This is a genomic window from Halorussus marinus (assembly GCF_004521895.1).
GTDB lineage: Archaea > Halobacteriota > Halobacteria > Halobacteriales > Haladaptataceae > Halorussus > Halorussus marinus.
In genome coordinates, this window is record NZ_SBIR01000016.1 from 1 (window position 1) to 56,127 (window position 56,127).

At 67.9% G+C, this 56,127-nt stretch carries 52 protein-coding genes, 1 tRNA gene and 1 pseudogene; 21 read left to right on the forward strand and 33 right to left on the reverse strand.

The features are described from left to right. Together EPL04_RS17215 and EPL04_RS17220 are read right to left on the reverse strand one after the other, a co-directional pair. A pseudogene (locus EPL04_RS17215) lies at positions 1-73 on the reverse strand (IS6 family transposase); the annotation flags it as partial. A gap of 80 nt (positions 74-153) precedes the next feature. Then, positions 154-867, reverse strand: a complete 714-nt coding sequence (locus EPL04_RS17220) for a DedA family protein (protein WP_134672416.1) — start codon at positions 865-867, stop codon at positions 154-156. 82 nt (positions 868-949) lie between these two features. Here EPL04_RS17220 and hemB point away from each other — a divergent pair, with 82 nt between their 5' ends. The 4 genes from hemB (at position 950) to EPL04_RS17240 (ending at position 5,126) form a co-directional block, all read left to right on the forward strand. Continuing rightward, entirely contained in the window at positions 950-1,936 is a 987-nt protein-coding gene (hemB, locus tag EPL04_RS17225) for a porphobilinogen synthase (protein ID WP_134672417.1), read from the forward strand. 351 nt (positions 1,937-2,287) lie between these two features. Then, positions 2,288-3,952: an ammonium transporter gene (locus EPL04_RS17230; RefSeq protein ID WP_134672418.1), complete on the forward strand. Its 1,665-nt coding sequence runs from the start codon at positions 2,288-2,290 to the stop codon at positions 3,950-3,952. Positions 3,953-4,023: 71 nt separating this feature from the next. Beyond that, positions 4,024-4,419, forward strand: coding sequence for a DUF5518 domain-containing protein (locus EPL04_RS17235; RefSeq protein ID WP_134672419.1), 396 nt, complete (start codon positions 4,024-4,026; stop codon positions 4,417-4,419). Between the two features lie 62 nt (positions 4,420-4,481). Beyond that, entirely contained in the window at positions 4,482-5,126 is a 645-nt protein-coding gene (locus tag EPL04_RS17240) for a DUF7504 family protein (protein ID WP_134672420.1), read from the forward strand. A 5-nt stretch (positions 5,127-5,131) separates the two neighbouring features. On the opposite strand, the gene EPL04_RS17245 is transcribed toward EPL04_RS17240, so the two are convergent. Next, positions 5,132-5,572: a hypothetical protein gene (locus EPL04_RS17245; RefSeq protein WP_134672421.1), complete on the reverse strand. Its 441-nt coding sequence runs from the start codon at positions 5,570-5,572 to the stop codon at positions 5,132-5,134. 115 nt (positions 5,573-5,687) lie between these two features. Here EPL04_RS17245 and hemL point away from each other — a divergent pair, with 115 nt between their 5' ends. Both hemL and EPL04_RS17255 read left to right on the forward strand, forming a co-directional pair. Then, on the forward strand, positions 5,688-7,028 hold the full coding sequence (gene hemL / locus EPL04_RS17250) for a glutamate-1-semialdehyde 2,1-aminomutase (RefSeq protein ID WP_134672422.1): 1,341 nt from the start codon (positions 5,688-5,690) through the stop codon (positions 7,026-7,028). Positions 7,029-7,077: 49 nt separating this feature from the next. Then, the gene (locus EPL04_RS17255) at positions 7,078-7,533 is read left to right on the forward strand and encodes a hypothetical protein (protein WP_134672423.1); all 456 of its coding nucleotides are present in this window, start codon (positions 7,078-7,080) and stop codon (positions 7,531-7,533) included. Between the two features lie 6 nt (positions 7,534-7,539). Here the strand turns inward: EPL04_RS17255 and EPL04_RS17260 are convergent, their stop codons facing one another. Both EPL04_RS17260 and EPL04_RS17265 read right to left on the reverse strand, forming a co-directional pair. Further along, positions 7,540-8,712: an MFS transporter gene (locus tag EPL04_RS17260; protein WP_134672424.1), complete on the reverse strand. Its 1,173-nt coding sequence runs from the start codon at positions 8,710-8,712 to the stop codon at positions 7,540-7,542. A gap of 110 nt (positions 8,713-8,822) precedes the next feature. Next, positions 8,823-9,338, reverse strand: coding sequence for a hypothetical protein (locus tag EPL04_RS17265; protein ID WP_134672425.1), 516 nt, complete (start codon positions 9,336-9,338; stop codon positions 8,823-8,825). 99 nt (positions 9,339-9,437) lie between these two features. Here EPL04_RS17265 and hemC point away from each other — a divergent pair, with 99 nt between their 5' ends. From hemC to EPL04_RS17290, 5 genes are all read left to right on the forward strand, one after another. After that, a complete protein-coding gene (gene hemC / locus EPL04_RS17270) occupies positions 9,438-10,574 on the forward strand; it encodes a hydroxymethylbilane synthase (protein WP_134672426.1) in 1,137 nt (378 codons plus the stop codon). After that, positions 10,571-11,314, forward strand: a complete 744-nt coding sequence (locus EPL04_RS17275) for a uroporphyrinogen-III synthase (RefSeq protein WP_134672427.1) — start codon at positions 10,571-10,573, stop codon at positions 11,312-11,314. Before hemC ends, EPL04_RS17275 begins: the two co-directional genes overlap by 4 nt. 109 nt (positions 11,315-11,423) lie before the next feature. Further along, positions 11,424-12,806 carry a metallophosphoesterase gene (locus EPL04_RS17280; RefSeq protein WP_134672428.1) on the forward strand — a complete coding sequence of 461 codons (1,383 nt, stop codon included), beginning with the start codon at positions 11,424-11,426 and terminating at the stop codon, positions 12,804-12,806. 34 nt (positions 12,807-12,840) lie between these two features. After that, positions 12,841-14,262, forward strand: coding sequence for a single-stranded-DNA-specific exonuclease RecJ (locus EPL04_RS17285; RefSeq protein ID WP_134672429.1), 1,422 nt, complete (start codon positions 12,841-12,843; stop codon positions 14,260-14,262). 272 nt (positions 14,263-14,534) lie between these two features. Continuing rightward, positions 14,535-14,909: a DUF5783 family protein gene (locus EPL04_RS17290; protein ID WP_134672430.1), complete on the forward strand. Its 375-nt coding sequence runs from the start codon at positions 14,535-14,537 to the stop codon at positions 14,907-14,909. Between the two features lie 709 nt (positions 14,910-15,618). Here EPL04_RS17290 and EPL04_RS17295 read toward each other — a convergent pair. Further along, the gene (locus tag EPL04_RS17295) at positions 15,619-16,260 is read right to left on the reverse strand and encodes a TetR/AcrR family transcriptional regulator (RefSeq protein ID WP_209019662.1); all 642 of its coding nucleotides are present in this window, start codon (positions 16,258-16,260) and stop codon (positions 15,619-15,621) included. Positions 16,261-16,548: 288 nt separating this feature from the next. On the opposite strand from EPL04_RS17295, the gene EPL04_RS17300 reads away from it, so the two are divergent. From EPL04_RS17300 to EPL04_RS17310, 3 genes are all read left to right on the forward strand, one after another. After that, the gene (locus EPL04_RS17300; RefSeq protein WP_134672431.1) at positions 16,549-17,298 is read left to right on the forward strand and encodes a pirin family protein; all 750 of its coding nucleotides are present in this window, start codon (positions 16,549-16,551) and stop codon (positions 17,296-17,298) included. A 102-nt stretch (positions 17,299-17,400) separates the two neighbouring features. After that, positions 17,401-17,766 (forward strand): NifU family protein, encoded by a 366-nt coding sequence (locus EPL04_RS17305; protein ID WP_134672432.1) that lies wholly within the window; start codon positions 17,401-17,403, stop codon positions 17,764-17,766. Between the two features lie 93 nt (positions 17,767-17,859). After that, positions 17,860-19,386 (forward strand): sulfatase, encoded by a 1,527-nt coding sequence (locus EPL04_RS17310; protein ID WP_134672433.1) that lies wholly within the window; start codon positions 17,860-17,862, stop codon positions 19,384-19,386. 12 nt (positions 19,387-19,398) lie between these two features. Here EPL04_RS17310 and EPL04_RS17315 read toward each other — a convergent pair whose 3' ends face one another. Both EPL04_RS17315 and EPL04_RS17320 read right to left on the reverse strand, forming a co-directional pair. Beyond that, a complete protein-coding gene (locus EPL04_RS17315; protein WP_134672434.1) occupies positions 19,399-20,424 on the reverse strand; it encodes a lysylphosphatidylglycerol synthase transmembrane domain-containing protein in 1,026 nt (341 codons plus the stop codon). Positions 20,425-20,503: 79 nt separating this feature from the next. After that, positions 20,504-21,409, reverse strand: a complete 906-nt coding sequence (locus EPL04_RS17320; protein ID WP_134672435.1) for a ketopantoate reductase family protein — start codon at positions 21,407-21,409, stop codon at positions 20,504-20,506. A gap of 120 nt (positions 21,410-21,529) precedes the next feature. Here EPL04_RS17320 and EPL04_RS17325 point away from each other — a divergent pair, with 120 nt between their 5' ends. Beyond that, positions 21,530-22,558, forward strand: coding sequence for an LLM class flavin-dependent oxidoreductase (locus EPL04_RS17325; protein WP_134672436.1), 1,029 nt, complete (start codon positions 21,530-21,532; stop codon positions 22,556-22,558). 25 nt (positions 22,559-22,583) lie between these two features. On the opposite strand, the gene EPL04_RS17330 is transcribed toward EPL04_RS17325, so the two are convergent. Then, the gene (locus EPL04_RS17330) at positions 22,584-22,922 is read right to left on the reverse strand and encodes a DUF7130 family rubredoxin-like protein (RefSeq protein WP_134672437.1); all 339 of its coding nucleotides are present in this window, start codon (positions 22,920-22,922) and stop codon (positions 22,584-22,586) included. A gap of 125 nt (positions 22,923-23,047) precedes the next feature. Continuing rightward, complete coding sequence (gene mdh, locus EPL04_RS17335; protein WP_134672438.1) at positions 23,048-23,962, reverse strand: malate dehydrogenase; 915 nt, start codon at positions 23,960-23,962, stop codon at positions 23,048-23,050. Between the two features lie 157 nt (positions 23,963-24,119). On the opposite strand from mdh, the gene EPL04_RS17340 reads away from it, so the two are divergent. Then, the gene (locus EPL04_RS17340) at positions 24,120-24,836 is read left to right on the forward strand and encodes an Sjogren's syndrome/scleroderma autoantigen 1 family protein (RefSeq protein ID WP_134672439.1); all 717 of its coding nucleotides are present in this window, start codon (positions 24,120-24,122) and stop codon (positions 24,834-24,836) included. A 21-nt stretch (positions 24,837-24,857) separates the two neighbouring features. Here EPL04_RS17340 and EPL04_RS17345 read toward each other — a convergent pair whose 3' ends face one another. The 12 genes from EPL04_RS17345 to EPL04_RS17400 all read right to left on the reverse strand — a co-directional run bounded on the left by EPL04_RS17345 (position 24,858) and on the right by EPL04_RS17400 (position 39,048). Further along, entirely contained in the window at positions 24,858-25,133 is a 276-nt protein-coding gene (locus tag EPL04_RS17345; RefSeq protein ID WP_134672440.1) for a hypothetical protein, read from the reverse strand. A 178-nt stretch (positions 25,134-25,311) separates the two neighbouring features. Then, positions 25,312-27,726, reverse strand: a complete 2,415-nt coding sequence (locus EPL04_RS17350; RefSeq protein ID WP_134672441.1) for a DEAD/DEAH box helicase — start codon at positions 27,724-27,726, stop codon at positions 25,312-25,314. Positions 27,727-27,803: 77 nt separating this feature from the next. Beyond that, on the reverse strand, positions 27,804-28,388 hold the full coding sequence (locus EPL04_RS17355) for a dolichol kinase (protein WP_134672442.1): 585 nt from the start codon (positions 28,386-28,388) through the stop codon (positions 27,804-27,806). A gap of 2 nt (positions 28,389-28,390) precedes the next feature. Continuing rightward, a complete protein-coding gene (gene glyS / locus EPL04_RS17360) occupies positions 28,391-30,139 on the reverse strand; it encodes a glycine--tRNA ligase (protein WP_134672443.1) in 1,749 nt (582 codons plus the stop codon). Next, positions 30,136-30,984, reverse strand: a complete 849-nt coding sequence (locus EPL04_RS17365; protein WP_134672444.1) for a CBS domain-containing protein — start codon at positions 30,982-30,984, stop codon at positions 30,136-30,138. Before EPL04_RS17365 ends, glyS begins: the two co-directional genes overlap by 4 nt. A 101-nt stretch (positions 30,985-31,085) precedes the next feature. After that, positions 31,086-31,661 (reverse strand): DUF7529 family protein, encoded by a 576-nt coding sequence (locus EPL04_RS17370; protein ID WP_134672445.1) that lies wholly within the window; start codon positions 31,659-31,661, stop codon positions 31,086-31,088. Between the two features lie 51 nt (positions 31,662-31,712). Beyond that, positions 31,713-32,159, reverse strand: a complete 447-nt coding sequence (locus EPL04_RS17375; RefSeq protein WP_134672446.1) for a DUF7555 family protein — start codon at positions 32,157-32,159, stop codon at positions 31,713-31,715. Then, positions 32,159-33,490: an ABC transporter ATP-binding protein gene (locus EPL04_RS17380; RefSeq protein ID WP_134672447.1), complete on the reverse strand. Its 1,332-nt coding sequence runs from the start codon at positions 33,488-33,490 to the stop codon at positions 32,159-32,161. Before EPL04_RS17380 ends, EPL04_RS17375 begins: the two co-directional genes overlap by 1 nt. Next, positions 33,487-34,569 (reverse strand): ABC transporter ATP-binding protein, encoded by a 1,083-nt coding sequence (locus EPL04_RS17385; RefSeq protein WP_134672448.1) that lies wholly within the window; start codon positions 34,567-34,569, stop codon positions 33,487-33,489. Before EPL04_RS17385 ends, EPL04_RS17380 begins: the two co-directional genes overlap by 4 nt. Further along, positions 34,569-35,966: an ABC transporter permease gene (locus tag EPL04_RS17390; protein ID WP_134672449.1), complete on the reverse strand. Its 1,398-nt coding sequence runs from the start codon at positions 35,964-35,966 to the stop codon at positions 34,569-34,571. Before EPL04_RS17390 ends, EPL04_RS17385 begins: the two co-directional genes overlap by 1 nt. Before the next feature lies 1 nt (position 35,967). Further along, positions 35,968-36,996 carry an ABC transporter permease gene (locus tag EPL04_RS17395; protein ID WP_134672450.1) on the reverse strand — a complete coding sequence of 343 codons (1,029 nt, stop codon included), beginning with the start codon at positions 36,994-36,996 and terminating at the stop codon, positions 35,968-35,970. A gap of 204 nt (positions 36,997-37,200) precedes the next feature. Beyond that, positions 37,201-39,048 carry an ABC transporter substrate-binding protein gene (locus EPL04_RS17400; RefSeq protein ID WP_134672451.1) on the reverse strand — a complete coding sequence of 616 codons (1,848 nt, stop codon included), beginning with the start codon at positions 39,046-39,048 and terminating at the stop codon, positions 37,201-37,203. A gap of 240 nt (positions 39,049-39,288) precedes the next feature. On the opposite strand from EPL04_RS17400, the gene EPL04_RS18925 reads away from it, so the two are divergent. The 3 genes from EPL04_RS18925 (at position 39,289) to EPL04_RS17410 (ending at position 44,983) form a co-directional block, all read left to right on the forward strand. Continuing rightward, positions 39,289-39,459: a DUF7556 family protein gene (locus tag EPL04_RS18925; RefSeq protein ID WP_167599513.1), complete on the forward strand. Its 171-nt coding sequence runs from the start codon at positions 39,289-39,291 to the stop codon at positions 39,457-39,459. 98 nt (positions 39,460-39,557) lie between these two features. Further along, on the forward strand, positions 39,558-39,977 hold the full coding sequence (locus tag EPL04_RS17405) for a PPC domain-containing DNA-binding protein (RefSeq protein ID WP_134672452.1): 420 nt from the start codon (positions 39,558-39,560) through the stop codon (positions 39,975-39,977). Then, positions 39,977-44,983, forward strand: coding sequence for a DNA polymerase II large subunit (locus EPL04_RS17410; RefSeq protein WP_134672453.1), 5,007 nt, complete (start codon positions 39,977-39,979; stop codon positions 44,981-44,983). The genes EPL04_RS17405 and EPL04_RS17410 overlap by 1 nt, the downstream gene beginning before the upstream one ends. Before the next feature lie 243 nt (positions 44,984-45,226). Here EPL04_RS17410 and EPL04_RS17415 read toward each other — a convergent pair whose 3' ends face one another. Together EPL04_RS17415 and EPL04_RS17420 are read right to left on the reverse strand one after the other, a co-directional pair. Next, positions 45,227-45,886 carry a metallophosphoesterase family protein gene (locus EPL04_RS17415; protein WP_134672454.1) on the reverse strand — a complete coding sequence of 220 codons (660 nt, stop codon included), beginning with the start codon at positions 45,884-45,886 and terminating at the stop codon, positions 45,227-45,229. Positions 45,887-45,911: 25 nt separating this feature from the next. Continuing rightward, positions 45,912-46,487 (reverse strand): IMP cyclohydrolase, encoded by a 576-nt coding sequence (locus tag EPL04_RS17420; protein WP_134672455.1) that lies wholly within the window; start codon positions 46,485-46,487, stop codon positions 45,912-45,914. A gap of 185 nt (positions 46,488-46,672) precedes the next feature. Between EPL04_RS17420 and EPL04_RS17425 the strand changes: the two genes are divergently transcribed. Beyond that, positions 46,673-46,745, forward strand: a tRNA-Gln gene (locus tag EPL04_RS17425). Positions 46,746-46,993: 248 nt separating this feature from the next. On the opposite strand, the gene EPL04_RS17430 is transcribed toward EPL04_RS17425, so the two are convergent. The 3 genes from EPL04_RS17430 to EPL04_RS17440 all read right to left on the reverse strand — a co-directional run bounded on the left by EPL04_RS17430 (position 46,994) and on the right by EPL04_RS17440 (position 50,223). Further along, the gene (locus tag EPL04_RS17430) at positions 46,994-47,371 is read right to left on the reverse strand and encodes a DUF5789 family protein (protein ID WP_134672456.1); all 378 of its coding nucleotides are present in this window, start codon (positions 47,369-47,371) and stop codon (positions 46,994-46,996) included. A gap of 82 nt (positions 47,372-47,453) precedes the next feature. Beyond that, entirely contained in the window at positions 47,454-47,966 is a 513-nt protein-coding gene (cgi121, locus tag EPL04_RS17435; protein WP_134672457.1) for a KEOPS complex subunit Cgi121, read from the reverse strand. A gap of 13 nt (positions 47,967-47,979) precedes the next feature. After that, positions 47,980-50,223: an ATP-dependent DNA helicase gene (locus EPL04_RS17440; RefSeq protein ID WP_134672458.1), complete on the reverse strand. Its 2,244-nt coding sequence runs from the start codon at positions 50,221-50,223 to the stop codon at positions 47,980-47,982. Between the two features lie 338 nt (positions 50,224-50,561). On the opposite strand from EPL04_RS17440, the gene EPL04_RS17445 reads away from it, so the two are divergent. Then, complete coding sequence (locus tag EPL04_RS17445) at positions 50,562-50,807, forward strand: ferredoxin (RefSeq protein WP_134672459.1); 246 nt, start codon at positions 50,562-50,564, stop codon at positions 50,805-50,807. A gap of 339 nt (positions 50,808-51,146) precedes the next feature. On the opposite strand, the gene EPL04_RS17450 is transcribed toward EPL04_RS17445, so the two are convergent. From EPL04_RS17450 to EPL04_RS17470, 6 genes are all read right to left on the reverse strand, one after another. Continuing rightward, complete coding sequence (locus tag EPL04_RS17450) at positions 51,147-51,917, reverse strand: DUF7089 family protein (RefSeq protein ID WP_134672460.1); 771 nt, start codon at positions 51,915-51,917, stop codon at positions 51,147-51,149. After that, complete coding sequence (locus EPL04_RS19550; RefSeq protein WP_449272295.1) at positions 51,917-52,009, reverse strand: hypothetical protein; 93 nt, start codon at positions 52,007-52,009, stop codon at positions 51,917-51,919. Before EPL04_RS19550 ends, EPL04_RS17450 begins: the two co-directional genes overlap by 1 nt. Positions 52,010-52,086: 77 nt before the next feature. Next, on the reverse strand, positions 52,087-53,565 hold the full coding sequence (locus EPL04_RS17455; protein ID WP_134672461.1) for an MATE family efflux transporter: 1,479 nt from the start codon (positions 53,563-53,565) through the stop codon (positions 52,087-52,089). Between the two features lie 125 nt (positions 53,566-53,690). Beyond that, positions 53,691-54,425, reverse strand: a complete 735-nt coding sequence (locus EPL04_RS17460) for an OapC/ArvC family zinc-ribbon domain-containing protein (RefSeq protein ID WP_134672462.1) — start codon at positions 54,423-54,425, stop codon at positions 53,691-53,693. Continuing rightward, positions 54,425-54,823 carry a DUF2073 domain-containing protein gene (locus EPL04_RS17465; protein WP_134672463.1) on the reverse strand — a complete coding sequence of 133 codons (399 nt, stop codon included), beginning with the start codon at positions 54,821-54,823 and terminating at the stop codon, positions 54,425-54,427. The genes EPL04_RS17460 and EPL04_RS17465 overlap by 1 nt, the downstream gene beginning before the upstream one ends. 4 nt (positions 54,824-54,827) lie before the next feature. Continuing rightward, on the reverse strand, positions 54,828-55,469 hold the full coding sequence (locus tag EPL04_RS17470; protein WP_134672464.1) for an Era-like GTP-binding protein: 642 nt from the start codon (positions 55,467-55,469) through the stop codon (positions 54,828-54,830). Positions 55,470-56,127: the final 658 nt, after the last annotated feature.

A 56,127-nucleotide genomic window follows, 5' to 3' on the forward strand; every position in this document is an offset into this window, starting at 1 on the left:
GTGTCCGTTCACGCTCCACAAACTCCAAGTCGATCCAGTCACTACAACCGCTGAGGCGGGTGATTTTGGCCATGGATCAGCACAAAATCACTCCCGCCTCATCCTTCACTCTTAACTAAACACGACCCTGCGAAGTCGCCGAAGCGCCACCGCCTACAGGAAGCCGAGGAACCCGATCTCGACGGCGTACAGCGCGGCGGCCGCGAGCCACGTCTGGAAGGCCAGCGTTCCCACCGCCGACAGCACCACGAACTCCCAGTCGCGCATCTCCGCGAATCCCGCCGGGACCGTGAGCATCCCGCGGGTGAAAAGCAGGGCGTTGCTCACCGGCACGACGATCCGACCCCACCGCTGGAACCAGCCGTCGAATCGGTCGAGTTGGCCCTCGTCGATCCGGAACCAGCGTTTGCCGAGGAGGTACTCCCGGCCGCCCCGCTTGGCGAGCAAGAAGAGGGCGTACTGGCCGATCGTCGCGCCGACCACCGCGACGAGGATGACCGCCGCGATCGACGAGAGGTCGCTCGGGCCCTCCGCGAGCAGGGTCACCCCGAGCGGGACCAGACTCTCACTGGGCGCGAAGTACAGCAGCATCGCGCCCTCGAGGATCAGGATCAAAAACAGCGCGAGCAGTCCGTACTGGTCGAGCCACTGGCGGGCGAGCTCCTCGTTCCCGATGAAAAAGAGACCGACGCCGACCACCGCGGCGAGCACGATGCCGACAGTCAGCAACAACAGCCCGTTGTCCGCGAAAAATTCCCGGATCCGACCGGTGTCGGTCGCGTTCGACAGCACCAGCCCCGCCAGAAGGAGGGCGACTCCGGAAGCGAGCGGCACGTCTGCGACCAGCGCGAGCGAGGACACGTCCATCAGCTACCACGTCAGTGCGGGCGATTAAATGCGTTGTGACCGCGAACGATGCGGTTTTGGGACCGGGGCCGCAAGGGCCGATATGAATCTCACCGACCGACCGCGCCGGCTCCGGCGCGACGGCGTCCGCGGGATGGTCAGCGAGACCGACGTGACCGCGTCGGACCTCATCGCGCCCGTCTTCGTCGACGCGACGACCGACGAGCGAGTCCCCATCGAATCGATGCCCGGCCACGAGCGCGTCCCCGTCGAGGAGGCGGTCGCGCGCGTCGAGGAGGTGCGCTCGACCGGGGTCGAGTCGGTGATGGTGTTCGGGATCCCCGAGTCGAAAGACGAGCGGGGCACTCGGGCGTGGGCCGACGACGGCGTCGTCCAGGAGGCGACCCGCCGGATCGTCGACGACACCGACGCCTACGTCATCACCGACGTCTGTCTCTGTGAGTACACCGACCACGGCCACTGCGGGGTTCTGGAGGAGGGCGCCCGCGACGGCGCCGACCCCCGGCTGACCGTCGAGAACGACGAGACCCTCGATCTCCTCGGGAAGATCGCGGTCTCGCACGCCGCGGCCGGGGCCGACATGGTCGCGCCCTCGGGGATGATCGACGGGATGGTCGGGGCGATCCGGTCGGCGCTCGACGACGCGGCGTTCCGGGACGTGCCGATCATGAGCTACGCCGCCAAGTACGAGTCGGCGTTCTACGGCCCGTTCCGGGACGCCGCCGACGGCGCGCCGGCGTTCGGCGACCGCCGACACTACCAGATGGACCCCGCCAACAGGCGCGAGGCGATGCGGGAAGTGCGCCTCGACATCGAGCAGGGCGCGGACGCGCTGATGGTCAAGCCGGCGCTCCCGTACCTCGACATCGTCCGGGACGTTCGCGAGGAGTTCGACCACCCGGTCGCGGCGTACAACGTCTCGGGAGAGTACGCGATGCTCCACGCGGCGGCCGAGAAGGGGTGGCTCGACCTCGAAGCGGCGGCGCTGGAGTCGCTGATCTCGATCAAGCGCGCCGGGGCCGATCTGATCCTGACGTACTTCGCCGAGGACGTGGCCGAACGGCTCTGAGAGCGCCGGGAACAGAGCGCTTCTCCCGGCCGTTCGGATGGGTGCTCACGCGCGAGATGCTCCGACGCCGACCGCCTCGCGCCGGCGATCCCGGTGGACGAACGGTCGGAAGTCGACCGGTCGACCGGGGCGTTTCTGGACGGAATACAGCCTTATATCGGTAGTATCCGATTATGTATCTCACGAGCGTCGACCGACCAGATTAATTTTTGTATCATTTCAACGCGTATCCTTATGTAGCGCTTTGCCGTCACGATATATCGTAATGCAACAACCGAATGCAGAAGAATACGAGATATTCCTGCACAGTCGTCCAGACGATTTGGTCGAAGTGCCGGCCGAGGTGAGAGAATGACGGCCGCGCCGATGCAGGTCGACCCCGAGGTGCTGGCGAACGGCGTCAACCTCGTGTGGGTGTTGGTCGTGTCGTTTCTCATCTTCTTCATGCACGCCGGCTTCGCCATGCTCGAAGCCGGGCAGGTGCGTTCGAAGAACGTCGCGAACCAGCTCACGAAGAACCTCCTGACGTGGAGCGTCGGCGTCGTGGCGTTCTTCTTCGTCGGCGCCGGCCTCTCGTCGGTCGTCGGCGCGGTCACCGGCGCCGGCGAGGCGGCCGCGTTCGCCACGCTCGACGGCGGGGATCCGAACGCGTGGGTCGACTGGCTGTTCGGGGCGGTGTTCGCGATGACCGCCGCGACCATCGTCTCGGGGGCGGTCGCGGGCCGCGTGAAGCTCCGGGCGTACGTCTCGTACACGCTGTTGCTCGCGGCGGTCATCTACCCGGTCGTCACGGGGTTCACCTGGGGGCTGGGCTTTCTCGAACAGCTCGGGTTCACCGACTTCGCCGGCGGCATGATCGTCCACGGGATGGGCGGGGTCGCCGGGCTGACCGCCGCCTACGTGCTCGGCCCGCGGCTGGAGCGGTACAACGACGACGGCTCGGCCAACGTCATCCCCGGCCACTCGCTGACCTTCGCGGTTCTCGGGACCCTCGTCCTCGCGTTCGGCTGGTACGGCTTCAACGTCGGCACCGCCGCGACCGTCTTCGCGGTCGAGGACGGGGCGCTCGCGCTCGGCGACTTCGCGTACGTCGGCCGGGTCGCGCTCAACACCACGCTCGGGATGGCCGCCGGCGCCGTCGGCGCGGCCGCGGTGTCGCTGTACAAGACCGAGAAAGTCGACACTCTCTACGTCGCAAACGGCCTGCTCGCCGGGCTGGTCGGCGTGACCGCAAGCGCCGACCTCCTCACCTGGTACGGCGGGATCGCGTCGGGCTTTCTCGCGGGCGCCCAGCTACCGATCGTCTTCGAGTTCGTGGAGACGCGGCTCAAGATCGACGACGTGTGTGCGGTGTTTCCGGTCCACGGCTCGGCGGGGATGCTCGGCGCGATCCTCCTGCCGTTCTTCAGCGTCGAGGGGTTCACCGTCGGCCAACTGATCGCGCAGGTGGTCGGCGTCGGCGTCATCACGCTCTGGACGGTCGCGGCGACCGGCGCGGTGTTCGGGCTGTTCCGCGCGGTCGGGCAGGCCCGCGTCTCCCGCGAACACGAACTCGACGGCCTCGACAGCGCCGAGCACGGCGTCGACACCTACCCCGAGTTCGGCCGCTCCGACGTGACCGAGGGCGGAGCCAACGCGGTCCGGACCGACGGGGGCGAACTCCCCAACGCCGGCGAGATCAAGCTGGTGACCGCCGTCGTGCGCCCCGATCGCCTCGGGGAGGTCAAGACCGCACTCGCGCGGGTCGGCGCACCGTCGATCACGGTGACCGACGTCTCGGGCCGCGGGAGCCAGCCCGCCAAGACCGGCCAGTGGCGCGGCGAGGAGTACACGGTCGACCTCCACCAGAAGGCGAAAATCGAGTGCGCGGTCGCGGACGTGCCCGCCGACGAGGTCGTCGAGGCGATCCGGGAGGCCGCCGACACCGGCGAGCCCGGCGACGGGAAGATCTTCGTGCTTCCGGTCGAGGACGCGGTGCAGGTCCGGACCGGCGCGCGCGGGACGGAAGCGGTGTAGTCGCGACCGCTCGCTTCGGCGACGACCGTTTTTTGCCAAAATCTATGACATCACGTCCGTAATCGGGCCGTGTGTCCCGCGATCGAGCGACCGCTCGCGACCGCGATCCCGCCCCGGCCGACGAGCCGAGCACACCCCGGAACGTTCTGATCGGGGCCGGTGTCGCCCTCGTGACCGCGCCACTGTTGCCGTTGGCCCCGCTCTGTGGCGGCGGGGTCGCCGGCTACCTCGAACGATCGGACCTCGCCGGGGGCGCGCGGGTCGGCGCGCTCTCGGGCGGCGTCGCCGCCGTCCAGGTGTTCCTGATCGCGTGGTTCGTCGTCAGTTTCTTGTTCGTCGGGTTCGCGCCGTTCTTCGCGATCTCGACGGTGTTCGCCGTCGCGATCGCCGGCGTCGTCGCGGCCTATCTCGTCGTCGCGGGCGCGCTCGGTGGCGCGGCCGGCGCGTACCTCCGACGCGAGCGGTGACCGACGCGCCCGGTGCGGACGTGCCACTTTTTTAACGTCGTGTCGAGACCGTTCCGGTAACCGTGTCCGACGCCGACGGAGAGATCCCACTGTCGCCCGAGTCGCTCGACAGCGGAACGAACGTGCTCGTCGCCGGAGAGCCCCTGACGAGAAAGCGCTCGGTGATGGTGGAACTGCTGGACACGCCCGATCGGGGAGCCATCCTCGCTTCGACCAAACAGCCCGCGGCCCGGCTTCGCGAGGAGTTCGGCCGGCGCTACGACGCCGACGAGTGGGAGCTTCGGTTCGTCGACTGCGTGACCAAGCGCCGATCGATCGACGCCGTCCGGGAGACCGAGACGACCCGGTACGTGACCGATCCCGGCGACCTCACCGGGATCGGGATCGAGTTCTCGGGGTTCATGCGGGAGTTCTACCACAGCGACGACATCGGCCACGCCCGGCTCGGGTTCGACTCGCTGTCGCCGGTGCTCATGTACGCCGACATCCGACGGGTCTACCAGTTCCTCCACGTCATCACCGGCAGGGTCGCGAGCTCCGGCTTCGCGGGGGTGTTCACCCTCGACACCGTCGGGGGCGACCGGCAGGTCGCAAAGCAGTTGACGCAGGTGTTCGACGCGGTCGTGGAGGTCCGAGAGACCGACGACGCCACCGAACTCCGGGTCCGGGGCGACGACTTCGGTCCCCGGTCGTGGACGCGGTTCTGAGCCGGTTACTCGTCCTGGAGGTGCTGTTTCGCCAGATCGACCATCGGAGACTCGCGCCGGTCGAAGACGAACGCGAGCCCGGACCACTCCCGGTAGGGAAAGTGTGCGACCTGCACGTTCTCGTACCACCGGATCGTGGCGTCGAGACTCCCGAAGTCGAACAGCGGCTCCTCGCGGGGCGGGTCGCCCAGCCCCTTCATCACGAGGGTCTCGATGCGGGCTTCGAGTTCGTCGTCGGTGTGGCGCTCGCGGACGTCCTCGCGGACGAACAGCACGTCCGACTCGTCGGCGCTGAACCGGACCGCGAGCCGGAGCGGGGCGTCCTCGCGGTCCCGGAGCTGGTGGATCAGCTCGCGGATGTCGTCGTTGACGTCGGCCATCTCGTCTTCGATCTCGTCCAGTTCCTCGTCGAGGTTCTCGCGGGGGTCCTGTGGCGCGTCGACCATGTCGTTGAACGGACCGAGACGCGGTCGAGACATAACAGTTGGTGAAACCCGCGCCCGTCTCGGCCGGGTCGCCGAGACAGAAATGGACTTCACGCAGGAGTCCGAACCACCGTCCATGCACGACGATCGCTCGCGTGAACTGTACGACCGGGCGCTCTCGGTCCTGCCGGGCGGGGTCAGCTCCCCCGTCCGGGCGACCCGCCCGTACCCCTTCTTCGTCGAGCGCGGCGACGGCGCACACGTCGTCGACGCCGACGGCAACAAGTACGTCGACTACGTGATGGGCTACGGCCCGCTCTTGCTCGGCCACGATCTGCCCCAGGCGGTCGAGTCGGCGATCCAGTCCCAGCTCGCCGACGGCCCGATGTACGGCGCGCCCGCGGAGGTCGAAGTCGAGCTCGCGGAGTTCATCGCGCGCCACGTCCGGAGCGTCGAGATGGTCCGGTTCGTCAACTCGGGGACCGAGGCGACCACCTCGGCGGTGCGGCTCGCGCGCGGGTACACCGGCCGGGACAAGATCGTCGTGATGCAGGGGGGCTACCACGGCGCCCAGCCCTCGACGCTGGTCGAGGGCAAGTCCGGCGGGATCGGCTCGCCCAGCTCCGACGGCATCCCAGAGGCGTTCGCCGAGGAGACCATCACCGTCCCGTTCAACGACGCCGAGGCGGTCCGGGCGGTGTTCGAGGAGCGCGGCGACGAGATCGCGGCCGTCCTCGCCGAGCCGATTTTGGGCAACTGCGCGTCGGTCGGCCCGGTCGAGGGGTACCTCGAAACCCTCCGGGAGGTCACCGACGACCACGGGGCGCTGTTGGTCTTCGACGAGGTGATGACCGGCTTCCGGGTCGGCGGCCTCCAGTGTGCGCAGGGGAAGTTCGGGGTCGAACCCGACCTCACCACGCTCGCGAAGGTCATCGGCGGCGGCTTCCCGGTCGGGGCGGTCGGCGGCCCCGCAGAGATCATAGAGCAGTTCACCCCGACCGGCGACGTGTTCCAGGCCGGGACGTACTCGGGCCACCCGCTGTCGCTGACCGCGGGCCTCGAGACGCTCCGGTTCGCCGCGAAAAACGACGTGTACGACCACGTCAACGAACTCGGCGAGACGCTCCGGAGCGGCCTCACCGACATCCTCGAAGACCGCGCGCCCGAGTACACCGTCACGGGCCACGACAGCATGTTCAAGGTCGTGTTCACCCGCGAGGGGCCCCGCGACCCCGAGGGCCAGTGTGAGGCGGGCTGTCGACAGGACCCCGACTGTCCGCGGTACGACCACTGTCCGAAGAACAGCGCCGACGTCGACGCCGCAGAAACCGAGCGCTGGGAGCGGCTGTTCTGGCCCGCGATGCGCGAGCAGGGCGTGTTCCTCACCGCCAACCAGTACGAGTCGCAGTTCCTCAGCTACGCCCACACCGAGGAGGACGTCGAGGAGACCCTCGAAGCCTACAAGGAAGCGCTTTAGCCGACGGTCGTGCGACATCGGTTTACCGATCGGCTCCTAACCACCCGATATGAGTTCCGGCTACGCGCGCAGGACCGACGGCTCACACCACTGGTACTGGGTCGCGGCCATCCCCGGAGCGTTCGTCCTCTGGCTGGCGACGCTCGCGTGGCTCGCCGTCGCGTCGTCGTTCGAGGCGTTCTCGTTCGGGACGCGGATGGTCGAGCTCTCGATGGTCGCGCTCGGCGTCCCGTTCGCCTTCCTCACCGCCTACTTCCCGGTGGCGGTGTACCGCGACGCCAGCTACGTCGACCGGACCAGCGGCAAGTGGGCGCCGATGCCGATGCGCCAGGCGCTGGCGGCCCTGCCGGGGCTGGCGTTGCTGGTCGTCACCGGGATCGCGGTGGTCCTCACGTCGGGGAGCCCGGTGGTCCCGATCATCGTGGGGTTCGTCGCGGACGTGCCGTTCGCGGTGTACTACCTCCGCAAGCGGAGCGAGCGCGTCGGGGTCCCCGGGTTCCCGTGAGCCGGCTCAGAGCCCGAGGTCGAGCGCGCGGTTCGTCACGAGGACCGTGAACCCGGTCGCCATCACCGCCGACAGCAGGCCGAACGAGACGCTCCAGCCGGCGAAATCCGCCAGTCCGCCGACCACGACGCTCCCGGTCGCGCCGAGGAGCATGTACACCGTCCGGACGAGGCCGAACCCCGCGCCCCGCTCTTCGTCCGAGAGCTTGTCGATGAACCGCGACTGGACCGGCGCGCCCCAGCTCATCGCCACCCCAGCGAGCACGACGCCGACCGCGAACGTCGCCAAGCTCGACCCGAGCGCGAGCGTCCCGTACCCGAGCACGCCCAGTCCCATCGACAGCGACGCGGCCGCGTCCCGGTCGAACCGGTCCGAGAGCCACCCCATCGCGGGCTGGGTCGCGCCGTGGACAACGAAGTACAGCGAGAACAGCGCGCTGGCGGTCGTCGCGGTCAGCCCGTGGTGGACTTCGAGGAACGTCGGCAGAAAGGAGGCGGTCGCCTGCCAGGTGAACGCCCCCGCGACCGCCAACACCGTGGTGTAGGCGATTTCGGGTCTGGCGAGCAGTTCCGCGACGGGTCCGAGCGCGAACCGATCGCGCATCGGCTGGTCGGGACGGGTAGGCTCGGTCGGGCGGACCCTGGCGGCGAACGCGACGAACGTCGGGGCCGCCACGACGGCCCCGAGCAAGAGCGCGGGCCGCCAGCCGTACCGGGCGGCGACCGCGGCGGCCGCGACCGGGACCAGCAGGCCCGCGAGCGGGCCGCCCGCGACGTGGATGCCGATCGCGCGCCCGATGTTCTGGAAGTGCTTCGAGATGAACGTCGTCGCGACGCTGTAGTGGAGCCCCGCCGCGCCGCCGAGGGTCACCGCGAACACCGCGAACGCGGGGTACGACGGCGAGGCCGCGAGCAGTAGGCTCGCCAGCGTCGTGAGCCCGACCGCGGTCAGGATCACTCGGCGCTCGCCGTACCGGTCGCCGAGGACGCCGCTCGGAAACTGCGCGAGCGCGTAGGCCGCCCACATCCCGGAGAGGGCGATCCCGACCCCGCCGGTCGAGACGCCGAACGAGTCGGTGATGTCGGGGACGACCGGGCTGATCGCCAGCCGGGCCGCCATCGTGGCGAAGAACGCGACGGTGGCGAGCGCGAGCACTGTGTTGCGGTATCGCCACCTCACTGGTCGTCGGTTCGGCCGGCCCCCCGAAGTGGTTTTCGAGTCCGGCAAGGGCGTCGCCGCCCGCCCGCCCGGAGACGGACAGAAGCCGAGACCGAGCCCGACGAGACCCCTCAGCGAGGCCACAGCGGCGTCTCGATGCCGCGGAGCGACGCGGCGACCTTCGCCGCGTACAGCGCGACGCCGACGAGGAGCCCCGCGACGCAGACCAGATACGCCTCGGTCGGCGAGAGCACTCCGAGGAGCGGATTCGCCGGGAAGGGGTAGAAGGGCCGGACGTCGGCGTACAGTGTGGCGTCGAGGGCGACGTGGGCGTACACCCCGGTCAGGGCGGCGGCCGCGACGCCGACCGTCGAGCGCGGTTGGGCCAGCCCTACCGGTCGGAGAGCGCGGTTCACCCCGGGCTTGGCGACGAAAGCGAGGACGGCGAGAGCGGCCGCGAGGAGCGTCCCGACCGCGAGCGTGTGGAGCGGACCGTGAATCGGCCCCGAGAGGACGCCAAAGAACACCAGTACCGCGCGGGCGTCGACGACGACGTTCGCGGCGAGAAACGTCGGGAAGTCGAGCCACCGGAAACAGAGCAGTCCGAGGCCCGCTCCGACGCCGAGATGCAACGGCGTGAAGGGCATACGCCTGACACGTCTCCGGAGCCACTTGTATCGGGGCGTTCCGAGCCGACGACGGGGGATTGCGAAGGTGGTTTCAACCTCGGACGCGGACACTCGGGCATGAGCACACGCGCGACCCAGATACGCCTCGCCACGCGGGGGTCGGACCTCGCCCGCCGGCAGGCCGCCGAGGTCCGAGCCGCCCTGGAGGACCGGCGCTTCGAGGTCGAACTGGTCGAGGTCAAGACGACCGGCGACGAGATCCGGGACGAGCTCATCCACCGGCTCGGCAAGACCGGGGCGTTCGTCCGGAGCCTCGACGAGAAGGTGCTGTCGGGGGAGCTCGACGGCGCCATCCACTCGATGAAGGACATGCCGACCGACCACCCCGACGACCTGATCGTCGCGGCCATCCCCGAGCGCGCCAGCGCCAACGACGTGCTGATCACGCCCGACGGGGCGACGCTCGACGAACTCCCCGACGGCGCGGTCGTGGGCACGTCGAGCCTGCGCCGGAAGGCACAGATGTTACACCGCCGGCCCGACCTGACGGTCGAACCGCTCCGCGGGAACGTCGACACGCGAGCCGAGAAGCTACTCGCGCCCGCCCTGCAGGCCGAACACGAGGCTCGGACCGAGGCCGAGAAAGAGCAACGTAGCGCCGAAGCGATGGCGAAGAAGGGCCACAAAAAGGAGTACGAGGGCGAGTTCGACCGCACCGTCGAGGAGTGGTTCAACGACCTCGCCGAGGTCGAGCGCCGGGCCCTAGAGCGGGAGGTCGACACCGAGTACGACGCGATCGTGCTCGCGCAGGCGGGACTCGAACGCAGCGGGCTGGCCCACCACCTCGAGTACGCCGAGCTACCGACCGGCGAGTTCGTGCCCGCGCCGGGGCAGGGCGCGCTGGCGGTGACGACCCTCGACAGCGAGCTGGCGGGCGACGTCAACACCGTGCTCGACCACCCCCGAACGCGGGTCGAGACCACGGTCGAGCGAACCGTTCTGGCGGAGCTTGGCGGGGGCTGTGTCGCTCCGATCGGCGTCCACGGCCTGATTCAGGGCGAGGGCGTCCACGTCGACGTGCAGGTGTTCTCACAGGACGGCACCGAGAAGATCGAGGCGACCCGCGATCTGCCGGTCGAGAACCACGTCTCGGCCGCCAAGGAGCTGGCGGCCGAGCTCCGCGAGCGGGGCGCGGCCGAACTCATCGAGGCCGCCCAACGCGACGAGCCGGCGCCGGAGGGCAAGCGGGAATGAGCCGGGACGTTCGGGTCGCCGTCTTCCGCCCGGACGACGAGCGCCTCGACGACGCGGTCGAGCTACTCGACTCGCTGGGCGCCGACCCCGTGGCCGACCCGATGCTCGAAGTCCGGCCGACCGGGGCGTCCCCCGAGCCCGGCGAGTACGTCGTCCTGACGAGCAAGACCGGCGTCGAGCTGGCGGCCGAGGCGGGCTGGGAGCCCGGCGACGCCGCGGTCTGTGCCATCGGATCGAGCACCGCCGACGCGCTCCGCGAGCACGGCTACGAGGTCGACGTGGTCCCCGATGAGTACACCTCCGCGGGGCTGGTCGCGGCGCTCGAAGACCGGGTCGACGGCGCGCGCGTCGAAGTCGCCCGGAGCGACCACGGGAGCGCGGTGCTGACCGAGGGGCTCGCCGAGGCCGGCGCGGACGTCCACGAGACGGTGCTCTACCGGCTCGTCAGACCCGAGGGCTCGGGCGAGTCGGCCGCGCTCGCGGCCGACGGCGACCTCGACGCCGCGCTCTTTACCTCCTCGCTCACGGTCGAGCACCTCCTCGACGCCGCCGCCGAGCGCGGCGTCCGCGAGGCCGCCGTCGCGGGGCTGAACGACGCCGTCGTCGGCGCGATCGGCCCGCCGACCCGCGAGACGGCCGAGGCCGCCGGCATCGAGGTCGACGTGGTGCCCGAGGCGGCGGACTTCGAGGCGCTCGCGTGCGCGGTCGTGGAGGCGACCGCCCCGACCTACCACGAGTAGTGCCCTCGGCCGGGCCGGCGACGGCCGACGCCCGGCGAACACCCCGAGGGCGGCAGAGTCGCGACACCGTACCAAAGACCTTTACAGCCGGATTCGGGACATTAAATCGATGGACAGCACCGCCGGAGAGCGGGTCTACTACGTTATCAGCGACCTCCACATCGGCGGGGACGAGCAACTGGAGGAGGTCGAGTTTCTCGACGAACTGCTCGGCTTCCTCGAACGGCTGGCCGAGACGGACGAGAACGCCGAGCTGGTGATCAACGGCGACGCCTTCGGGCTGTGGGAGTTCACCTCGGTCGACGGAATCGAGAAGTTCGACGTCCTCGAGGAGACCTACCCGGCGCTGTTCGAACAGCTCCGGGCGACCGGCGAGAACGTCCAGATCACGCTGTTGGCCGGCAACCACGACCACGAGCTCGCGGCCTACGACGCGTACGTCGAGCGGTTCGCCGAGTACAACGTCGAACTCGTCCAATCAGAGTCGATCACCCGTCGCGTCGGCGAGCGCACGATCCACTTCGAACACGGCCACCAGCGCGACTCGAACAACCGGATCGACGACTGGGAGAACCCCAACGCCACCCCGCTCGGATACTACTACAACACGCTCGTTACCAGTCGGGCGGGCAAGCTCTCCGAGCGGGGCCGGTACAACTGGCTGAAGGACGTGCAGGCGGTCACGCCCACCGAGCGGATGCCGGTCTGGCTGTTCTCGAAGTACTTCTACCGGGAGATGAATCCCCTCCTGCGGTACGCGCTCGTCCCGTTCTTGTTGCTGTTCAACGTCAGCGCGCTCCTCGCGGTGCTCGCGGGGCTCGATCTGGTCGGGGTCTGGTCGATGCCCGTCGACTCGCTCGCCGGGTTCCTCGCGCAGTTCGGGGCGGCCGGGACGGCGGTCTACCTGCTCCTCGTGGTCAACGTGGCGGTCACCGGACTCCTGTTGCTGGTGGGCGTCCCGCTGTATCTGCTCCGTCGGGACATCAGACAGACCATCGACCGCTTCGGCGTCTTCGAGACCGAACTCACCGTCGACGCCGAGGCACCCTACGAGGAGGCCGCCCGCGAGATCTTCGCGGAGTCGCCCGAGACGGCGATCTTCTGCTACGGTCACACCCACCGCCCGTCAGTGGGGTCGGTCGGCGACGGCCTGCTGGTCAACACCGGGACGTGGCTCAAGCGCCTCCACCGCCGCGACGGCGTCATCGGGGTCCTGCCGCCGGTGTTTTACCCGTCCTATCAGCTGTGTGCGGTCCGCATCGCCGCCGAGTCCGAGGGCGTGGCGGTCGAGTACGAGGAGATAGAGAAGCCGAGCCCGAGCCCGGAAGAGCTGACGCTCACCGAGCGTCTGCTCACCCTCGGCCGGAAGCCGAACCCCGACCTGCCCGACCGAGCGGTCGTCGAGAACGAAGCGCCCGATTCGACGCCCGACGTCGTCGAGACGGTCGAGCGAAGCGAGCGCGGAGCCGAACGGCCGCGGACCGATAGCTGAGGTTTATACGTAATACCGACCAAGCCCCTCTCGAATGGCTTGCGCTGGTCCCGTCCCCGCCCTCGCGGAGCGCGCCGCGGCGTGTGCCGGCCGCCTCCGGGGGGCCGACGACGTGCTACTCGCGTCGCACATCGACGCCGACGGCCTGACGAGCGCCGCGATCGCGGCGTCGGCGCTCGAACGCGCCGGAATTTCGTTCGAGACCGTCTTCAGCAAACAGCTCGACGCCGAAGAACTCGCGGCCATCGCGGCGACCGACTACGACACCGTGCTGTTCACCGACTTCGGGAGCGGCCAACTCGATATCATCAGCGACCACGAGGCCGCCGGCGACTTCACGCCGGTGATCGCAGACCACCACCGGCCCGCCGAGGCCGAGACCGAGTTCCACCTCAACCCTCTCCTGTTCGACATCGACGGCTCCTCGGAGCTGTCCGGGGCGGGCGCGAGCTACGTGCTCGCGCGGGCGCTCGAACCCGAGGCGGAGGACAACCGCGATCTGGCGGCGCTCGCGGTCGTTGGCGCGGTCGGCGACATGCAGACCACCGACGGCGAGCTGGTGGGCGCGAACCGCTCGATCGTCGAGGAGGGCGTCGCGGCCGGCGTCCTCGAGACGAGCACCGACCTCGCGCTGTACGGCAAACAGACCCGCCCGCTCCCCAAACTGCTCGAGTACGCCAGCGACGTCTACATCCCCGGCGTCTCGAACGACCAGAACGGCGCGATCCGGTTTCTCGACGGGCTCGACATCGACCTCAAGGCCGACGACGGCGAGTGGCGCCGGTGGGTCGATCTCTCGGACGACGAGCGCCAGACCGTCGCCAGCGCGCTGGTCCAGCGCGCCGTCTCGAAAGGGGTCAGCGCCGACCGAATCGACGGTCTGATCGGGACCACCTACACCCTCACCGACGAGCCCGCCGGGACGGAGCTTCGGGACGTCAGCGAGTTCTCGACGCTACTGAACGCGACCGCCAGATACGAGCGCGCAGACGTGGGGCTGGCGGTGTGTCTCGGCGACCGCGGGGCCGCCCTGGAGCGGGCCCGGAGGCTCCTCGCGAACCACCGCCGGAACCTCTCGGAGGGCCTCCAGTGGGTCAAAGAGTCGGGGGTCACCCGCGAGAACCACGTCCAGTGGTTCCACGCCGGGGATCGGATCCGCGAGACCATCGTCGGGATCATCGCCGGGATGGCGGTCGGGGCCGACGGCGTCGAGCGCGGGACGCCGATCGTCGCCTTCGCCGAGAAGAACGACGAGGAGGTGAAAGTGTCGGCGCGCGGAACGCCGTCGCTCACCCGGCGCGGACTCGATCTCTCGGCCGTGATGGGCGAAGCCTCGCGGGCCGTCGGCGGCGACGGCGGCGGCCACGACGTGGCCGCGGGCGCGACGGTGCCGAAGGGGACCGAAGAAGAGTTCCTCGCGCTGGCCGACGAACTCGTCGGCGAACAGCTGTCGTAGTTCTACGCCACGATCCCACCGTGCGAGGCCGCGACTGTCGCGACGTTTCTCGGGGGTCCTGTCGATCGACGCCTTCCGACGCCGGCCTCCAGACGAGGTTCGGGCACGCCGCCGAAGGTACGACGACCGCACCATAGCGTCGCGGCGGGCGTACGTATCTCGATTTTATATCGCGATATGAAGTTTATTACAACGATCGAACACCGTCCCGGCGTCCGGCGCGATCGCCCCGCACCGGCCGACTTTTACCCGCGCTGGTCCAACGCCGACGTATGGCCGACTTCGACCCGGAGCGGTTCGAGGACAAGTACGCGAACTACTTCAACGAGCTCCAGAAGGCGTACAAGAACGCCTTCGAGCGGATGAACGACCGGTACGACTCCGAGCTCGTCCACGCCATCGACCAGCAGGTGCTCAACGAGAGCGAGCCCTTCTACGAGAGTAGCGCGGAGCGGAGCTCCGCGGACGATTCGAGCGGGCGGAGCCCGCGAGAACACGACGGCGAGTTCCGTGTCGAACTCCCCGAGAACCCCGCCGACCGACTGCAGGGCGTGCTCGTCGACGAGGAGAAACTGGACGAACTGCTCGACGTCTACGTCGAGACGATCGAGACCGAACTGCGCCGCGTGTTCGATTTCGAGAAGTGAGTCCCTCGCGAGTCGTGGCCGTGGCCGCTCGGCGCAATAACAGTAGTTGGTAGGACGATTTTTTATTCGACAGGTCGAAACCGTCCGTTCAGTACAGGGCGTGTACTGGGCGTTGCACTTAGTTCCTCTTTCAACGCGACCAGTGCTATCCGATGAGCGAATTCGAGCAGTAAGACGAGAACTGAGCGAAGCGGGATACCCCGGATTCGAGTTTCGATAACGGGGAAATCGTCCTCGGATCTCTCCGGTTTGTGGGTGGTCGGGAACTACCGCGAGACGGGAAACTCAACCCAGAGAGTCTCCCACGGCCGTTTCGGATTGTCGAGTGGCTACCACTCGTTTCGGCCACGCCGGCCGACCCGGAGTACGCCCCGGATACAATCCACGGGATTGCGGAGAAACACGGGCTAAAGGTCGTGATCATCGGCGTGGACGAAGCGCAGGCCCAAATCGCACTCTGCGATCCCACTGATGAGACTCGGGCAGAGTCGCGATTAGCGACTTCCTTGGGGATTTAGCCACTCCAGCCCCAGATCTATTCTGAGTGATTAAACCGGACTACCAGCCTCGATAAATCACATAGCGCTATATAGAATCGTCGAGGTGGCGCTACGTTTCGCCGAACGGAAAAGAACACGCGAGATACGGCTCGAAGCGCTTCTGGATCGGAACCCCAAACAGAATAGCTGAACCGGGTCGCGGGGTCGTCTCAGTCGGACGGGCGGCGCGTTCGTGCTCCTTCGGCGTCGGCGGGAGCGAGAGACGGATAGACGAACGCGGCGATCGCTCGCTTCGCCTGTTCGGGCGCGTCGTCGTGATCGAGAGAGATCCTGCGGGCGCGAGCGGCGTGGATGACGTCGGTGATGAACTGAGAGGTGTCCTCGACGTCGACCGCGCGAAAGCTCCCGCGCTCGATGCCCGCCCGCAGGACGTGCTCGATGTTGCCCCGGATGACCTCGTAGTGTTCGTTGAACGCCTCGCGGTGGGCCTCGTTGTGTTGGGCCTGGGCGAACAGTTCGTGGTACACCTTCATGCGCTCCCAGTGGTCGAACCTCTCGCCGAGTTCGGGGCCGAGAAGACACTGATCGATCCGGCCGTCCAGCGCCTCCCACGGGTCCTCGTCGTCGCCGAGTTTCGACTGGCTCTCGTACTGCCCGATGAGGTACTCCAGAAACGACGAGATGAGGTCGTGTTTCCCGTCGAAGTGGTAGTGGATGAGCGTCCGACTCTTCTCGAACTCCTCGCCGATGTCCCGGACCCGGAGGTCGGAGTAGCCGTGCTCGCTGAGCGCGCGGAACGTGGCCTCCATGATCGCTTCCCGCGTGTCGGGGGCCGTCTGCGAGGCGGTCATACCCCTCACTACGCGCGAGGACCCTAAAGATCCGTGGAGACGAAACGACGCGGCTGTGCGGGCGAGGCCTGTCCGATCGTCGGGACGGACTGAGAGGGCTCTCGCCGGACAACTCGAAAGCGTCGCGGCGCGAGACTCGCCTCGTGGGGCTCGAAACGGATGCCAACCGTTTGTCCTCGACTCGACCCGTCGGAGTCTCACCGCGCGCCGTCGGGACGTTGGGGCTCGGCCGTCAAGTATCTTTACCAAATGGTCAATCTTATCCCGGTCGAGCGCCTCCTCACAGCCATGACATCGCGCGAGGCTACCGACGGACGAGTCGGGCCGGTCGCCGGCCAGACAGTCCGACACGGGACCGGCGTCAACTCGAATCGGGCCTTCCCGACGGACGCCCATCCGACCCACCTCGACCCGTTCGTGCTGTTCGAACGGTTCTACATCGACCCCGAGAAGGGGTTTCCGATGCACCGCCACGAGGGGTTCGAAATCGTCTCCTACATGATCGAAGGCGGGATGGACCACGAGGACTCGCTCGGCGTCGAACACACCGCCTACGAGAACGAGGCGATGCGGATCACGACGGGAAGCGGCATCCGACACTCGGAGTTTCCCGCCGACGGCGCGGCGTGCAACGGGCTCCAGCTCTGGGTCAATCTCCCGCGCGCGGACAAAGACGCCGACCCGGACTACGCCGACGCGACCACCGACGAGCTCCCGATCCGCGAGCTGGACGGCGCGACCGTACGGACCGTCGTCGGCGACGGCTCGCCGATCGAACTCCGCACGCCGATGGAGTATCTCGACGCCCGCGTCTCCGAGGGCTGGACGTGGGAGCCCGACGAGGAGTGGACCGGCTTCGTCTACGGCGTCGAAGGCGCGGGGACCGTCGACGGAGACGCCTTCGGCGAGGGCGACGTACTGCCGGTCGCGGACGGCCGGAGCGTCCGACTGGAGAGCGACGAGACGCTCCGGGCGGTCGCGGTGGCGGGGCGACCGCACGGCGAACCCATCCGACAGCGCGGCCCGTTCGTGCTCTGAACTGGCCGGATCGGCGCCGCAAGCGCCGCCGGGACCGTCCGGGGCCCGCGGGCCGGGAGGGTGAACCAAAGGCCTAAGACCGCGGACTCCCTATCGGTCACCATGAGCACGGACACTCAGGACGACGGGAACGACCTCGAAGAGCGGGTCACCAACTTCCTGCGGCGCAACTTCCCCCAGATCCAGATGCACGGCGGGAGCGCGGCGATCCAGAACATCGACCGCGAGACCGGAGAGGTCCACATCCAGCTCGGCGGCGCGTGCAGCGGGTGTGGCATCTCGCCGATGACGATCCAGGCGATCAAGAGCCGGATGGTCAAAGAGATCCCCGAGATCGAGCAGGTCCACGCCGACACCGGCATGGACGCCGGCGGTCACGGCGGTGGCGGCGGCATGAGCCCGTCGTTCCCCGGCGAGACCACCGACGACGGCGACGACGACGACGAGGGACCGCAGGCCCCGTTCTAAGTCCGGATTTCCGGGCCGAAACGGCCTCGTTCTTCGCGTACAGACCGGCTAACATCAGGATATTTATCCCGTCGCGGGTTGGACGGTGTTCGTATGACCAACGACGACGCCGCGGGGAACGTCGTGTTCGTGGTCATGGACACGGTTCGCAAGAGCCACCTCTCAGTCTATGGCTACGACGAGCCGACGACGCCCGGCCTCGAGCGGTTCGCCGACGAGGCCGCCGTCTTCGAGCAGGCGGTCGCCCCCGCGCCGTGGACCCTACCCGTCCACGCGTCGCTGTTCACCGGGATGTACCCGAGCGAACACGGCGCGAGCCAGGAGAACCCCTATCTGGAGGGCGCGACGACGCTCGCGGAGTCGCTCTCGTCGGCCGGCTACGAGACCGCGTGTTACTCCTCGAACGCGTGGATCACGCCCTACACCCACCTCACCGACGGCTTCGACGATCAGGACAACTTCTTCGAAGTGATGCCCGGCGAGTTCCTCTCGGGCCCGCTGGCGAAGGCCTGGAAGACGATGAACGACAACGACTCGCTCCGGAAGGTCGCCGACTACCTCGTGAGCGTCGGCAACAAGATCCACGAGTACACCGCCTCGGGCGAGGGCGCCGACTCGAAGACCCCGCAGGTGATCGACCGGACCATCGAGTTCATCGACGACGCCGACTCCGAGTACTTCGCGTTCGTCAACCTGATGGACGCCCACCTGCCCTATCACCCGCCCGAGGAGTACAGAGCGGAGTTCGCGCCCGGCGTCGACTCCACCGAAGTGTGCCAGAACTCCAAGGAGTACAACTGCGGCGCCCGCGAGATCGACGACGAGGAGTGGACCGCCATCGAGGGGCTCTACGACGCCGAGATCCGCCACATCGACACCCAGCTCCAGCGGCTGTTCGGCTGGATGCGCGAGAACGACGAGTGGGACGACACCATGGTCGTCGTCTGCGCCGACCACGGCGAACTCCACGGCGAACACGGCCTCTACGGCCACGAGTTCTGCATCTACGATCCGCTTGTCAACGTCCCGCTGATGGTCAAACACCCCGAGGTGGACGCCGAGCGCCGCGAGTCCCAGCAGGTCGAACTGCTCGACCTCTATCACACCGTGCTCGACCACGCCGGAGTCGACGCCGACCGCGCGACCGTCCCGCTGGACCGGACGCGGTCGCTCCTCGACGCCGACTACCGTGAGTTCGCCGAGAGCGACGCGGGGGCGGCCCCGGGGAGCCACCCCGGCGACGGCGAGTACGCCTTCGTGGAGTACTACCGCCCCGTCGTCGAGCTCAAACAGCTCGAACAGAAGGCCAGCGACGCCGGGATCACCCTCGACGAGGACTCGCGATTCTACTCTCGGATGCGGGCCGCCCGCCGCCCCGACGCGAAGTACATCCGCAACGAGCGCATCGCCGACGAGTTCTACCACCTCGATTCGGACCCCGGCGAGCGCGACGACGCGCGCGGAGCGGACAGCGACGAGGAGGTCGAACTCGAAGCCGCGCTCTCGACGTTCGAGGAGAGCGTCGGCGGCGAGTGGAAGGCGGTCGACGACGAGGACGTGCTCGGCGAGATGAGCGACGACGCGAAAGACCGCCTGCAGGATCTGGGGTACATCGACTGACCGCCCGCGTGCTTACACCGAGTCGACGCCGACGACGCTCACCACGGCGCCCCCGATCCCGATCGGTACCCAGTAGATTGCCCCCCGAAAGAGGATGACGGCGGCGAACGCCGTCTCCCAGCCGACCCCGATCCCCGGGAGACTCGAGAGGAGCGTGACCAACACCGCCTCGATCCCGCCCGCGCCGCCCGGGAGCGGCGTGACCCCCGCAATCGCGCCGACCGGAACCACGAACAGGAGCACGTCGAACGGGATCGGCGAGCCGATGGCGACGAACGCCAGCCAGAGCGCGATCATCTGGAACACCCACCCGAGCGTCGAGGCGCCGAGGGTGAGCGCCAGCCCCCGCCGGTTGGTCGCCACGCGCTCGATCGAGTCGAAAAACTCCGACACCCGGTGTTCTATCTTCTCGGGGCTGAGCGCGACGTCGACCGGCAGGACGCGCGAGACCCACTCGAGGGCGGGCGCGAGCACACGCGCGACGGTCCGTCGGAGCGCGCTCCGGTGGCGCCACCCGAAGAACGCCGCCACCGGGACCGCGACCGAGAGGCCGACGATCGCGGCCGTGGCGATCCGGAGCCGGCGGCCAAACGACGTCTGGGTCGCGTAGAACCCCGCCCCGAGCAACGAGAGCGTGATCGAGGGGACGAAGTTGAGCGAGTCGACGCTCGCGATGGCCGCCAGTCCGCGCTCGTACTCGGTGTCGGCCACCTTCGAGATCAACAGCGCGGTAACCGGCTCGCCGCCGGCCTGTCCGAACGGCGTGATGTTGTTCGAGAACATCGCGCCGTTCAGGACGAAAAACGACTTCGCGAACGAGATGTCCGATCCGAGAACGTGGAGGACCGTCCGGAGGCCGTACCCCCAGGCGGCGAGCCACCCCAGCGTGGCCGCGACGAGCAACGCGACCGTCTCCGGGTCCGCCTGCCGGAGCTCGCGGAGCAGGTCCTCGACTCCGACGAAGTAGAGCAACAGCCCCAGGATGGCGAAGGTGCCGAGGAATCCGAGCGCGGTTGTGCGCAACTGCGCGCCGTTCATGGGCGATGCTTGCCGCCTGCACTAATCAGTATGTCGGAACTCCCGCTCGAAACGCGGGCGAGAGCCGCTTCGCGCCGGGTTAGGGGCGGCTTTCGGCGTTGGCGTCGGCCCACGCCCCCAACAGGTTCGCCAGCGTTCGGTTGACCGGGGCCGCGACGCCGAGTTCGTCGGCGCGGGCCGCGACGTGGCCGTTGATCGCTTCGACCTCGGTGTGGCGGCCGGCGAGCACGTCCTGGAGGGTCGAGGACGCGTTCTCGGCGGTGTCGGCCGCCACCGCGTCGAGCGCTCGGACCGCGTCGGCGTCCGAGAGTTCGATCCCGGCGGCCCGCGCGACGCGGGCGGTCTCGCGGGCGGCGTCGGTCGCGACCGCGCGAGCGGGACCGGACCGAACCCCGCCGTTCTGCGTCCGGGCGAGCGCCGTGGTCGCGTTGATGCCCGCGTTGACCGCGAGCTTCCGCCAGCGCCGGCGGGGCATGTCGTCGGCGACGGTCGTCTCGACGCCGGCCGCCCGGAAGGCCCGCCCCGCCTCGTCGGCGACTTCGGCGGTGCCGCCCCCGCGGGGGCCGAGGACGACCTCGCCCTCGCCGGTACACGCGACCACGCCCGGCCCAGTCAGGCGCGCACCGTAGGTCGCGGTGCCGGCAAGCACCGGACACTCGAGGCGGTCGGCGAGGATCGCCTCGTTTCCCATCCCGTTCTGGAGCGAGAGCGCGGCGTCGAACGCGCCGGTCGCGAGCGCCTCGGCGGCCGCCTCGGTGTCGAACGCCTTGACCGTCACCACCGCGAGGTCGGCCCCGAGGCCGGTCCCGTCGGTGGTGGCCGCGGGCGAGACCGAAAAGTCGTACGTCCCCTCGACGCGGAGTCCCGACTCGCGGACGGTCGCGACGTGGGGGTCCCGGCCGACGAGCGTGACCGGGTGCTCGCGCGCGAGCAAGCCCCCGACGAGGCTCCCGAGGCTCCCCGCACCGAAGACGACGATCTCCATGTCCGAGCCTTGTGCTCGCGGGTAGAAAAGTCGCCCCGTCTCGGGTCCGCGCGAGTGGCCGTGGCGGGCGAGGTCGCTGGTAGCCCAACCGTTAACCCGCCGAGTCCCCGAGGGCGGGGCATGGAACTCTCCGTCGTCGACCTCTCGCCGGTCCCCGAGGGCGGGACCGCGACCGACGCCTACGCGAACACCGTCGAAGCCGCACGACAGGCCGAACGACTCGGCTACACGCGGTTCTGGGTGGCCGAACACCACGGCATGGCCGACACGCTGGCGGGCACGACGCCAGAGGTAGTGCTTGGCCACCTCGCGGCCGAGACCGACGCCATCCGGCTCGGGTCGGGCGCGGTGTTGCTCAACCACTACAGCCCGTTCAAGGTGGCCGAGCAGTTCGGCGCGCTCGACGCGCTGGCGCCCGGGCGCGTCGACGCCGGGCTCGGGCGGGCGAACGGCTCGCCGGCGGTCGACCGGGCGCTCGGCACCGAGCGCCACGTCCAGAACCCCGACGAGGACCACGCCGAGAAGGTCGAGGCGGTCGTCAGCCACCTCTACGACGAGTTCCCCGACGACCACGCCTACGCCGACCTGCAGGTCCCGGGGTCGGGCGACGATCCCCCGGTCCCGTGGCTGTTGGGGTCGAGCCCCTCCAGCGCGGCGATCGCGGGCGAACTCGGGCTCCGGTACTGCTTCGCGGCGTTCATCCGGCCGCAGTTCGCCGTCCGGGCCTTCGAGGAGTACCGCGAGCACTTCCGGGCGTCGGCGCTCGGCGGCGGCGTCGACGAGCCGACCGGGACGATCGCGGTGAACGCGATCTGCGCCCCGACCGACGAGACGGCGGCGCGGCGCCGGGCGGTGGCCGAGGCGACTTACAAGCGGATGCGGCGCGGCGAGGTCGCCACCAGACCCTCCGTCGAGGAGGCGATCGACGAACTCGGGGGCGTCCCGGCGCCGACGCCGGCGACGCTCGACGACGACGAGTGGCCCCGGGCGATCTCCGGGAGCCCGGAGACGCTCGCGGGGCTACTCGACCAGCTCGCCGACCGCGTCGGCGTCGACGAGGTGATGATCCAACACGTCGTCGGCGACCACGAGCACGCGCTTCGCTCGCACGAACTGCTGGCCGACGGCGTCGGGCTCGAATCGCGGTAAGGCGGCGAGGTCGGTCGGCGCCCGCTCAGTCCTCGGTCCAGTACATCAGCGCCTCCTTTGGCTCCCCGCAGTTCGGACACTTCTCGGGGAGGCCGCCGTCGATCTCGCCCATCTCGCCGCACTCGGTACACCGCCACATCAGCTCCGCCTCGCCGAAGTCGTGGCCCGCGCGGGCGTGCTCGACGCTGAGTCCCTCGACGCCCTCGCGAGTCGTCACGAAGAACCCGCCCTCCTCGAACCCCCGGATCGTCCCGAGCTCGGTCCCGTCCTCGTCGTAGACGGTCGCGCCCAGATCGAGCCGCATGATCGCTTCCTCCGCCTCCGGTTCCCCCTCCTCGGCCGGCGTTTCACCTTCCCCACTCATGGGAGAGGCTACGCCCTCGGACCTGATAAAGTTCCTCGCCCGAAAACGGATCGGCGACCGACCCGAACGCTCGACCCGTCGCGTCGAACCGAAAAAGACCGACTCCGAGGCGAGTCCGCCGGGCCTCAGGCGATCTCGTCGTACTGCTCGGAGAGCTTGTCCGCGGCCTCACCGAGCTGTTCGCGCTCGAACTCGGTGAGGTCCCACTCGACGACCTCCTCGACGCCGTCGGTGCCGAGCTTCAGCGGCACGCCGAGCGCCACGTCGTCGTGACCGTACTCGCCGTCGAGCTTGATCGAGCCCGGCAGTACCTCGCCGGTGTCGCGGACCACGGCCTCGACCATGTGGCCGACGCCGGTCGCCGGCCCCCACTCGGTCGCGCCCTTCTTCTCGATGACGTTCATCGCGCTCTGCTGGAGCTCTTCGAGGATCTCCTCTTTCTCCTCGTCGCTGAACTCGGGGTCCTTGCCGTTCGCGCGGACCTTCGAGAACACCGGCACCTGAGCGTCACCGTGCTCGCCGAGGATCGTCGCCTCGACGTTCCCGACCGGCTCGTCGAACCGCTGGCTCAGCACGTAGCGGAACCGCGCGGAGTCGAGCCGGCCGCCGAAGCCGATGACCTGCTCGCGGGCGCGGTCGCCCGTCTCGTAGAGGTGGCGGTTCAGCAGATCGACCGGGTTCGAGGTCGTGATGGTGACGAAGTCGTCGTTGTGCTCGGCGATCGAGGAGCCGATGTCCTCCATGATCGGAGCGTTGTCGCCCGCGAGGTCGATGCGGGTCTGGCCGGGCTGGCGCGGGATGCCGGCCGTGATGACGACCACGTCCGAGCCCTCGGTCGCGGCGTAGCCGCCCTGTCGGACCGTGGTGTTCGCGTCGTAGGCCGCGCCGTGGTTCACGTCGGCGGCCTGCCCGACGGTGTCGTCTTCCTTGTCCGGGATGTCGACCAAGACCAGTTCGTCGGCGATGTCACGAAGCGCGATGTTGTACGCCGCCGCGGCCCCGACCGTGCCGGCCGCGCCGACCACACTGATTTTCGTCATACCACCTGAGATACTGCCCGCAAATCGGTTAAGCGCTTCGAAACCTCGAAAAACAGAGAGGCCGGTTCCCGCGACGCGTCGGGCCTCGACCGGCGATGTCGGTCCCGCCACGGCCGCGAGCGCGACACTTTTCGGCCCCGACCGCCTTGTGGCACGTATGAGCACGGACGACGGCGACGACGACGGATTCGACAAGGAGGCCGAGCGCGAGAAGCTCCGAGAGAAGTACGGGAAAGACAAGCAAGATCGGGAGTCGACCCAGCGGATGAGCGAACTCCTCCTCCAGGGCGCGACGATGACGGGCAAACACTGCAACAACTGCGGAGACCCGATCTTCCGGTCCGACGATCAGGAGTTCTGTCCGACCTGCCAGCACGAGAGCCAGCAGGCCCGGAACGCCGACGAGACCGAGCGTCCGGCGGGCGCGGACCGCGCCGACGCCCCCGGACCCGACGCCGGCGAGGTCGCATCCGGATCGGCCGGCGACCCCAGCGCGCAGTCGGGCGACGGCGAGCCGCGGGTCGAGATCGACGACGTTCGGGTCCCAGACGCCCACGCCGACCGGTCGGAGCTCCGAACCCCGCCGTCCCAGCGGGACCGAGACGCCGGCGCACGGGCGCCCGAGCGCGACCGGGATCGTGCCCGCGGGAGCGATCGGGGCGCCGGCGACCGGGCGCAGGGCCGAGAGTCGACCCGAGATGCGACTGCGAGCGCGGGCGGTATCGACGCCGCGCGAGCCTCGCTGGTCCGAACGCTGAACGACCTCGCGCGGCGCGCGGAGGACGCCGACGACGTGGCCCGCACGCGGGACCTCCTCGGCGCGAGCCGCGAGGCCGCCGAGGCGCTGGCGGCGCTCGACCGGGCGAGTCGGTAAATAGGCTCGAAGAAAACGCGGTTATCGCTCGCTCGTCTCGGCGGTCCGGGTCGCCCGCGAGCCGAGCGAGTCCGGCTCGAGCGGGGCGTTCCGGAGGCGCGCGAACAGCAACTCGACGTCCCGAGTCTCGGCCACATCGGCGGACTCGTGCTGGGGCTCGCCGTAGAGGGCCTGTTCGTCGCGGGCGTCGCCCGGCTCGTGGCACGGCTCGCCGTACAGGCACTGCTCGTCGACCGGGCCGCGGTCGGGGTCGGCCCGCGAGCGCGCCGAACCGCTTCGGGAGGTGTCGAAGACCATACCTACCGTACCGTATCGGCGCCCTTAACTGGGGGACGCCGTTCCGACGAGTTTCGATCCCAAACGCGCGATTGAACCCCGACCGTTCGAACCAAGGCGCTGTTTCTACCCCCGGGGTCGGGCTGACCGTTCCGGAGAAACGAGTCGTTTCTCCCCCGGAGCGGCCCCCGACGGCCGGTCACTCGTCGTAGTCGCTACCGACGACCTCCCGAATGCGCTCGGCGGTGACCTCGCCGACGCCCGGGACCTGTTTCAGGTCGTCCTCACGGGCGGTCATCACCGCTTCGACGGTCCGAAACTCCTCTAGCAGCGACCGGGCGGTCACGGGCCCGACGTCGGCGATCGAAGCGACCACGTACTCCTGCTGTTCGGCCAGCGTCTTGCTCGCCTTCTCGCCGTGGACCGACACCTCCCTGTCGTCGGTCTCCTGCTCGCGGGTGGCGATCACTTCGAGCAGGTCGGCGGTGTCGTCCTCGTCTCTGGTTCGGAGCACGCTCGCCCCGAAGTCGACCGCCAGCGACGACAGCGCGCCTCGGATCGCGTTCGGGTGGACGTTGCGCTCCTCGTAGAGTTCGCCGCCCTCGAGGATCAGGACCGGCCGAGCGTAGTGGCGCGTCGCGTCGCCGACCTGCTCGAACAGCGACCGGTCGCCGCCGGTCAGGGTGTCCAGAAAGTCCGATACGGACTTGCGCTCGACCACCACGCGGTCGCTGAGGACGTAGTCGCCGACCGAGAGGGTCTCGAGGCGGGTCTCGATCCCCTCGCGGGTCGAGAGGTCCCGCGCGATCGTCGAGTCGAGTTCGCGCTGGTCGGCCACGATCTCGACCGTCCCGTCGTCCGGGGCGGCCGTCGCGACCGCGCCGTCGTCGGCTTCGTCTGTTCTGCCGTCGTCGGGGTCCGCGTCGTCTGGTCCGTCGGCGCCGGCATCGCTCGACTCGTCGCTCGAATCGAACGCCTGTAACCCGGGCTCGACGTCGGTTCCCGAGGCTTCGGCCTCGCCGGCGTCGAAGTCCCCGAGCCGGCGCTGGGAGTCGTCTAACTCCGCTTCGACCTCGTCGGCGACGCCCTTGAGCTTCCGAAGTTCGTCTTCCATCTCGTCCTCGCGGCGCTTCGAGATCCAGAAGTACGCCTCGTCGCGGGTGTCCTCGGCGAGCAGGACCGCGACCTTCCCCTCGGCCTGCCGGCCGGTCCGGCCCTTGCGCTGGATCGATCGGATGGCGGTCGGCACCGGCTCGTAGAACAGCACGAGGTCGACCTCCGGCACGTCGAGGCCCTCCTCGGCGACCGACGTCGAGACCAGCACCTCGAACTCCCCGGCCCGGAAGCGATCGAGGGTCTCTTGCTGTTCGGTCTGGGTCATCCCGTCGCTTCCCTCCTTGTCGCCCTGCCCGACGAACCGCTGGGTGTCGAAGTGCTCGCCGAGGAACTCGGTGAGCGCCTCGGCGGTGTCCCGCGACTCGGTGAACACGATGACGCGCTCGCCGCCCTCGATCCCGAGCGTCTCGGCGATCCGGATCCGCGCCCGCGAGTACTTGGGGTGGAGGCCGTCGTAGCTCTCTGCTTTCCGCATCGACTCTTTGACTTTCGGCTCGCTCACGAACCGCTGGCTGGCCTTCGACGCCCCGGAGCTCCGGGCGGCGTTGCGCTGGCGCTCGAAGTACCGCCCGAGCGCCTCGACGCTCTGGGTCTCGACGTACGTCACCGCGGTACGGAGCTTCCGGATCTCGGCGAGCGCCGACATCCCCTGATACCCCTCCGACTGGTCGTTGTCGATGAGCTGTTGGAGCTCCGCGCGCATCTTCTTGATGTCGGTCTCCGAGAGGTCCGCGCTCGTCTTGCGGGTGATGCCGAGCTCCTTGAGCTTCGCGAGTCGGTCCTCGACCACCTCGTTGAGCGCGTCCCGAATGTCGAGTATCTCGTCGGGAAGCTCGACGCGCTCCCACTCGACGTCGGTGTCGTGGGTGTAGGCGTCGACGTCGCTGTCGTCTTCGGTCATCACCTCGACGTTCTCGATGCCGAGGTTCTCACAGACGTCGAGGATCTCCTCTTCGTCGCCGCCCGGCGACGCGCTCATCCCGGTCACGAGCGGGTCGGCGGCGTCCTGGTGGTAGCGCTCGGCGATGTAGTTGTACGCGTAGTCGCCGGTCGCGCGGTGGCACTCGTCGAACGTGAGGTGGGTCACGTCCCGGATGTCGATTCGGCTCCCGACGAGGTCGTTTTCGACCACCTGCGGAGTGGCGACGACGATCCGGGCGCGTTCCCAGAGGGCGGCGCGGTCGTCGGGGCTGACCTCGCCGGTGAACATCACGATGTCGTCGTCGGGGATCTCGAGGGCTTCCCGGTAGAAGTCGGTGTGTTGCTGGACGAGGGGTTTGGTCGGCGCGAGAAACAGGCTCTTGCCCTGCGCGTCCGCGAGCCGCTCGGCGGTCACCAGCAGGCTCACCGTGGTCTTGCCGAGCCCGGTCGGCAGACAGACCAGCGTGTGTGCGTCCTTGGCCGCCCCCGCAAGCTGGAGCTGGTACATCCGCCGCTCGATGAACTCGGGAACGAGGAGCTCGTGGTCCACGTACTGCTGCTCGCCGGTGGTCGCCATTCGACCCACGGTTGGTCGGCAAGCGATTAAAGGGTTCGCCTATCGGGGTGAAAGTGAAACGAGCGGCCGGAGGCGCCTCAAAACGTCACTTCCGGCAGGTGGCGCAGCGACAGGTAGATCACGACCGACGACCCCACCGGAATCGTGAGGTTATCGTCGATGACGTAGCCCGCGACGACCGGCTTCGCGCCGTCGGCCAGCGTCGCCGCGAGCGCGCCGAGCACGGCCGCGACCACGGGAAGCCCCGAGAGGCTCGCGATCAGCACGCAGACCCCGAAAGTGAGCAAGAGCGTGTGGGTCGCTTTCACGCCGAGCTCGCCCGAACTCGCCAGCCCGCTGATCGGGTCCGCGATGGTGAGCATCAGCATCGCGGGGACGGCGACGCGGGGCTCGAACAAAAGCGCCGCCACGGTCATCCCGAACAGGTAGAGGGCGTAGCCCGCGAGGTTGTCGTGCTCGTACTCGCGGGTCAGCTCGTCGAAGATCCGCCAGTCGAGACCGACGAGCAGTCGGATCGTCTCCAGTCCGAGCGCGACGGCCGAGCTCGCCACCAGCAGAAGCTGAAGCTGGCGGTAGGAGACGAGGTCCAGCACGAACAGCGCCGGGTAGCCCGTGCCGCTGACGTGGACGAGCCGACGCTTGACCTCGCTCGATAGCGACACAGCTACTGGTCTGGGGTCGGGGCGTCCAGTTCGCCGAACGCGAGGTCGCCGGATCGGAGGTCCGCGAGCAGGTCGGGCAGATCGTCGACCGCGACCCGGACCTGCTCGGTCGAGTCCCGCTCGCGGAGGGTGACGGTGTCGTCGTCCAGGCTGTCGTAGTCGACCGTCACGCAGAACGGCGTGCCGACCTCGTCTTGGCGGCGGTAGCGACGGCCGATGTTACCGGAGTCGTCGTAGGTGACGTCGAAGCCGGCCGCCCGGAGGTCGGCGGTAACTTCGCGGGCGGTCTCGCCCATGCCGTCTTTGTCCATCAGCGGGAAGACGCCGACGAACGTGGGCGCGACCTCGGGTTCGAGCGCGAGCCGAGTCCGGGCCTCGCCCTCGATCTCGTCTTCCTCGTAGGCGTGGTCGAGGACGGTGTAGATGACGCGATCGACGCCGATCGACGGCTCGACGACGTGGGGCAGGACGTGCTCGCCGGTCTCTTTGATCTCGTCGACGCTGAAGCCGGTCTTCTCGACCGGGATCGCGTGGGTCTCGCCGTCGACCTCGACGGTCACCGTCTCGGCGTCGAAGGCGGTTCGATCCCGCTCGGCGAGCGTCTCGAGGGCGTCGGCGACGTCGCCGGCCGCGCCGCCGAACTCCGGGCCGAGGTAGCTCATGTCGGGGTCGACGGTGGCGCGCTCGACGACCGTCGGCTCGTCGTACTGCTTGAACACCGTGAAGTCGTCGTCCGAGTGGTCGTCGTGCTTGCTGAGGTCGTAGTCGCTCCGATAAGAGTAGCCCGAGATCTCGATCCAGTCGCCGTCGACCTCCGACTCGGCGTCCCAGCAGTCCGCCGAGTAGTGAGCGAGCTCGCCCGGGAGGTGCTGGCGGAACCGGAACCGATCCATGTCGACGCCGATCGACTCGTACCACTGCTTGCCGACGCCCAGATAGTAGGCGATCCACTCGTGGACGATGTCCTCGTCGACGGCCTCCCGGACCGTCTTGGTGAGGTACTCGCCGTCCTCGCGCTCCTGCTCGTCTGCGGGGTAGAGGGTGAGCTCCACGTCGGCGACCCGATCGAGCGGCGGCTCGTCGGCCTCGGGGTCGACGAAGTGTTCGAGCTCGGCCTGCGTGAACTCCCGGACCCGGATGATCGACTTCCGGGGGCTGATCTCGTTGCGGTAGGCCTTGCCGATCTGGGTGATGCCGAACGGGAGCTGGTTGCGGGCGTACTCGGCGAGCTGGGGGAACTCCACGAAGATGCCCTGTGCGGTCTCGGGGCGCAGGTAACCCGGCGAGGAGCTACCCGGACCGATGTTGGTCTCGAACATGAGATTGAACTCCTCGACCGACTGGCCCGCCAGTTCGGCGTCGCAGTTCGGACACCGCAGGTCGTGGTCGGCGATGAGCGTCTCGACCTCCGGGATCGGGATGCTCTCGGCCTCCTCGATCTCGGTGTTGTCCTCGACGAGGTGGTCGGCGCGGTGGCTCTCGCCGCACTCGGGGCACTCGACGAGCATGTCGTCGAAGCCGTCGAGGTGGCCCGACGCCTCGAAGACGGGCTCGGGCAGTACGGTCGGCGCGTCGATCTCGCGGTGGCCCTCTCGCACCTGGAAACGCTCGCGCCACGCGTCCTCGACGTTCTGCTTGAGCGTCGCGCCCTCCGGGCCGTAGGTGTAAAAGCCCGAGACCCCGCCGTAGGCGCCGGCCGACTGGAAGAAGTACCCCCGGCGCTTGGCTAGCTCCACCAGGTCCCGACTCATCGCAGCGCCTCCAGCAGATTGATGTCCCGGACGATGCCGGTGAGCTCGTCGCCGCTCACCAGCGGGATCTGCTCGATGTCGTTGCGGAGCATCATCTGGGCGGCCTCCTTGGCGGTCTTGGTGCCCGAGACGGTCACCACGTCCGCGGTCATGAACTCCGCGACCGGCGCGGCCGGGATCTCGACGTTCCGGGTCGGGAGGTAGCGCTTGCCGACCGCCTTGATCGACTCCCACTTCCAGTCGTCGTCGTCGTCGGCGATCGAGTCGCCGGTGTCGGCCTCGCCCTCGACCACGCGGGCCACGTCGATGATGTCGACCTCGGTCAGCACGCCGTCCATCTCGCCCGCGTCGTCAAGCACGACGGCGTACGGGAGGTTGGCGTAGTAGAGTTCGCGCTCGGCGACCGTCAGCGGCACCTGATCGTGGGTGGTGTTGACGTCGCGGGCCGCGAGGTCGCCGACCGCGGTGGACCCCTCGGCGTCGCCGTCGGCGATCGCCCGGATCACGTCGGTGACGGTGACGATCCCCTCGAGCCGACCGTCGACCACCGGGACCCGGCGGGTCCCCGATTCGACCATCAGGGACGCCGCCTCCTCGATGGTCGCGTCCTGCGTCGTGGACGGGACCTCCCGCATCAACAGCGCGAGCTGGTCCTCGTCGGGGTTCTCGATGAGGTCGTCCCGGGAGATGAGTCCGCGGAACTGCTCGCCTTCGTCGGTGTGTTTGATCACGGGAACAGACGAGAACGACCGTTCCTGGAGGTATTCGAGCACGTCGTCGCGGGTGCCCGGAAGTTCGACAGTGACGACATCCGAGCGGGGCGTCATGGCTTCGCCGACGTTCATGTTCGCCGCGTACGGGTTGGGCCTTCTTGTAGTCTACGAACACGAGAGCGCCTCGACGCGCTCGCTCGGCGGGGCGGCTCGCGGAGAAACTGGGAGACAGGTCACTCGTCGTCGGACGAATCGGCGCCGAAGTCGACCTCGTAGTCCTCGTAGCGGTGGGGGTTCGGGAAGAAGTGTTCGACCTCGTCGTGGCGGAACGACGCGAGGTGGGTCTTGTCGAGCTTCTGGAGGTGGGTGTACATCTCTTCTTCTTCGAGCGCGGTCTTGACCAGCCCCGGCGCGTGGCGCAGTTCGAAGTTGCCCGCGATCAGGATCGCCTGCTCGGCTTCGGGATCGAGCAGTTGGGTCACCATGAACACTCGGCCCTGCATCTCCTTGCGGAACACCCGGTACTGCGGGAACGCCCCCGTCTCGACGGTCTCTTCGATGTCGTCGGCCTTGTTGCCCGGAACGACGTGGACCAACCCGAACCGGTCGGTCGCGCCCGCGTCGGGGTTCGTCGGCGCGGTGTGACCCGCCGGAATCGTCAGCACGTCCCACCCCTCGTCTTCGAGGTCCTCGGCGATCGCGTTCATGTCCTCGACGGTCTGTTGCCACGCGTTGCTGTGGACGTCGGCGCTGGCCGCGATCCGCTCGGCGTAGTCGGGGCCCTCGTCGCCCGTCCCGGTTTCGGTCATGTGTACGCGTCTCGACCCGCTGGCGGTAAAAGCTGTTGTTCGAACCCGGGGTCAGGCCGCGACCCCGAACACCGTCTCCAGCGCGTAGGACCACCCGAGCACCGCGAGGCTCGCGAGAAACAGCTTCGCACCGGGCGACAGCCGGTCGTCGGGCGCCAGCGAGTACCGCGACAGCGGCGGAATCCGCTGGACGGCCGCCTGAAACCGGGTCTCCTCGCGGGAGCCGACGACCCGACCCGACGAGTCGTTCTCGACGACGCGGATCTCGCCGTCCTCGCCCGACTCGGTTCCCCACGGCGGGGCGGGTCGGAGCTTGAACGTCCCGTAGCCGAACAGGAGGAGGCCGACGACGAACATCACGAACTTCGCGGTCACCAGCGCTCCGCCGACCGCGACGCCGACCGCGAGGCCGACGAGGAACACGACCGCGGCGACTGCGAGCGCGTACACCGCGGCGTCGAGGGCCTGTCGAGCGCGGTTCGGGGCGGTCTGAGACATCAGCGTTCGGTGTAGGGCGTGAACTCGTCGGGCTCCTGGTAGTCGGGCAGATGACGGTGACAGTTGCTCGTCCGGCCGGTGTCACTCACGACGTGCATCGACGGGTCCTCGGCGTCACAGATGCTCCCGAACTCGTCGGCGAGATATTCGCGGGCGGCGTGCTCGTCGTTTTGCTCGACGTGGTTCGCCGCGACCTCGACGTGTTCGCGGACGCGGCTCGGCACGTCGAGATCGCCGAACAGCTCGGTCCGGATCTCGTCGATGTCGGAGAACCGCGTCTCCATCCCGAGTTTCTCTTTGGCGATCTCCGTGAGGCTCTTCTCGGCGCGGGCGCGCTCGCGGAGCACCTCCCGGAACACCTCGATGGCGACCCAGAGGTCCGGGTCGATGTCCTCGTACTTTTCGGGCCGGATCTTCATCGGACACCGGGTCGTGAACGGACAGCCCGCCGGCGGGTCCCGCGGGCTCGGCGGCGTCCCGCGAAGCGTGACCCGCTCCTTGTCGGCGGTCGGGTCCGGCTCCGGAATCGCCGACAGCAGCGAGTGAGTGTAGGGGTTCTTCGGGTTGGCGAACATCTCCTCGGTCTCGCCGAGCTCCATGACGTTCCCGAGGTACATCACCGCGACACGGTCGCAGATGTGGCGGACGACCGAGAGGTCGTGGGCGATGAACAGGTAGGTCAGCCCGAACTCGTCTTGGAGGTCCTCGAGGAGGTTCAGGATCTGGGCCTGCACGCTCACGTCGAGGGCCGACACCGGCTCGTCGAGCACCACGAACTCGGGTTCGAGCGCCAGCGCCCGCGCGATGCCGATCCGCTGGCGCTGGCCCCCCGAGAACTGGTGGGGATACCGGTAGTAGTGCTCGGGCTGGAGCCCGACCACGTCGAGCAGTTCCCGGACCCGTTCGCGGCGCTCCTGGGGCGTCTCCCAGTCGTGGACGTCGAGGGGCTCGCGGATGATCTCGCCGACCGTCATCCGGTCGTTGAGGCTGGACTCGGGGTCCTGAAACACCATCTGGCTGTTGCGCCGCCAGTTTTTGAGTTCCGTGCCCGACAGCTCCGTCACGTCGGTGCCGTCGAAAAGCACCTCGCCGGCGGTCGCGTCTTCGAGTTGGATGAGCGTCCGGCCGAGCGTGGTCTTCCCACAGCCGGACTCGCCGACCAGCCCCAGGGTCTCGCCGCGCTTTATCTCGAAGTCGACGCCGTCGACCGCCTTGACGGGGTTCGAGTCGATGATACCGCCGTCGTCGTAGTAGGTCTTCAGCCCGTTGACGTCCACGAGCGTCTCGCCCGTCTGGACGCCAACCGACTCCTGTCGTACTTGTTCGCTCATCGGTCGGTCACCTCCTCACCGTCGCCGCGCCGCTCGTGCAGTTCGACCGCCTCGGCCTCCGAGACGTCCTCGGGGTACAGCAGGCAGGCGGCGGTGTGATCGTCAGCGCCGTCGGTGACCGCGACCGGCTCGGGGTGGACCCGCGTACACTCCTCGAACGCCTTCGGGCACCGGGGTTCGAACCGACAGTAGGTCGCGGGCTCGTTCGGCGTCGGCACGTCGCCTTCGATCGTTTCGAGCCGATCGGCGCCGGGCTGGTTGCCCGGGATCGAGTTCAACAGCCCCTCCGTGTAGGGGTGTCGGGGGTTCGCGAACAGCTCCTCGACCGGCGCGGTCTCGACGATCTCGCCGGCGTACATCACGTTGACGCGGTCCGAGATCTCCGCGATCACGCCCATGTCGTGGGTGATGAACATGATCGCGAGGTCCCGCTCCTCCTGGATGTCGTCGAGCAACTCCAGGATCTGGGCCTGGATGGTCACGTCGAGCGCCGTGGTCGGCTCGTCGCAGATCAGCAACTCGGGATCGCAGGCAAGCGCCATCGCGATGACGGCGCGCTGGCGCATCCCGCCGGAGAACTCGTGGGGGTACTCGTTGACCCGCCGGGCGGCGTCCGGGATGCCGACCGCTTCGAGCAGGTCGATCGCCTCCTCGGTCGCCTCGGCCCCGCGCATGTCCTGGTGGAGCCGGAGGGACTCTTTGATCTGGTTGCCGACGGTGTACACCGGGTTCAGGCTCGTCAGCGGGTCCTGAAACACCATCGCGATGTCGCCGCCCCGGATCGAGCGGTACTCCTTTTCGGACTTGTCGGTGAGTTCCTCGCCGTCGAACCGGATGGAACTGCCCTCGAGCACCCGGCCGGGCGAGTCGACGAGCCCCATGATCGAACGGGCGGTCACGCTCTTGCCCGACCCGGACTCGCCGACGACGCCGACCGTCTCGCCGCGCTCGATGTCGAAGCTCACGCCGTCGACCGCGCGGATGACCTCCTTGTCGGTGAAGAAGGCGGTCTGGAGGTTCTCGATCGACAGCAACGGCTCGGACTCGCCGCGAGTCGCCGTCGCGTCGGTTCGGGCCATCAGGCACCACCTCCGCCGGCCGCGACGGCCTCACTGCCCTCGCCTTCGCCCCCTTCGCTCTGGGGGTCGATCGCGTCGCGGATGCCGTCGCCCAGCGCGTTGAACGCGGTCACCACCAGCACGATGAGGATGCCGGGGATGAACGAGATGTGCCACGACGTCGTGGTGACGTACGACTGGCCGATGTCGATCGCCCGTCCCCACTCGGGCGTCGGCGCGCTGACGCCGAGGCCGAGGAACGACAGGCCCGCGACGCCGATGATGATACCCCCGAGGCTCATCGAGGAGTACACCAGCAGATACCCCAGGATGTACGGCGCCATGTGTTTCTGCATCGTTATCCGGGGTTTCTGTCCGAAGCTTTTGGCGGCGTCGATCCACTCCTGTTCGGCGATCTGGAACGCCGGACCGCGGACCGCGCGCCACAGGATCGGCCACCCGGTCGCCGCGAAGATGAGCGCCAACAGCAAGCCGCCGCTGTAGATGCTCGCGATCCACGTATCGGCGAGCACGACCGACAGCAACATCACGAACAGGAGCCGCGGCAGCGACATGATCGAGTCGCCGGTGATGACGACCGCGAGGTCGACCAGCCCCTTGTAGTAGGCGGTCAGTAGCGCGAACGACGCCGCGATGAAACCGCTCAGCCCGATCGAGAGGAGCCCGATGAACAGCGACACCCGGGCGCCGGCCGCCATGAACGTGAACATGTCTTTGCCGGACGGTAACGTCCCGAACGGGTGGAACCGGCCGTACTCGTCGTACTGCATCACGCCGACGTTCTGGTCGGGGGTCCCCTGCGAGCGGGCGCCGAGGTTCGCCTGCCCGACCGTGACGTTGGCCAGTTCGCCGTTCTCGTCGTAGTAGTCGACCGTGTAGGAGTACGGGTCCTGAATGGTGCGTTCGACCGTCGTCGGGCCGAGCGCGGGAGCAAACATCGCCATGATCACGAACGCGAACACGATCACGGCGCCGAACTGTCCCCAGCGGTGGCCCCGAAGTCGGTCGATCATGTCGTCGCGGGGCGTCCAGTCGGCGTAGCGGTAGTGCTCACGGAAGACGAGATAGCCACGCCAGAGCCACCAGGTACAGACGATGGCGTAGACGTAGACGAGCGCGACCCGAATACCCCACGCGACCGCGGGCGACAGTCCGAGGAACGTCTCCTTCCAGACGCCGGCCGGCGTCTGGAACCCGTTGTTCGGGATGAGCTCTCGCGAGAGCAGCGTCGGGAGTTCCATACCGGGACCGAACAGGCCGGTCACGAAGTTGACGACCGCGCCGGCCTCCAGCGCGAACAGCAACAGCGCGCCCGCGAGCCACCGCATCGCCGGCCCGGGGTCGTCTTGAATCCGTTCGAGCAGCGTCGCTTCCTCTGGATCGTCTGTCACGCTCATATCAGGCACCTCCGTCGTAGCCGACTCGGGGATCGATTATCGTGTACAGCAGGTCCTGGACGATGTTGATGACGACGACGAGCAGGATGAACACGAACATCAGCGAGCCCACCAGCGGCATGTCGCCGTTCTGGATGCCCTGGAAGAACAGGTAGCCGATGCCGCTGATGTTGAACACCGTCTCGACGAGCACCGAGCCGCCGATGAGCAAGAACGCCTCGCCCGTGATGATCGGCACGAGCGGGATCAGGGCGTTCCGGAAGATGTGTTTCCACACCAGCGACCGCGGCGGGACGCCTTTGGCCTTCGCGGTCTCGATGAAGTTTGAGTTGACCGTCTCGAGGACCGCGGTCCGACCGATACGCATCTCGTTGCCCATCGACGCCGACCCGAGGACGATGGCGGCCGGCGCGATCTTCTTGAGCGCGGGGAAGAAGTGGTCGGGACTGGTGAGCAACGTCACGAGGTCGCCGGGAAGCGGCGGCGGTCCGGTCACGTTCGTCTCGTAGAGCCAGTTCTGCCAGCTGAATCCGAACAGGCTCTGGGACTGCGAGAGGACGCTCATCAGGATGACCGCCAGCCAGAAGTTCGGCATAGCGCGCCAGACGATGCCGCCGAACGAGGCGAGGTAGTCGCTGAACGTGTTGGGGTTCAGGCCGGCGTAGAACCCGAGCGGGATGCCGATGAAGACCGCGATGAGCACCGACCAGAATCCGAGCCAGATGGTTCGGGGCGCGTAGGAAGCCAGAAGCGAGTACACGTCGCGCTCGGGCTGGACGACCCACGATTCGCCGAGCTGGAAGGTGAAGAGGTCGACCATGTAGTCGATGTACTGTCGCCACAGCGGTTCGTTCAGTCCGAGTTGCTCTCGAATCCGGTTGTACGCCTGGGGATCACCCTGCGGGCCGATGATCGCCGACACCGGGTCGAGCGGTCCCGCCCGGATGACCAGAAAGGTGATCGAAGCCCCGAACACGAGCACCGGGACCGACAACAGCAGCCGCTTGCCGAAGTACTGCCAGCGACTCACGGCACATCACCGCCGCCCCCACGGCAATGAGTGTCGAGTGGTACGTGTCCACTTTGGACTGCGAGCATGCGTGATGAATTTGATGGTCTTCTCATTATGTCTTGCGTTTTCTGTATCCGAAATCGCGGCCACAGACGGTTCTAAGCGGCCGAAAGCTGTCGAGCCGTGCGACGAAAGAAGCGCGTTCGAAACCGCGAGACCGGGTCAGTTGCGCTCGCCGACGCTCACGTCGTTGAGCAGCTGGCGGGTCGGACCCGCACCGCCGAACGGTTCGATGTCGACCCAGTCGTACCAGAAGCGGTCCTTGTAGTCGTGGAACAGCGTCAGCATCGCGACGTCCTCCCAGTTGGCCTCCTCCATCTCGATGGCGGCATCGTCGCGGGCCTGCTGGGCCTCGTCGGTCGGCTGGGGGTTGCTCGAGATGGTCTGCCAGGCCTCGGCCGCCCGGTCGGACGCGTCGGTCCCCTGCCAGTTGATGTAGGAAACGGGTGCGTCCGAGGAGGTGTCGGTTTGGGGCGGGTTGAGCAGCTGGAGGAAGTTGTCCGGCGCGGGCCAGTCCATGAGCCAGCCGAGCGTGTACACTTCGAGCTTGCCGTTGAGCCCCTGCTTGCGCAACGCCGCGAACGGCGCGACGTCGACGGTGACGTCGATGTACGCGCTGGTGAGCTTGTCGCGGAGCAGGCGTGCGGTCTCCTGGAAGACCGGCGACGACTCGTAGGCCGTGATCGTGACTTCGGCGCGGTTGTCCTCGCCGTAGCCGGCCTCCTCCATGATCTCGCGGGCCTTGTCGAGGCGGGTCTCGGTGCTACCGTACGGGTAGTCCTTGGCGTGTTCGTCGTAGCCGGTGGCGCCGCCGGGGAAGATCGCCGGCGGAACGAAGTGCGATGCGGGCTTGACGGTGCCCTTGAACACGTCCTCGGCAAGCGACTGGTGGTTGGCCGCGTACGCGAACGCCTGCCGGACGGGCTTGTCGACTTTCTCGACGTTGAATCCGAGGTAGTAGTTGCCGATGGTCGACGTCCGGACCATGTTCACCGTCTCGCCGTTGCGGATCTCTCCGTACGAGCCGAGCGTGGAGGACCCGCCGTTGGCGTCCCCGCCGTCGAGCGACATCTTCGACGGATCGAACTTGTTGGTGGGGATGGGGAAGTAGTCCGCGTTCTTGTTCATCGCGTAGTTGTACCGAGCGTTCGCGTCGGTCACGATGTTCCAATGGATCCCGTCGACCTTCGGGACGGTGCCGTGGTAGTCCTCGAAGCTCTGGGCCATGGCTTCGGTGTCGGGCGACCAGCTCTCGAACTGGAACGGACCCGCGCCGACGGGGTCTTTCCCGAACTCGCCCTGCTCCATCTCGCCCTCGTAGCCCTCGATGTCGCCCACGATTCCTTCGGGGACGACCGCGAAGGACGTGTACGCGATGACTTCGGGGACCGAGTGGAACGGCTCGGAGATGGTCATCTCGACGGTGTAGTCGTCGACGGCCTCGACCGCCATGCTCCCGGGCTTGTAGACCTCTTTTTCCTCGCCGTCGTCGGTGGTCTTGGTGGTCGTCTCGTGCTCGACGCCGATCGAGTCGAGGATGAAGTACGCGCGCTTGGAGGCGTCGGAGGCCGCGAGACGCTCCCACGAGTAGACGACGTCGTCGGCGGTGACGTCGTCGCCGTTGTGGAACGTCGCGTCTTCGTTGAGTTCGAAGGTGTAGGTCTTCAGATCCTCGGAGATCGAGTAGTCCGTCGCCAGACGGGGCTCGACGGTCGCCGTGGCGTTGGCGTAGTTCATCAGGGGCTCGTGGATCTGCTGAATGACCTGCCCCTCGGAGGTGCCCGTCGCCGCGATGGGGTCGAGCGTTGACATCGTGCTGTTCGTCAGCCGGAGGTACGTCCCGTCGAGGTCTTCGGCGACCTCCTCGGTCCCGTCGGTTTCGTTGCCGGCCGACTCGTCGGTCGTCTCGTCGCCGGTGTCGCCGGTACAGCCGGCGAGCGCGACAGCCGATGCCGCACCGCCCGTCGCCTGCAAGAAGCGACGACGGCTCAGATTGTCAGTATCTGTCATCCAACCGCTCCTTGAAAACCGATCCGGATAAATTTACCGTTTGGAATTAGATGTTGCTCTCAGTTTCCGTTCATAACGCGTCGCTGTCGTAGCTTTTCTGCGCTAACCGAGCGCGCGATCGTCGCGCCGACCAGATCTCGGTGTCGGCGCGGTCGTCCCCGGACTCCGAAGCGCGGCCGACCGGCGTCGGCGCCGGGGTCGTTTCGGAGCGTTTATACGCCGTGATACCAAGTGTCACATATGGCCCCCAACACGGCCACCGCGTCCGAAGCTCTCGCAGAGCGCGAAGTCATGGCCTCGGTCGACGACGACGGACGGACGGAGCGACTCATCATCGCTGACACCACCGCAGATGGGGCGTGGCTTTCGATCCCGGTATCGGAGGGCGTCTCTCTCCGAGAGTGGGAGTAATCGGTCGGACCCGACAGCAGGGGGACGACGGCATCGGTCCCGGGGCGGTAACGCGCCAATACTCAACCTTTTTGCCGCAGGTGTTCGTTCTCGTGAGTATGAACTACCGGGAGGTCTCAGGGGATCGCGAGTTCGTCGCTCGACTGGGCCACGGCGAGGACTGGCGTTCGGAGATCGAGTCGCTGGCCGACGAGGCGGACGTCGACGCCGCGTGGTTCCTCGCCATGGGCGCGGTCCAGGACGCGACCGTCTGGTTCTACGACCAGACCGAACTCGAGTACACCGAAGTCGAGTTCGACGAACCGCTCGAAGTCGCCGCGTGCGTCGGGAACGTCGCGTGGCTCGACGGCGAGCGGTTCGCCCACACCCACGCCGTGCTCTCGCGCCGGAGCGGCCAGACGCTCGCGGGCCACCTCGACTCGGCGACCGTGTTCGCCGGCGAACTCTACATGCGGAGCTTCGAGAGCGAGCTGACCCGCAACCACGACGAGCCCACCGACCTCGACCTCTGGCTATAATGCGGCCGGAAGACGAACGCTACTTCGAACGGGTCGAATCCGACCTCGACGAGGCCTTCGAAGTCGCCCGCAGAGCGCGCGCAGACAGCGCCGACCCCAAGCCCGAGGTCGAGATTCCGGTCGCGAAAGACATGGCCGACCGGGTCGAGAACATCCTCGGCATCGAGGGCGTGGCCGAGCGCGTCCGCGAACTCGAAGGCGAGATGTCCCGCGAGGAGGCGGCGCTCGAACTCGCCGCGGACTTCGCGGAGGGACGGGTCGGCGACTACGAGTCGAAGGCCGGCAAGGTCGAGGGCGCGGTCCGGACCGCGGTCGCGCTACTCACCGAGGGCGTGGTCGCCGCGCCGATCGAGGGGATCGACCGGGTCGAACTGCTCGAAAACGACGACGGCACCGAGTTCGTCAACGTCTACTACGCCGGGCCGATCCGATCGGCCGGGGGGACCGCACAGGCGCTGTCGGTCCTCGTGGCCGACTACACCCGGGCGCTCATCGGCGTCGACGAGTACAAGCCCCGAGACGACGAGATCGAGCGCTACGCCGAGGAGATCGGCCTCTACGACAAGGAGACCGGCCTCCAGTACACGCCCAAGGACAAGGAGTCGAAGTTCATCGCCGAGCACATGCCCATCATGCTCGACGGCGAGGCGACCGGCGACGAGGAGGTCTCGGGGTTCCGGGACCTCGAACGGGTCGACACCAACAACGCCCGGGGCGGGATGTGTCTCGTGCTCGCGGAGGGCATCGCGCTGAAGGCGCCGAAGATACAGCGCTACACCCGGAATCTCGAGGAGGTCGACTGGCCGTGGCTACAGGACCTCATCGACGGCACCATCGGAAACGACGACGGCGACGACGCCGAGAGCGAAGACCGAGACGACGCGGCCGGCGACGACGACGCCGAGGCCGAAGACCGAGACGACGCGGCCGGCCCGCCCCGCGTCGAGCCCGCCACGAAGTTCCTCAGGGACCTCATCGCGGGCCGTCCGGTGTTCGGCCACCCGAGCGAGGCCGGAGGGTTCCGGCTTCGGTACGGCCGGGCGCGCAACCACGGGTTCGCGACCGCCGGCGTCCACCCCGCCACGATGCACCTCGTCGACGACTTTCTGGCGACCGGCACCCAGATCAAGACCGAGCGGCCCGGCAAGGCCGCCGGCGTCGTGCCCGTCGACTCCATCGAGGGGCCGACGGTGAAGCTGGCGAACGGCGACGTGCGCCGGATCGACGACCCCGAACAGGCCCTCGAACTCCGCAACGGGGTCGAGGCAATCCTCGACCTCGGGGAGTATCTCGTCAACTACGGCGAGTTCGTCGAGAACAACCATCCGCTCGCGCCCGCCTCCTACACCGTCGAGTGGTGGGTGCAGGACTTCGAGGCGTCGGGCGCCGACGTGCAGGCGATGCGCGACTCGCCCCGCGTCGACCTCGACGACCCCGACGCCGACGAGGCCTTAGAGTGGGCCGGCGAGTACGACTGCCCGCTCCACCCGAAGTACACCTACCTCTGGCACGACATCACCGTCGATCAGTTCGAGGCGCTGGCCGACGCGGTGGTCGCGGGCGACCTCGACGACGGGACGCTCGTGGTCGAAAACACCGATCCCGTCCGGGAGGCCCTCGAAAAACTGCTCGTCCGTCACTCGGAGGGCGACGAGCGCATCCGGATCCGCGAGTGGCTCGCGCTCGCGCGCTCGCTGGGGCTGAGCGCCGACCGCGAGCGGACGTGGGAGGAGCTCTCTACGACCGCCCGCGAGTGGGGCGAAGCCGAGTCGGGCGACAACGCGGTGAAGGCCGCCAACGAAGTCGCGCCGTTCGAGATCCGCGAGCGCGCCCCGACCCGGATCGGCAACCGGATGGGCCGCCCCGAGAAGTCCGAGTCTCGGGAGCTCTCGCCGGCGGTCCACACCCTCTTTCCCATCGGCGAGGCCGGCGGGAGCCAGCGCGACGTGGTGGCGGCCGCCGCACACGCCGAGGGGATGGCCGACACCCCCGGGGAGGTCGAGGTGCAGGTCGGCCGCCGGGAGTGTGCCGACTGTGGCGAGCACACCTTCAAGACGACGTGTCCGGACTGCGACGGCAACACCGTCCCGCACTTCACCTGTCCGGACTGTGGCTCGGTGGTGGAACTCGACGAGTCGGGGCGGGCGGTCTGTGACCGCTGTGAGGTCGAGGCCTCGTCGGTCGAGACCCGCGTCGTCGACGTGAACGACGAACTCCGGTCGGCGCTGGCGGCGGTCGGCGAGCGCGAGAACGTCTTCGACATGCTCAAAGGCGTCAAGGGGCTGTCGTCGTCGTACAAGACGCCCGAGCCGATCGAGAAGGGCATCCTCCGGGCGAAACACGGCGTCTCCTCGTTCAAAGACGGGACGGTCCGGTACGACATGACCGACCTGCCCGTCACCGCGGTCCGGCCCGCGGAACTCGACGTGAGCGCCGACCGCTTCCGGGCGCTCGGCTACGAAGAGGACATCCACGGCGAACCGCTTCGCCACGACGACCAGCTGGTCGAGCTCAAGGTTCAGGACGTCGTGCTCTCGGACGGCGCGGCCGAGCACATGCTCAAGACCGCGGACTTCGTCGACGACCTGCTCGAGAGCTACTACGGGCTCGACGCCTTCTACGAGGTCGAGGAGCGCGACGACCTCGTCGGCGAACTGGTCTTCGGGATGGCGCCCCACACCTCGGCGGCCGTGGTGGGGCGGGTCGTGGGGTTCACGAGCGCGGCGGTCGGCTACGCGCATCCGTACTTTCACGCCGCGAAGCGTCGCAACTGCTTCCATCCCGAGACGAAGGTCTGGTACGAAGACGAGTCAGGGGAATGGCACCACAACCCAATCGAGACCCTCGTCGAGGAACGGCTCGACCCTGAAACCGCGGACGAGGACAGTTTCGGCGCGCTCGTCCAGCACCTCGACGGCGACGTATTCGTCCCATCCATCACTGAAGGCGGCAAGCAGACTCTCCGGCGGATCGAAACAATCTCGGAACACCCCTCGTCCGACCACCTCGTGCGCGTCGAAACCAAAAGCGGCCGCGAACTGACCGTGACGCCGGACCACTCGATGCGACGCTGGAAAGACGGCAGCGTCGAGCGCGTCACGGCCCACCGTCTCACCGAGGGCGACGCGATACCCGCACCGAAGCAGGTCCCGGTCGACGGTTCGGTCGAGACGTACGACTTGCTCGCCGAGTTCCTCGACGCCAACTCTATCCCGAACGAAGACCTGACGATTCGCGGAATCGGGGAAGCCAACCTGAAGGAACTGCTAGCCGACGCAACCAACGCGGATAGCTACCTGAAGCCCGTCGCGGATCAGCTCGGCCTGAACGACTCGACGGTGTACAACTGGATATCCCGCGACAGCATCCCCGCGAGCGCACTCCTCAAATTTTTCAACCGCGAGACTGTTCTCGACCAGGTTCCCGACGGCGTTACGCTCGGTGTTCGACGCGATACCGCGGAGGTTTCTCGCTTTTTCGATGTCGACGAATCCGTCGGCACGCTGCTCGGCTACTACGCAGCGGAAGGCTTCACGCGGAAGGAGAAGGGATCATTCTACCAGACGACCATCTGCACGCCAGACGAGGCTCCTCGAAAGGAGCTGGCAGAGACGTTCGAGGAGACGCTGAACGTCGACGCATTCGAGGAGAACGAGTGGAAGGTCACGGTGTCCAGTCGCCTTGTGACGTCCCTGTTTGCGGATGTCCTCGACGCCGGTAGCCGCGCCCAGACGAAACGAATCCCGGACTGCATCCTTTCCGCGCCGGACTCCGTACTACGCTCATTCCTCGCAGCGTACTTCTCGGGCGACGGCAGCACCGCGAGCGACCGCGTTGAGGTGCGTGCGCACACCGTCAGCGATGACCTCAAGTCGGACCTCGTCGCGGCCCTCAAACGGTTCGGTGTCGGCGCGAAAACGTACGGGGAAGAGCGAACACCCAAGACCGGCGCGGTCGCAAATTTCTACGACGAGTCCAAATCATTCGAGACGTGGGTGCTGAAGATCACCTCGCAGAACGCGGTTCGGTTCGCAGACCGGGTGGGTTTCGATCTCGATCGAAAATCCGAGACGCTTGACGATGCTGTTGAAGATATCGAAACGCGAACACAACGCCTCTTCGGTGACGGCGGCGACGTATGGCTTGACGAGATCGTCAGTATAGAGGTCGTTGAATCGTCCGTCGAACACACGTATTGTGTCACCGTCGAGGATACTCACACGCTCGTCGCGGACGACGTGTTCGTCGGCCAGTGCGACGGCGACGAGGACTGCGTCATGCTGTTGATGGACGGCCTGCTAAACTTCAGCAAGGAGTTTCTCCCCGACCAGCGCGGCGGCCAGATGGACGCGCCGCTGGTCATGTCCTCGCGGATCGACCCCTCCGAGATCGACGACGAGGCCCACAACATGGACATCGTCCGGGAGTACCCACGGGAGTTCTACGAGGCGACTCGGGAGCTGGCCGACCCCGGCGAGGTCGAGGACGTGATGACCATCGCCGAGGAGAACCTCGGCACCGACCGGGAGTACACCGACTTCCACCACAGCCACGACGTGACCGACATCGCGATGGGACCGGACCTCTCGGCGTACAAGACGCTGGGGTCGATGATGGACAAGATGGACGCCCAGCTCGAACTCGCCCGGAAGCTCTACGCGGTCGACGAGACCGACGTCGCCGAGCGCGTGATCGAGTACCACTTCCTGCCGGACCTCATCGGCAACCTCCGGGCGTTCTCACGACAGGAGACCAGATGTCTCGACTGCGGCGAGAAGTACCGCCGGATGCCCCTGACCGAAGAGTGTCGGGAGTGTGGCGGCCGAGTGAACCTGACGGTCCACCAGGGGTCGGTCAACAAGTACATGGAGACCGCGATCCAGGTGGCCGAGACCTACGACTGTCGAGAGTACACCAAACAGCGCCTCGAAATCATGGACCGGCGGCTGTCGAGCATCTTCGAGAACGACAAGAACAAGCAGGGGAGCATCGCGGACTTCATGTGAACCTTTTGCTGCGGGCGCGCCCCGAGCGGCGCGCCCTTGCAAAACGTTCATGAAAAGCGCGGCGTTCCTCCCTGCGGTCGTCACTTGGCCCGCTCGCTCGGGCTCTGCCCTCGCTCGCGGTCGGACTCGCGGCGATCACCGCGACCGTACCGCGACCGCACTGCGACCGTACCGCGACCGCACTGCGACCGTACCGCGACCGCACTGCGATCGTACCGCCATAGCGACGCGACCGCAGGCGGTCTACCGCCCCTCCGCGAGCCGACTGCCGATCCGGGAGGGGAGACCCGCCTCCTCGACCGCGCGCTGGACCGCCTCGATGTCGTATTCCACGCGACGTTCCTCGACGGTCAGATCGTCGAGGTCCAGAATCGCGTAGGCGGCGCGGGGATCGCTGTCGCGGGGCTGGCCGACGCTCCCGGGATTCAAGACGACGCCCTCGTCGTACACCTCGTGGTGCTGGACGTGGGTGTGACCCATGATCAGCGCGTCCTCCTCGCCGAGGAGGTCCGGACCGAACTCGTGGGGGCGAGTGTAGTGGTCGGGGTCCTCGGGATGGCCGTGGACGATCTTCAGCCGATCGTCGAACTCGCGGCGCTCGTCGGGGAGCTCGGCGAGCCACGCGCGCTGGTCGTCCGAGAGGCGTTCGTCGGCGTGTTCGACGCCCGCCTTCGCCATCGCGTTGAACCGGAAGGCGGTGCCGGTGGCGACCGCCCGATCGTGGTTGCCCATCACCGTCGGGACGCCGCGGGTCCGGATCGCCTCGACGCACTCGGCGGGCCACGGGTTGTACCCGACCACGTCGCCGGCGCAGACGAGCGCGTCGACGTCGGGGAGGTCCGCGAGCACGGCTTCGAGCGCGATCTCGTTCGAGTGGACGTCCGAGAGAACGCCGACCTTCATGGTCGACCGATGGGTCGCCCGCGACTTAGTTCCCGTTCTCGATCGCGAGCGAGAAGCCGTCCTCGGCGCGGGCGAGCCCGGCCGCACACACCGCGTGTTCGAACTCGAGGTCGTAGACCTCGCGGGCGGCGTCGGCGGCCGTCGACGCCTCGAGGTCGAACGCCTCGGGCGCGTCCTTCTCGTAAGTCGCCACGAGCGTCGGCTCGTCGACCTCGCGGACCAACAGCGCGTCCCGGCGGACGGTTCCGACGAACGCCCCGTCGTCGCCGACGACGCCCGCGATGCGGGGCGTGTCGTAGTCGTCTTTCTCGTAGTCCAGCGCGAGCAGGCTCTCGGCGAGCGCGTCGCGCGCCGGGTAACCGAGATCGAGTTTCTCGGTGATCGGATCGACGTGCGAGCCGTTGCCGACGACCGCCGACTCGCCGGTCGTCCGGACGCAGTTGTACGAGACGTACGGGTTGTCAGTCTCGGGCGCGTCGGTGGTCGGCGCGACCGTCAGTGCCGCCTCGCGCTCGACGACGCGTCGGTTCGGGAACGACCGCGAGGAGACGCGGTAGGCCGCCAGTTCGGGCGCGACGATCAGAAACCGTCCGATGTACATACACGAACGTGTGTACTTTTCGGCCAAATACGTGTTGGTTCATGCACGGACGAGGAACAGTTCGGGAACGGGAGGCCGCCCGACGAAACTGCGGTCGGCGCGGACCGAACGAGAGTGAGAAACCGTCGCAGGGCGGACCGAACGCGCAACGCTTACAATCCCCCGGCGACTACCCGAGAGTGCAGAGTCCCATGGGGTAGTGGCCAATCCTGAAGCCTTCTGGGGGCTTCGACCCAGGTTCGAATCCTGGTGGGACTATTCTTGGTTTCCCGTCGACTCCGAGCGAATTCTTACTTTCGAGTTTCGACCTCGGCATCGAGCGCCGTCTCGTCGGGGTTTCGCCTCCGAGGAGAGCGATACCGAAAGAGATTAAATAGTCCGTTCCGAAGCCGACAAAGCGCAGAAATCGGATCGTACGGGCTCTTATACCCCCTCGAAAGCCCCGGCTCTGTCTCCCGATTCAACCCCTTCGTTTCGACTGGAGACGAGGACCGGGCCCGCCACAGCTAGTTCGAGTTCGCGTTCGACTCGTCGGTCGCGTCTCCGTCGAGCGCCCCGAGGTCGCGCTGGTCGTTGTACTCCTCGGGTCCCGCCGCCGCGCCGGTGATCTCGCCGTATATCGCTTCGCGGGCCTCGTCGGCGGACTCGAACCGCTCGTCGACCAGCCGATCGAACACGCTCCCGAGCGATTCGGTCTCGTTCGGGAGATCGAGGGGCTGGTCGCCGTACTCGGCCGCCAGTTCCTCGCTGGTCGCGGGGTACTTGTGTTCGCCGAGCAGTTCGCCGGCCTCCCCGAGCATCGACTCGATGCTCTCGGTCCGCTCGCGCCGGCGTTCGCGGGCGCGTCGCTGCTCTTTCTCGGCGTCCGGATCGTAGTCGGACATGGATTCGGCTACGGTCGTGACGTCCCTAACCTTGCTGGCTGTCGAGTCGGCGAGCGCTCGGCGCGGCCGGCCTCGACGAAGGTCACTTCTCCACGTCGAGCAGGGCGACTCGCTCGCGGACGAGCGCCGCGAGCGTCGCGTCGGTGGCGGCGAGTTCGGCGTCCGAGACGTCGAAAAACTCCCGAACCGCCGGGGTGTCGATGCGGTCGGACGAAGCGGCGTCCGGGTCGGTCGAGGCCAGCAGGTCTCGGATCGCGTCGGCCGCGGCGGCCTCGTCGGCCGCCGGGTCGAGACCGTTCACGGCGACCGCCACGGGCGCGTCGCCCTCGCCGACCCCTAGACGGAGCGCGCGGTTGATCTGGCGTCGCCCCGCGGCGTACAGCAGTATCTCGACTGCGGGGTCGCGAGCGACGTTCTCGCCTCGCTCGAACGCGCGGTCGGCGTGCTCGACCGCCGCCCGGAGATGTGACTCGCCGACGACGAGGTCGGCGTCGACCGCTTGGACCGCACAGTCGTGCTCGTCGCCGATCGCACTCAACCGGTCGAGAAAGCGATCGAGGTCCGCGATCTCGGCCCGGCCGTCGACGATCTTCATCGGTCGGCCCCCGTCATTCGAAATCACCGAGGCTCTGCTGGCCGCCGTCGCCGGCGTCCGCCGACGGCTCGGTGTCGAGTTCGGCGTCGGCCTCCACGCCGGTCAGGTCGGGGTCCTTGCGGCCGACGTTTTCGAGGATGGTCTCGGCGGTCTTCGTGCGGCCCCGGACCGCCCCGAGAACGACCGACTTGTCGGCCTCCCGGAGATCTGCTCGCGACTCGACGCCGGCCTCGTAGAGCCGCCGGGCGCGCTTGCGACCGACGTTCCGGACGCCCGCGAGGTCCAACAGCTCCTCGCGGACGCCGTACTCGACGCGCTTGCGCGCCTCCCGGATCGCGGGCCCACATTCGAGGTCGAGTTCGCCCGCCAGTCGCTCGGCGGCGTTGAGCAGCCACTCGGCGGTCTCGACCTTCCCGCGGATGTCGCCCGGGCCGACGCCGTAGCGCTCGGCGATGGCGTCCTCGTCGGTCTCGGACGCCCAGTCTTCGAGCATCCGGGCGGTCTTGAGCGCCGAGAGCCAGTCTTCGAACGCGCCGTCGTCGAACTCCGAGGGCATCGAGCCGAGGAACTCCGTCTCGCGCTCGTAGGCGAGTTCGGTGTACTCCTCGCGGTCGCCCGACCGGAGGTAGAGTTCGTACATGTCGGGCGTGCGCGCGACGAGGTGGTAGAGCCCGAACGCTGTCGGGCGGTCCTCGGCGTCCCGTAGCCCGTAGATGATCTCGGCCGCGCTCATCGGGTCGACGTACAACTGTGAGACGCGGTGGCCGAGACCGGTCGCGCGCAGGCCCCCGTTCTCGCGTGCGAGAAACTCGTTGCGTTCGAGGTAGTCCAGAACGTTCTGTGTCACCGTTTCGAGCCGGCCCGTCTCGTCGGTCTGGGTGGCGTAGAGAGTGCGTTCGAGGAACGACACCAGCTCGTCTTCGGTGTCGGCGAACCCCGTCGCGACGGTCGCGAGGATGTGAGTCCGGAGCGCGGGCTCGGCCGCGAGTTTGGAGCGCACCGGCTCGGGGTCGGCCCAGACGTAGCGCTCGAACAGCTCGTCGAGCTCGTCGTGGCTGTTGGCGATGAGCACCGCCTCGCCGTAGGGGTCCAGTCCCGGCCGGCCGGCCCGGCCGAACATCTGGTGGACCTCCAGCACGTCGAGGGGCGCCATCCCGCCGACGTCGCCGTCGTAGCGCCGCCAGTCCCTGACGATGACCCGACGGGACGGGGTGTTCACCCCCGCCGCGAGCGTGGGCGTCGCGGAGATGACTTTCACGAGTCGGTCGCGGAAGGCGTCTTCGACGAGCGCGCGGTGGTCGCTCGCGAGCCCGGCGTGGTGAAACGCCGCGCCCTTCGCGACGGCGTCGGCGAGGTCCTCGCTGGTCTGGGTGTCGCTCGCCTCCCGGATCTCGTCGGCGATCTCCGCGAGCCGGTCGCGCTCCTCGGGGTCGAGGTGGTCGCGGGTCACGTCCGCGAGTCGGCGCGCCGAGGCCTCGGCGTTGCGCCGAGAGTTGACGAACACCAGCGACGATCCCTCGTCGGTCAGGGTATCCTCGACGAGGGCGGCGGTCGCCTTCTCGTTGCCCCGCGAGATCTGGGTCTTCGAGCCGTCGTCGAAGTGGAGCGCCTGCCCGTAGAGGACCCCCGATCGGAGTTCGATCGGCCGCCACGTCGAGTCGACCAGCGTCGCGTCGAGCCAGTCGGCGATCTCGTCGGCGTTGCCGACCGTCGCCGAGAGCGCGACCGTCTGGAGGTCCTCGTTGAGCTTGCGGAGCTTCGCGAGGGTGACTTCGAGCGTCGGGCCGCGGTTGGGGTCGTCGACGAGATGGACCTCGTCGGCGACCACGCAGGTCAGGTCGTCGACCCATTGGGCGCCGTTCCGGACGAGCGAGTCGACCTTCTCGCTGGTGGCGACGATGATGTCCTTGCTCGCCAGCCAGTCGCCGTCGCTGTCGTAGTTGCCGGTCGAGACGCCCACGTCGATCCCGTACTGCTCGAACTCCTCGAACTCGGCCTTCTTTTCGCTGGCGAGCGCCCGGAGCGGAACGATGTAGAGGGCCTTCCCGCCGCGGGCGACGCTGGTGAGCATCGCGAGTTGCGCGATGAGGGTCTTACCGCTGGCGGTGGGGACGCTGGCGACCACGCTCTCGCCGTCGGCGACGCCGGCCTCGACGGCCTCGCCCTGTGGCGGGTAGAGCTCCTCGATGCCCTGCTCGCGGAAGTGGTCGGCGACGTCCTCGGGGAGACCGTCGATGTCGGCGATCTCGACGCTCACGGGGTCCACCTCCGGCGTCGGGGGACGAACGCGTTCATTACACCCGCTTTGGCGCGTCTCGTGGTTTAAACTGTCGGGTCGATGTGGGCGAGATTCGGGGGCCCGAAGGCGGATCGTGTGTCCGTACTCGGGCCTCGAACCGACCACCAACTCCGGGACCTGCACCGGGCATCTGAGGGCTCGGCGCGAGGTTGGGTCGCGGTGATTCATAAGCGACGGGAGTCGCTGGCGGTTCGTCGCCGCGAGTGTTCGGAGTCGTTGGTCCGCGGGTTCGGTGTCGCCGAAGACGCATACGGGAGTCCGCCATCGCTTTGGGGGTGCCCCCCAAACGTCGAACCATGCGAATCGAGTTCGACCGCGACACCTGCACCGGGATGTTCCAGTGTACCGCCGAGTGGGAAGCCTTCGAGGAGAACCGCGAGGACGGCAAGGCCGACCTCCGGGACGCCGAGGAGGACGAGCCGGACCTGTTCGTCCGCGAAGTGCCCGAGGACGCGGAGTTCGACGCCAAGATGGCCGCCCGCGTCTGTCCCGTCGACGCAATCGAGGTCTACGACGACGACGGCGAGCGACTCGTCCCCTGAGGAAGTTCCACGCGAAACGGAGGGGTCGAGGCCGTCCCGGCCGACAGTGACGACCCGAGCGTCGCGTTCCGAACCACCGACGGCGATGCGACTCGCCGAAAGCCGGCGGGTGCGTCGTCGCGAAAAATCGACCGTCGCTCGCACTCCTCACTCGGTCGTCCACATCTCGACGCCGTCCTCATCGTCGACGGCATCGGGATAGAGCTGTTCCTCCCAGCCGCGTGCGTCCCCGCGCACGTCCCAGTAATCACTCATAGACCTGTTTCAAAATTCGGCGCCAATCTATAAAAATCGTTGGGCGATCGCGACGATTGCCGCGCCGTCCGGGGGCGTCCGTCGCTACGCGAAGGTCTTCTCGGCCCACGTAACCGCGTAGTCGGCGCCGTGATCTCGGTACGTCTCGGTGTCGAGTGCGGCGAACGGCGCGGGGAGTTCGAGGCCGTGTTTGACCGCGCTACAGGCGAACTCCGCCGCCTCGGCGAAGTCGGTCTCCTCGCGGGCCATCGCACCGGGGAGCCCGTCGAGTCTCGGCTCGATCCGCTCGCCCGCATCCTGCCACGCCTCGAACAGCCGGGGGCGCTCGTCGGCCCAGTCGGCGAAGGTCTCGCGGGTGTAGAGACCCCGATAGGCGTCGTACAGCGCCGCCGCGATCTGGTAGACGCTCCCGGCGTCGAACGGGAGCGCCGCGTCGAGGTCGGCGTACCGATCGCCGAAGAACCCGAGGAAGTGCTCGGGGTCGTCCGATCCGACCTCGACGAGCGCCTCCGCGATCAGGAACTCGACGAAGTCGTCGGGCGAGCCCTGCACGCGGGCCTTCACGAACACCGTCGGCGGGACCGTCTGGCGGGTCCACGCCACGCTGCCGTCGCCGGGCATCCCGATCGTGAAGTCCGTCGAGGCGTACCGCCCGAGCAGTTCCGGAGCGTCCTCGGGGAGCCACGACTCGGGAAACGACGACGGATCGAGCGAGTCGACCAGCAGACCGAGATCCTCGGCCTGCGCCGGGGCGAGCGTCTCGAAGTCGGTCCCGCAGTCGAGGACGAGCGCCTCGGGGGCGTGAGCCGCCCGAACGGCCGCCACGTCCTCGGGGAGCGTCCGTTCGTCGAACATCACGCCAGAAGCCAGAGATTGACCAGTAGCGCGACCGCGAGGACCGAAGTGATTCCGACCGTCCCGACCACGATTTTGGTTGCCGTGCTCATGGTCGGGGGTTCGGCCGCGAGGGTTTAAAATGGGCCGGATTGAGGCGAACGAGCCGTCGGGGCGGCGCCCGGCCGAGTCAGTCCGCGCCGGTGCCCGCCCCGACGTCGGATTCGCGGGCGATCCGCTTCCACTCGCCGGTCCAGAACCGGAAGACGTTGACCGCCGCCCGGACGTACATGTCCCCGACGATGGAGACGTACACCGCGGTCAGTCCCAGCCCGAGGCCGGGCGCGAGCGTCCACGGCCCGACCGAGAACAGCGTGACCCCCGGCGCGACCGCGAGGAACGCGATCGGGAGCTTGAACAGATAGCTCCCCACGATCGTGCCGTAGAACGGCCAGCGGGTGTCGCCCGCGCCCCGCAGGCCGCCCCGCATCGTCCGCGAGACGCTGAAGCCCGCGACGCCGAGCCCGAACACCCGGATGAACGTCACCGTCAGGTCGACGTGTTCGGTGCCGAACGCGACCGCGAGCGGTCTGGCCGCCGCGACCAGCACGACCGCGATCAGCAACTGGGTTATCAGGGCGATCCGGAGAGTCTGCCAGCCGTACGCGTCGGCCTCCTCGTCGTTGCCCGCCCCGATCGACTGGCCGACGAGCGTCGAGGAGGCGGTCGAGTACCCCCACGCGGGCATCAGCGCGAGCAACATCACTCGCCGGCCGATGGCGTAGGCCGCGACCACCGGCGTCCCGAGGGTCGTGAGCACGACCAGAAACGGGAATCGTCCGAACGTCCGGGCGAGTCGGGTCCCCGCCAGCGGCAGGCCCACCCGGACGATCTCGGTCGCGATCGACCAGTCCCACTGCTTGCCCCCGAGCGGGAGTCGGACCGAGAACCGCCCCGAGAGGAGCACGCCGGTGAACAGGACCGCCGCGAGGGTGTTGGCGATGGCGGTCCCCCACGCCGCCCCGGCGACGCCGAGAGTCGGGAACGGACCCAGCCCGAAGATCAGGACCGCGTTCAGCCCGATGTTCGTCGGGAGGGTGAGCAGTCGGATGTACATCGGGGTCCGGGTGTCGCCGACGCCGGCGAGCGCGCGGGCGGCGATCATGCTCCAGAACCGGAACGTGACCGACAGCATGATGATCCGGAGGTAGAGCGCGCCGAGTTCGATCGTCCGGGGGTCGTCGGTCAGCAGCGCGATCATGCCGTCGGCGTACACCCACGTCGCGGCGGTGATCGGAACCGCGAGCAACAGCGCGATCCACAGCGACTGCTTGATCGCGAAGTTGGCCTTCTCGTGTTCGTCGGCGCCTTCGAACCGCGAGACGACGCTGATGGTGCCGCTGGTCAGTCCCAGCGAGATGCCGAACGGGACGAAGAAGTACTGAAATCCGAGTTCGAGCGCCGCGACCGCAGTCGACCCCATCGCCTGTCCCACCATGAAGAAGTCCGCGACCCGGAGCAGTGTGCGCATCCCGCCGGTGACCATCACCGGAACCGCCAGATCGAACGCCTCCTCGCCCTTCTCGCGATCGAGCAGGCCGAGGCGCGCGAGCGCGGCCGGAAAGAGAAACGCGACGGCGCGCGCCCGGCGCTTGGCGTCGTCGAGCATCGATCCGAGTGATTCGAGTGGCCGGTGTAAACCGTTTTGGCATCACCGCGTCGGTTGCCGGTCCTCGCTCGGGGCCACAGCGCTGAAAACAGCTCCCCACACCCCGATGGTCGGCCCGCTCGCGACTACCGGTCGGGCTCTTCCCAGCCGTCGGGCACCTCGATGACGTACTTGCCGTCCTCTTGAAGCGCGATGATGTACTCCTCGCGCTCGTACAGCTCCATCAGGTTGAGTTCGTACTGCCCGGGCTCGACGATCCGGATACTCTCGAACTGGCTGTTGAGCTCCTCGCGGAGCTCTTCGAGCCCCGGCGAGTCGTCGTCGGGCGTATCGACGACCTCACCGTCCGGCGGCGTCTCGGGTCCGGCGGCCGGAGCGTCGGGGAGTTCGTCGTCGGAGACGACGTCGCTTCGCGCGCTCGCCTGCGCGGTGTCTTCGCCGGTCGCGGACCGCGTGGCGGCCTCGGGATCGGGCGACCCCGCGTCGGCCGTGTCGCGTCCCGGCGACTCGCGCCGGTCGGTCTCGGTGCCGGTTCCCACCCAGTCGCGGACGGTCGCGGCCGCCCGACCGACGGCGCCCGCGCCGTCGTCGCCCTCCGCGTCGCCCGCGGTCGGCCCGCGCTCGGACGCCGAGGCGTCCCCGACCGAGGATCGGGCGTCGGGCGCTTCGGGGGCCTTCTTCGGGGCGGTCCCGCCGGCGTCGCGGGGGGTCGCGTCGGCGCCCCCCGTTTCGGGTCCGGGATCGACCGCGCCCGACGGCCGGAACTGGAACTTGTTGCCGCCACAGTCCGGACACCCCGAGAGCATCTCCTTCGAGCCGTCGGCGAACGCGCGTCCGCAGTTGGTACACTGGTGGGGCATTATTTCCGGGAGACGAGCGCGCTGATGAGGTTCTCGTCCTTGTGGAGGGTCTCGATCTGGTTCGCGGGACCGATGACGGTGAGCTTCGCGGTCGACTCCTTGCCCATCAGCCGGTCGAGGAAGCTCTGGTCGGAAGTCTCCGAGCGGGGGTAAGTCTCGATCTCGATGCCGTTGAACTCGTCGGGGCTGATCTCGGTCATCGTCACCTCGATGAGTTTGCTCTCCTCGTCGGGGGACAGCCCCTGTTCGAGGATGACGATGTTGCCGTCGCGGACGCCGTCGAGTATCATCCGTATCTTCTCCATCGACGCCATCTCGGCCATCCGGTCGGCGCCGATGAGATCGATCTGAACGCCGCCTCCGCCGTCGTTGGGGCCGTCCTCTTTCACTTCCGGCATCGTATCACCCGAAGTACTCCGCGATTTTCTCGTACACTTCGTCCATGTTGTCGCCTTCCAGCGCCGACGAGGGGATCGTCTCGTGTTGAGGGAAGGCGTTGCGGATGCGCTGAACGCTCGAATCTTCGAGGTCTGTCTTGTTGGCGAGAATCAAGACCGGGAGGTCCTGGCTCTCGATGATGCCGATGAGCATAGTGTTTACCTGCGTGAACGGGTCGGTCGTGCTGTCGAGCACGTAGATGACCCCGTCCACGTCCTCGCGGAGCCAGTGCATCGCCTCCGCGACGCCCTCGGTCGCCTCCCGGGAACGTCGGACGGCGTCTTCCTTTTCCATGTCGTGGTCGAGGAACTCCTCGTAGTCGACCTTCGTCGTCACGCCCGGCGTGTCGACGATGTCGATCGTTACCTTCTTTCCGTTGCGCTCGATCTCGACGTTCTCCTTGCGGCGGGCCCGTCGGGTTTCGTGTGGAATGTGGCTCTCCGGACCGACGGCGTCGCCGGTCCAGTCGCGGGCGATTCGGTTCGCGAGCGTCGTCTTGCCGGCGTTGGGCGGCCCGTAGATGCCGATACGCTTCGGTTCCTGTGCGGAGAATAGCTTGTCAGTGACGCGGGATACGCTGTCTTTGAGATCCGTGAACAATCCCATCCTTTCCTCCCAGTCCTCCGCTATCGGTTAAGAGTACCGTCACGGGGGCTGTTGCGCGAACAACATTACCCCACTCACTTAAACCTACGTCAGACAACGTGGTGTCGAAAACACGTATTCGGGATCTGACAGCGGTTCCGGTACTATATCTCCATGATCTGTCGATAGTAGTTCGTTTAGCATGTCTCTGGCCCGGAGGGCTATGGGAGTGTAGCGCCCGCACGCGAATCTCAGCCATATGAGGTGCGTCGGAGATGGTTCGTCGGGCTGGGGTGCTGTGGATGGTTCGTCGGGCTGGAGTGCTGTGGATGGTTCGACAGAGAGGGCGCGTGAAGGGCCGGACTTTCGACGCGTCGTTTGCGACCAGTAGTGAACTCGATACCGTCTCGCTCCGGTTCGGTGGTGAACTCGAATCAGAGTCGACTCGCCCCCGAATTTCGAGTCGAGTCGGTCGGCGTTTCCAATCGAAACGAGGGGGTTGTGAGCCCGAGCCAATGGAGAAAGAGACGGGGTCGGGTTCGACCACTGAACGCGCTCGACCGTTCGATTCGACGGGTCGAGAGTTCGAAAGCTAGCGAACGTTCATACTATTCGTCTGTCGACGCCGACGGAGGAGGTCTTCGGGCGGCGTCGTTCTGACCACCCCCACCCCTTCGTT

Coding starts and splice junctions, on each gene's coding strand:
- EPL04_RS17405 (WP_134672452.1), top strand. CDS start 39,558: ATGAACTACCGGGAGGTCTCAGGGGATCGCGAGTTCGTCGCTCGACTG.
- EPL04_RS17340 (WP_134672439.1), top strand. CDS start 24,120: ATGAGCACGGACGACGGCGACGACGACGGATTCGACAAGGAGGCCGAG.
- EPL04_RS17460 (WP_134672462.1), bottom strand. CDS start 54,425: ATGCCCCACCAGTGTACCAACTGCGGACGCGCGTTCGCCGACGGCTCG.
- EPL04_RS17375 (WP_134672446.1), bottom strand. CDS start 32,159: ATGTCTCAGACCGCCCCGAACCGCGCTCGACAGGCCCTCGACGCCGCG.
- EPL04_RS17455 (WP_134672461.1), bottom strand. CDS start 53,565: ATGCTCGACGACGCCAAGCGCCGGGCGCGCGCCGTCGCGTTTCTCTTT.
- mdh (WP_134672438.1), bottom strand. CDS start 23,962: ATGACGAAAATCAGTGTGGTCGGCGCGGCCGGCACGGTCGGGGCCGCG.
- EPL04_RS17365 (WP_134672444.1), bottom strand. CDS start 30,984: ATGAACGTCGGCGAAGCCATGACGCCCCGCTCGGATGTCGTCACTGTC.
- EPL04_RS17370 (WP_134672445.1), bottom strand. CDS start 31,661: ATGACCGAAACCGGGACGGGCGACGAGGGCCCCGACTACGCCGAGCGG.
- EPL04_RS17245 (WP_134672421.1), bottom strand. CDS start 5,572: ATGGTCGACGCGCCACAGGACCCCCGCGAGAACCTCGACGAGGAACTG.
- EPL04_RS17420 (WP_134672455.1), bottom strand. CDS start 46,487: ATGTACATCGGACGGTTTCTGATCGTCGCGCCCGAACTGGCGGCCTAC.
- EPL04_RS17230 (WP_134672418.1), top strand. CDS start 2,288: ATGACGGCCGCGCCGATGCAGGTCGACCCCGAGGTGCTGGCGAACGGC.
- EPL04_RS19550 (WP_449272295.1), bottom strand. CDS start 52,009: ATGAGCACGGCAACCAAAATCGTGGTCGGGACGGTCGGAATCACTTCG.
- EPL04_RS17275 (WP_134672427.1), top strand. CDS start 10,571: ATGAGCCGGGACGTTCGGGTCGCCGTCTTCCGCCCGGACGACGAGCGC.
- EPL04_RS17385 (WP_134672448.1), bottom strand. CDS start 34,569: ATGGCCCGAACCGACGCGACGGCGACTCGCGGCGAGTCCGAGCCGTTG.
- EPL04_RS17290 (WP_134672430.1), top strand. CDS start 14,535: ATGGCCGACTTCGACCCGGAGCGGTTCGAGGACAAGTACGCGAACTAC.
- EPL04_RS17280 (WP_134672428.1), top strand. CDS start 11,424: ATGGACAGCACCGCCGGAGAGCGGGTCTACTACGTTATCAGCGACCTC.
- EPL04_RS17390 (WP_134672449.1), bottom strand. CDS start 35,966: ATGAGCGTGACAGACGATCCAGAGGAAGCGACGCTGCTCGAACGGATT.
- EPL04_RS17310 (WP_134672433.1), top strand. CDS start 17,860: ATGACCAACGACGACGCCGCGGGGAACGTCGTGTTCGTGGTCATGGAC.
- EPL04_RS17305 (WP_134672432.1), top strand. CDS start 17,401: ATGAGCACGGACACTCAGGACGACGGGAACGACCTCGAAGAGCGGGTC.
- EPL04_RS17380 (WP_134672447.1), bottom strand. CDS start 33,490: ATGAGCGAACAAGTACGACAGGAGTCGGTTGGCGTCCAGACGGGCGAG.
- EPL04_RS17300 (WP_134672431.1), top strand. CDS start 16,549: ATGACATCGCGCGAGGCTACCGACGGACGAGTCGGGCCGGTCGCCGGC.
- EPL04_RS17345 (WP_134672440.1), bottom strand. CDS start 25,133: ATGGTCTTCGACACCTCCCGAAGCGGTTCGGCGCGCTCGCGGGCCGAC.
- EPL04_RS17330 (WP_134672437.1), bottom strand. CDS start 22,922: ATGAGTGGGGAAGGTGAAACGCCGGCCGAGGAGGGGGAACCGGAGGCG.
- EPL04_RS17445 (WP_134672459.1), top strand. CDS start 50,562: ATGCGAATCGAGTTCGACCGCGACACCTGCACCGGGATGTTCCAGTGT.
- EPL04_RS17265 (WP_134672425.1), bottom strand. CDS start 9,338: ATGCCCTTCACGCCGTTGCATCTCGGCGTCGGAGCGGGCCTCGGACTG.
- EPL04_RS17415 (WP_134672454.1), bottom strand. CDS start 45,886: ATGAAGGTCGGCGTTCTCTCGGACGTCCACTCGAACGAGATCGCGCTC.
- EPL04_RS17465 (WP_134672463.1), bottom strand. CDS start 54,823: ATGCCGGAAGTGAAAGAGGACGGCCCCAACGACGGCGGAGGCGGCGTT.
- EPL04_RS17470 (WP_134672464.1), bottom strand. CDS start 55,469: ATGGGATTGTTCACGGATCTCAAAGACAGCGTATCCCGCGTCACTGAC.
- hemB (WP_134672417.1), top strand. CDS start 950: ATGAATCTCACCGACCGACCGCGCCGGCTCCGGCGCGACGGCGTCCGC.
- EPL04_RS17400 (WP_134672451.1), bottom strand. CDS start 39,048: ATGACAGATACTGACAATCTGAGCCGTCGTCGCTTCTTGCAGGCGACG.
- EPL04_RS17315 (WP_134672434.1), bottom strand. CDS start 20,424: ATGAACGGCGCGCAGTTGCGCACAACCGCGCTCGGATTCCTCGGCACC.
- EPL04_RS17285 (WP_134672429.1), top strand. CDS start 12,841: ATGGCTTGCGCTGGTCCCGTCCCCGCCCTCGCGGAGCGCGCCGCGGCG.
- hemC (WP_134672426.1), top strand. CDS start 9,438: ATGAGCACACGCGCGACCCAGATACGCCTCGCCACGCGGGGGTCGGAC.
- EPL04_RS17450 (WP_134672460.1), bottom strand. CDS start 51,917: ATGTTCGACGAACGGACGCTCCCCGAGGACGTGGCGGCCGTTCGGGCG.
- EPL04_RS17430 (WP_134672456.1), bottom strand. CDS start 47,371: ATGTCCGACTACGATCCGGACGCCGAGAAAGAGCAGCGACGCGCCCGC.
- EPL04_RS17350 (WP_134672441.1), bottom strand. CDS start 27,726: ATGGCGACCACCGGCGAGCAGCAGTACGTGGACCACGAGCTCCTCGTT.
- EPL04_RS17255 (WP_134672423.1), top strand. CDS start 7,078: ATGAGTTCCGGCTACGCGCGCAGGACCGACGGCTCACACCACTGGTAC.
- glyS (WP_134672443.1), bottom strand. CDS start 30,139: ATGAGTCGGGACCTGGTGGAGCTAGCCAAGCGCCGGGGGTACTTCTTC.
- EPL04_RS17220 (WP_134672416.1), bottom strand. CDS start 867: ATGGACGTGTCCTCGCTCGCGCTGGTCGCAGACGTGCCGCTCGCTTCC.
- EPL04_RS17320 (WP_134672435.1), bottom strand. CDS start 21,409: ATGGAGATCGTCGTCTTCGGTGCGGGGAGCCTCGGGAGCCTCGTCGGG.
- EPL04_RS17295 (WP_209019662.1), bottom strand. CDS start 16,260: ATGACCGCCTCGCAGACGGCCCCCGACACGCGGGAAGCGATCATGGAG.
- EPL04_RS17410 (WP_134672453.1), top strand. CDS start 39,977: ATGCGGCCGGAAGACGAACGCTACTTCGAACGGGTCGAATCCGACCTC.
- EPL04_RS17325 (WP_134672436.1), top strand. CDS start 21,530: ATGGAACTCTCCGTCGTCGACCTCTCGCCGGTCCCCGAGGGCGGGACC.
- cgi121 (WP_134672457.1), bottom strand. CDS start 47,966: ATGAAGATCGTCGACGGCCGGGCCGAGATCGCGGACCTCGATCGCTTT.
- hemL (WP_134672422.1), top strand. CDS start 5,688: ATGCACGACGATCGCTCGCGTGAACTGTACGACCGGGCGCTCTCGGTC.
- EPL04_RS18925 (WP_167599513.1), top strand. CDS start 39,289: ATGGCCCCCAACACGGCCACCGCGTCCGAAGCTCTCGCAGAGCGCGAA.